Here is a 51,856-nt window from a genome sequence, read left to right on the forward strand (position 1 = left end):
AAACTCCGCCAGGGCGGAGTTTTACAAAAGCATGGATGTATTTAATAGTACAAGCGCAAGCAGCGAGCTTCCGTACAGCAGGGAACAAAGCTGCCTGTTTTCTTTTGCATCTGCACTCGTAATCCACAGTCCGTAAAACAGATACGTAAGCACGGCAAACAACATCAGGGATAAAACAATAATAATCATTTTAGCTCCCTTCCCGCTTTTTGTCAGAATCTTTAATTTAATTTTAATGTATGCGTTCGGTCATTTCAAACCTTTTTCGCTTATAGACACATATTTTCTCTAAGGCAACTTTTAGACCGGACCGTTGAACAACAAATCCCCGGGCCCTGGGCCCGGGGGTAACTTATATATTATGGCGCCCTAGGCAGGATTCGAACCTGCGACCTACAGCTTAGGAGGCGTTATATTCCTACGTTTATGGCGGGTGTCATAGGTTTATTTTCTGGTGATTTGCGCGCAACTACCGCATATGTTCGCTCTTACTACCGACTTTCCTTGCGAGGTAGTCAGATAATGTGGCCTGTCACTATTACAAGCAAATATTGAACTATGCGCAAATTATATTCTGAGTGAGCATATAAAGAACGTACATATTGCGTAAAGTTGCCGGACTTATTCGCCGGCAGTATCAACGTTTTGCGGGATTTGTTCCATATCTACACTTATGTCAATTTCTGCATATATAGATGATAAATCTTGAAAAATAAATTGATAAGCTTCTGGTGTGACTGTCATCAAAGCAGCTATTGCAACATTTCTTGTTGCTGGATATTTATTGATAAAAGCAGCAATCCGTTTGAAAGAATCTGGAATATATTGATCAATAGTCATTATTTCTTTATTATTCTTTTGTTCATTAAGAAACTTTTCTAGTTCTTGAATTCTTTTTTCTTTCATTTCATTTTCTACATATAATTGGCTGATTGCACTTTCTGTATTACGCATGAATTCAATAATTTCAGAATCAATTTTGTCTTTCTCGTCGTTATTTAAATATCTGTCTTCAAGATCATAATCCTGCATTTTTTCTTCTATTTTTGAGAAAAAAGTTTTTTGTTCATAAATTTTTCATTATCAACTCTAGCTTTTTCTTCATCCTTAATGTCTTCTACCCACCCTAATATACTCTCTCCTAGACTATCTTCTTCTAAAGTTAAATTTTCTTCAGAATCGGTTTTTACTAATGAATTTGGACCAGGAGTAATATTTGCATCCAACATTACATCACCATTATAAATTTCATAATTGAAAATTGTATAAGAATATTCTGAGTATCTTTTATACATTATTTTAAATTCTTCATCACGATTAAGGAAAGAAAAATCAAACACCTCAAGACCTGCTTCATACATAACGTTATAAATTCTATTTATGATTCTCTGTGTAAACATGCCATAACCCCTTAGCAATTTACTACTAATTTAGCATGACTTACCACTTATTTTAAGGTACAAAAAACGCAGCTAGCTGTACGAGGGTCTAGACGTTTTACGGGGGTTGCTGCTCCTAAAGGCACCTCTTTCGGTGTTTCTGTTATGCTCGCATATAGGGCATCACGCTTTTCTCGCAATTCTGCCAGAGTTATTCCCGCATCCGGACTGAGTTCTCGCTCCTTCGCGCCCTGCTTTGGGTTTTCGATCTCCGTATAAATAGCAGCTAATTCCACTTATAAGCTGCCGTGGTCGCTACTTTTTGATTCATGCGTGCTCGGCTGCATCAATTCCGCTTTTAGTAGTGATAGACGCTTTTCGAGTTGCTATGTGGTTTGTTCAAACATATTTTCCATTTATTTTGTTTTATTTCTAATTAATTGAATATAATTTCAAGTAATGTTAATCTAAAACTAATTTTTGAAGGAGGTTTTATTAATGAGCGAGCCAAGTTTCGAGTCTTTTTTAAACAAAATTTCTAAAGAAGGAAGAGGAGTATTTAAACGTACCGATCATGTAGAAGGAACAAAAATAGTAAGTGGATTTTATACTAAATTTGAATCTGTAGAAGAAGCAGAATCGTACGTGGATTTTCTTGAGAATCATTACATTGACTTTCGTCGCAGCGAAGATAATAAGATTGATGAACGCCTTAAAAACGCACTAAAAGCGAACGGACAAGATGTGAAAGATGGAAAATCGTACAAGATCGAGGGAACAACAGTTGTCGACTTTGCGGATTCTGATCTTGCTGCCATTGTTATTACTCTTTCCGAGTTCTAATCAACCACGCTCCCGTACGTTAATTGAATCACCGCAAGCCTGCTCTTCGAGTTTTGTTGGTTCACCGCCAAGCTCCGGTGGGCTTTCGTTATGTCAGGGAACGGCTCTCTATTCTTATAGCGGATATAAACAGAGTCGCGAGCTGCCAAAATATTTGGTTGGCTCAGCTTAAGTAAGTCCGCCAGGAATCGCATCTATGCAGGGATAAAGAAGGTGGTGGAGCGTGCGTGTGTCATCGAGGAACCTCCTCGTTTTGTAAATAGGGTCCCTTCATGACACTGCATAATCCACCTTTGAAGCACGGATCTACTCGAAATGCCGTAGATAAGAAGAATATTCTGACTGGATAACCTGCCCGTCAAGGACGTTTCCACGACTTCCCGTTTGCGTCCCCGGGGAATACCTCTTCCACTGCCTGGACTCCGTTAATGCTTCAACTCCGTGGTGGTGATACCGATCCATCCATTAGATTAACGTTGTTTCGTTGATCTTCCAGTAGCGACAAAAACTGGCCCTGCTTTCCGTCCATTCATGGAATGCATGGAGGACCTCTAATTTTTTCTTCGTCGAATAAGATCGATGAAACATAAAAATGCTCCCCTTTAAGTAGACAGATGATTTATTTCATCTGTCTACTTAAAGGGGAGCATATCAAAGATTCCCACCAATGCCTTTTACGATTTACTGCGTCCACTTGCGTAAGTCTGCCGTTAGGAGTTTCGATTTGCGTTTTCTGATCTTTCGTATACATTCGAGAAACACCACCATTTTGCGCAGGTATTTCCATCTAGTGTATCATACTTAGGAAATATTTTGCATTTAGCGGTGACTTGTGCAGGGATGCCTCTATGAGCGTGTAATAAGCGCTATGTGGGCTTTTAGACTCCGAAATACCTAACCCGGTCGCTTACTGGTCATAAACGCCTATGATACGGTGATTTTGCAGGGAAGTTGTACATTAGCAGCTACATAATCCATTCGAGAAGCTTATCGATCCATTTTTTAAGAAACTCGAACGAAGTAACCGCGCTCTTTAGACTAACAAGCAACTCGAGTGTCGGTTTCGTGGAGTAAAGTGTATAAGTATAATTGCAAACATCGAAAAACCATTCGTTAATGCTCGCCCAGGCATCCCTAATCCGTCTGCTTTCAGCTTCTTCTTGCGGAAAATCTAGCGATATGTCTGTTGTGGTAAAATAGTTCGCAATTTCGGCCATTTTCATATTCAATAGCGACGACAAACTTTCGCGCAATTCCTTTTGCCGCTGTTCTTGCTCCGCAATTGCTTGACGCAATGTTTCGATCGGGGAACGGCTCATTTCCTGCATCGTCTGCGCTAAGTTTTCAGTCATTTTTTGTGCAAACCTTTTTGTGCCCATCGCTTCAGTCATATGTTTATTAACGTTTATTGTTTTCGCCCACTCTTCGGCCATATTCATCTTAGGCGAGGTAAATTCGAACACCTTACGCTTTCGCTCCGTAAAATCTTCAAGGAATTTATTCGTATTAATTGGCGGCCAATTATTCATACACCAACGCACTTCCTTTTTTTCCTATATTATACAGCAAGAACCCTTCTTCCTCAACAAAATCATCACTTTACGCCCACTTTACACGACAGCCGTTAAAATCCCGGATGTTTGCAACTATTTCGAGCACATGGTGCACTAAACCCGCTGCTAAGGCTGTCCAACTTCCCTCCGGAGTTTTTTGCGCGGCATGACCGGCCCACCTTCGATATTTCTTCATATATATTATATTAACCGTTATACAAATTGCCTGTCGATGATGTTTAATTATGTAAACAACCGAAAATTTGTGACGCTGATACAATAAGGGTTATGGAGGACGATCGTATTTCCCATAACTTCCTCCGTTTATGCATACCAAATCCCCGGTTATGTTAACGTTCCTACTTCGCATCACTTGCATAAAATCTTCCATAAACATTTGCGTTCGTTCATCGTTTCCTTTCGTTGTTTTCCGTTGAATCAGCGCTCAATCAAAATGTTTCGGAGATCACGCACGAGAAGCATTTAGCAGTCAAATCGTCAATCAACATCAAGCCTCGTAAACTTCCGCATCTTCCTCGAACCAATGCGTTTGCGTCCTTTTTGCGTACACTTATCGGCGTTTCTCCTCAATCAATCGGCGAAAGAAGTAGCGAACGTATAACCGTTCAGCGTCGCTTTAATAAGCTTGTGACGCCACATAAACGCCACGCCTTTTACTGCCCGCCCCACAACTTCCAATGCCGCAGACGAGTTGGCAAGGCCTTTCCCTTCTGAGTCCAGGCATGCCATGCGAGACGCTACCTCGGTCCTGCGCCATAGACCTACCGTTTAACCTGGCGTCACCCCAGCCGGCACAAAATACCTGCGGTCATAAATCGGTTTTTTGGGCATAACAAAAAAACCCCTATCTATCAAAATATCGACAGAAAGAGGAGTTGAGTATCATAAATATCACTCGAAGAATAACATTCAATTAATTTAATAAGTTTTTTGCTTTTAACGAGGGCGCAAATAAAATCCTGCCCCAATCGTTGCTTTGCACATCGTGAAAGTGGCGCCCTAGGCAGGATTCGAACCTGCGACCTACAGCTTAGGAGGCTGTTGCTCTTCCCCTGAGCTACTAGGGCTTATGTGTATAACTATGACCTTTGCTCCGGTGAACAAAGACAAATGTAAGAATACGTGGAAATGCGCTTATTGTCAAGATTTCCTTTCACAAGCACCTGATGAAAGAAAGCACCCAACCGTCAAGTTGGATGCTTTCTTCTGTTTTGTTATTTCGTTACTCTATACTCACGGAGCATGTGAGCGAATATCTGCTCGATATGCTTTTTCTCAAGCTTTGTGCAGTCTTTTGGTTTTTTGCCGGCTTCGGCAATTACCCATTGGTTGCTGCGCGTGTCGATCAGATACAGTTTATCGTTTGGAAGGAAGACCTGGCTGAGCGATTTCTTTTTCGGTTCATCCAGTGTCAAATCAACCATGACATCGATGTTACGATCAAAATGACCGCTGACAGAGCCTTTTAACTCGGACTCCAGAAGTTCAATCGTAAATGTTTCATCCCTGAACCGTTTTCTGTAATCTTCTTTTTCCAGCCCGCCCTGCTCCACAATTTCCGTTAAGACTTCGTCGAAATCTCCCCAGAGCTTATCAATACATTTGCTGATTCGTTTCATTTTTTCTGCTGTACTGTCTTCCGTATCGTTTTTATGAAAATCAAATTCTTTTGACCAATCCATCTAATCCCTCCTAGAACTCTTAGCAGTTTTTCTTCCCGTTTCCGGAAAAGCTCACACTAGCATTTTATCTTGTTGACTCCCCTGTGACTATAGATTCATGCAGAATTTGTTAATTTTTTAGATCCAGCCACGGTACTCCATTGCTTCCTGCAGCCGGTCCATCGCGAAAATCATTGCACCGTTTCTGTTGGTGGTCTTGTGTTCGTAGGCTGATTTTTCCGTTTGTTCGTATGCTTCGAGTATAAATTCCTTCATCCATTCATTAATTACATCTTCAGACCAATAGTAGTTCATATGGTTCTGAACGGATTCCAGATACGACACGATAACACCACCGGCATTCACTAAAATATCCGGATATACTGCCTGGCCCTGGTCCTTTAAAATATGATCTGCTTCCGGTGTTGTCGGTCCGTTTGCAAGCTCCATAATCTTCGGGGCTTTTATCCGGTTTGCATTATCTTTTGTAATAACGCCTTCCATGGCAGCAGGTATCAAAATATCAGCGTCAGTATAAAGAATGTCCATGTTATTTTCGAGCAGATAGTTTTCTCCGTATTCCTGCAGGCCGCTGTTTCCTGCTTTTGCCTGCTGGGCTCTCGGAATATCAAGCCCCTCCTCATCATACAGGGCGGCTTTGGAGTCGCTGACGCTCACAATTTTACATCCTAAATCGTACAGCAGTCTCGCGGCGATCTGTCCGGCGTTGCCAAAACCCTGTACGGCCACGCGTATGTCTTCGGGACGTTTGTTCTCCTGCTCAAGCATTTTTTCGATAATATATACAGCGCCGCGGGCCGTGGCTGATTCTCTTGCTTTTGAACCGCCGACAAGAGGTGGCTTGCCGGTGATAACGCCGGGCTCGTGACCGCCTGCCATCCGGGAGTAGGTATCCATCATGACGCTCATGACCTTTGGATCCGTATACACATCCGGGGCGGGCACATCTTTATTGGGACCCAGAAGGTCAAACAGGGCCTCTGTGTATCCTCTGCTGACCTGGCGAAGCTCACGGTCACTCAGCATGGAAGGATCACAGACGACACCTCCCTTTGCTCCGCCATGCGGAATCTGAACAAGCGCGCACTTAAACGTCATCCATGCGGCCAGCGCCTCCGTTTCCTCTTCATCCGTTTGTGGGTGAAAGCGGAGCCCGCCTTTCACCGGACCAAGCACATCATTATGCTGCGTCCGGTAGCCGGTAAACATCTGGGTGTGGCCGTCGTCCATTTCCACCGGGAACTGGACCTCCACTTTTCTTTTCGGGTATTTCAGTATTGTTTCTACAGTATTTGGCAATTGAATAAGCTGGGAGGCTTCAGCGATCTGTTGATGCACAACACCGAGCGGCCCCTGGTTATTTTGTCCGGTCATGCTGTTCTTCCTTTCTATTGGACTGACGCCCCTAAAATATTTTGTGCGTGTTTTAGCGCAAACTCATGTCCTTCCTCGTCAAAGCTTGCTACAGCATCCTGATGGATGACGATATCGAAGCCTTTATTATAGGCATCTACTGCTGTATGAAGAATACAGATATCGGTACAGACGCCGGCAAGGTGAAGCTCGGTAATGCCGCGTTCTCTCAATTTCAGTTCCAGGCTTGTTCCTGCAAATGCACTATACCTTGTTTTGTCCACCTGCCAAACATTCGGCTGATGTCGTATAGATTCATACAGACTCTGAATGCTTCGATACAGATCCCTTCCCTTCGTTCCAGCTATATTATGGGGAGGAAACAGCTTCGTTTCCGGATGATACTCCTCCCCTTCTTCGTGACGGTCGAGGGCAAATACGACAAAATCATCCGCGGCCTGATAGGTTTCAATTAATTGATAAATAGCGTTTTCGATTTTCTGACCCGGCTCCCCGCAGGTAAGTGCACCTTCTTCCGCTACAAAATCCATCGTGTAGTCAATCACAATAAGGGCACGCGAATAGCTCATCAGCCTTCCCCTTCCTTTTTATAAATGCCGCACCAGCGGATTAAAAAGTCTGCGTACACTTTCGTTACGTTTTTTACACTTTCCAGGTCCACCCATTCATCCGGTTCGTGCATTTTTGCGCCTGATGGGCCGTAGCATGTAACAGCCGTATCATAATAAAGGCCGTAATACCGGGCATCTGTCGTTACCGGAATCGCCTGTCTGCCGCATTGTTTTCCGGTCACCAGTTCATGGGCTTCATCGAGTTTGGCAAACAGAGGGTCATCCTCAGGCATCACCATACCCTCCGCATGAAAACCAAAGGATTCAAAAGACGGAGGATTCTCGCGAAGCCACTCATCATCTTTTGTTTTATCAAGAATCCAATCGATTAGATCCTGTTTGCCTTCGGCCGGGTCCTTCCCCGGGTAAACCGCAGAACGAACCTCAAGTGTCGCTTCTACAGGAATATTGGAGGCAAAGTCCCCGCTGTGCATCGTTCCTACCTCCACGTCGATCGGCTCTTTCATATGGGCAAATTCCGGCGGCTTTTGTTCATCCCGGTTGACGTATTCCCGGTAGCTCTGCAGAGCCTCAATCACGCTTTGTGCTTTTTCGATGGCATTCGCTCCGACGCCGCTTTTATCCGACTGCAGATTGCTGCTCGTATCGATATGAATACGGAGCCAGAGGCTTCCAAGCTGGGCGGTGGATGGGCACTGCCCGAACGGTTCCGGAATGAGAACGGCATCTGCCAGATGTCCGGCGTTCGCTGCAGCGAGCGTCCCATTGCCTGTTGCTTCTTCCTCGATAACCGTTTTGATGGAAAAATCAGCTGCTGGTTCGTAGCCTGCATCCCGTATGGCTTTATAGGCATAAATCATTGCCGCCACACCGCTTTTCATGTCGAGCACCCCGCGTCCGTAAAGGCGGTCTCCAATACGCTGCGCTCCCCATGGATCCACGCTCCATTTGTGCTTTGGCTCCGGACTTACAACGTCCACATGGCCCTGGAAAAGCAAACTGCTGCCTTCGGACTTACGGGAACTGCGCGGTGCTTTCGCCACTACTACCGGCCGGCCTGCGTAGGACCACTCGCTTGGGGAGTACCCCGGAAGAGAGCTGATTTCTTTTTCATCGACATCCACTGTTTCTACGTCCATCTGCAGCTCGTTCTGAAAAAAATTCTTTAAGTATAATTGAAGGGATCCTTCATATTCGATCGTACTCGGAAATCGTGCGATCGTCTGTAAAAACTCTATTTCCTCTTCCCACAGATTATCAACTGAAGCTAATACTTTTTGACTGGGATTGATAGTCTCTGTCACTCGCTTTCCCTCATTTCTAAAAAGACTCTTTTACTCTCTTCGACTTTTCCCATTTTGACTTCAAAGTATGCTTCCGGTTTGAAAGTATTAGTTATTATAAAAACAGCTTCGGGCTGTAGACGCCACCCGTTTTTGCATATAAAAAAAGGGAAACGACTAAGCGCCTTCCCCCTGAATCAATACGGAACTGTCCCACTGCAGCCAAAAACCTGCCGAAAACCAGGCAGCTGCAAGCGCCAGTGTAAAAAAGAGTACGCCCCATACCTGCGCAGGGACGCGGCTCACCCGGTGCATCCCCGTAGCATCTCCGGCGTCCCCCGGCATCTGCAGACTCCGCTGCAGAATGATCCAGGCCGACCGGACTGACTGGATGACCAGAAGTACGCCGAGCATGAACATAATCCACATCATAAGCATTACCATATTTTCAATGAGCAGGTACAGACCCCCACCCGAAGCTGCCAGTCCCCAGACGATCCCGGCAGGATTACGCACCCAAAGAAGCGTATTCCAGATGAGCAGTCCTACAAGGGCTATCATGAGTCCGCTGTACCAGCCGGAGGTGAATACCCAGCTGTAAAGAAGAGCCATCCCGCTTGCAAACGGATAGCCGGCGAACGTTGTAAGCGCCTGGCCAAGCCTCCCTTTATGACCGGTTTCAGCAAGTCCCTCTCTCGTATAAAATAAAGAGATCGAGCGCACTTTCCCACCGGTGGCAAGCGCCATGAAGGCATGTCCGTTTTCGTGCACCATTGTCTGAAACAGCGATAAATAGGTGCCAAGCACTGGTGTGTACGTAAGAGCCGTTAACACGACAGCTGCTGTCAGAAAAAACAGGATCGTTTCCATCATGACTTTTTTTCCCGGGCGTGAAGGGGAAGCGGACGATGACTTGCTACCGCCTGCTTTAACGCCTGCTGCATGTATCCCATCCCGCGGTATTCCCGAAGCGGAAAAACGGTTCTCTCCATGGGCAGTATCCTCGTGATGACCGGATCGTATTTTTTGCCGAGCAGCACTACATACCGGTCGTATTCATTCATCTGCTTTTCCTGCCACTGCTGTATGCAGAAAGCCCGGGAGATTTCCTCCTGCTGTCTTTTTCCAAATGTAACATCGTAATTTGTGTTAATAAGCTCCTGCGGGTACATAAAACCGTGCTTGCCTGAGAGCACGGCCCACTGATCAGCGAATGCCTCTGCGTAAGCCCGGCACAGCTGATGGAACGTACTCTGGTATACGTGCTTTACAGGCAGAGGCCCAAGATCCGGCTCCGTGTCCCAGGCTTTTTTCGCCCCGCAGGGAATTATCGCGAGCTGTTTCAATGCCATTCACCTTATTTCCTTGATTTTCGCTCACGTCGTTTGTGGTCGCTTTCCGTTTTCCAGGTATAGAGGGCCGGCACCAATAAAAGCGTCAGCACTGTCGAAAAGACAAGACCCGTCACAATTGCTGTTCCGAGTGGCTGAAACAATGGATTATCCCCCAGAGCGATCGGCAGAAGACCGGCGATAGACGTGAGGCTCGTCAACAGAATCGGCCGGAAACGCTCTTCTCCGGCTGCCACAACGGCTGTCCGCACGGACTCACCGCTTCGTATGCGCTGTTCCATAAATTCTATCATAACGACCGCATTCCGTACGACGATACCGGCAAGACTGACTGCCCCCATCATCGACATGAATCCGAGTCCTGTCTGTGTCAGGAACAAACCGAGAATGACCCCCGCAATTGCTACATACACTGCACTCAAAACGATAAACGGAATACGCGGCGAGTAGAACTGCAGTGCAAACAATATGAGCAGCAGGAACACCACGACAATGAATATCTGTCCAATATCAATAAATACATCGTTTCGTTCGGACGTTTCTCCACCTACCTGGACACTGACACCTCCGTATTCATTTTCAAGTGAGTCAAGAGAATCCCCGGCTGCCGCTAAAATCTCGTCCTCGGAAGCATCTCCCGGATAAGCACGGACCGTAATGGTCCGTTCCGTATTTTCGTGCGGGATAGCGGAAGTCGTCGTTTCCTCTACACCACGTCCCAGGTCATTTAAAGTAACTGCTTCTCCGCCCTCGTCTCTGGCCACAACGATTTGATCCAGGTCACTGTTTGTTACCTGCTCCCCATTATCGTACATTACTTGAACTGGTATGACTTCATTATCTGCATTCCACTGGCCAAACGGCACTCCTTCCCCGAGCAGGCGGAGCTCTGTGCTTATGGTTTCGTTGGTTACACCTGTACCTTCCAGGGCTTCCCTGTCCTGCTCAAATCGCCACTGGTTTACATTCTGATTGGCGTTCGAAACCGCTAAGTCAACACCTTCTGTTTCTGCAAACAGCGCTTCCACCTCCGCCGCTGCAGAAAACAGTTCATCCGTTTCTTCACCAGAGAGCTCAACGGCAATTGGGGCTCCCACCGGAGGACCCGATTCAACAATCGACCCCTGGGCTTCAACGTTTTCAAAGGTGTTCCGAATCTCTCCCGGCCATATTTCGCTTCCTTCCCTTGCCGGAATTTCTTCAGGGTTTACGTATACGAGAAAGTTCATATCATTTGGTCCGGCGGCACCGCTTCCCGATCCCCCTGAAAATACGGTAGGGATTTCCGTTCCTGCATATGAAGATACCGACGTTACTCCTTCCTGTTCCTGCAGCCAGCTGCTCACTTCCTCCGCCTCGGCCTCCGTTTCTTCAAGCGGGGTGTTTTCTGGTACAGAGGCTTCGATAAATACTTCCTCCCGCTCCGTATCCGGGAAAAACTCGAGCGGCGTGTAAGGAACAAGCGCAAATGCCGAGGTCCCCAGTATCAGTCCGGCAAGCGAAACAATAACCGGCCGCTTCACGACACGTGTCAGCACACGTTTGCTGTACCATCTCGCTGAGCGGTCAAGAAATGCACCCAGAAATCCCGGCGACGTCCGCTTGTCCTTCTTTTTTCTTCTCTTCTCTACAATACCCCGGTAAATAGGGATAAAAAAGATCGCAAGAAGCGTGGACGAAAGCAATACCGTAATCAGCACCACAGGGAGCGGACGGATAAATGAACCCGCCGCGCCTGGAAGGAATAAAAGCGGAAAAAAGGTGAAGACAACAGCGAGCGTCGACACGATAACCGAGACAAGTACTTCCCGCACCCCGTTACTGGCTGCGTCAATCGGACTGTCTCCCATCCGGAGTCGGCGGTCAATATTATCATTCACGACAATCGCATCATCCACAAGAATCCCGAGTGAAATAATAAAAGCAATTAAAGAAATTTGATTCAGGCCGACATCGGTAAATGGAAGAGGGATCATTCCGATCGCAAGTGCCGCCGGGATCGATATGGCTACCGACAGCGCGGTACGGATTCGCAGACCGATAGAGCAGACAATCAATACCGACACAAATGCCACCACAAATGAGATGGCAAGGCTTGAAAACAAATCCTCCACGACGTCGCCCTGCGTATAGAGCTGGGTGAGCTCCATTCCTTCAGGCAGCCGCTGTTCAAAATCCGCTATTACGTCATCTAAACTGCTTTGGGCCTGCGGCACGCTCGCGTTTTCCGCGAGAAAGAATGTTACCGACAGGGCCGACTGCTGATTATACTCCACCTGCTCCTCGGTCGGAGCGTATGTGTTTTCCACTGCTGCAACATCGCCAAGCAAGGCATTTTCCCCATCACTCTGCTGGCCCGGACTTATTTCAATGTTTTCCCAGTCCTCTACGTTTTCAAGTGCTTCAAGCTCTACCTGATACAATTCCCCGTCCTGCTGCCACTCCCCGGGTGGAATGACTTCCGAGGCAGAAGAGAGCGCCCCGATCACCTGGCCGGACTGCAATCCTTCCTCCTCCAGCGCTTCACTGTCGAGACGGATCTGCAGTTCACGTTCCACATCTCCAGTGATTTCCAGGCTGTCGATATCAGGTATTCCGGTGAACCGCTGCTCCCAGTTCTCAATCAGCTGTACCGCCTCCGGAACTGCCTCCTCATCTACTGTCAGCTGGTAAATAGCGAGCCCCTGCTGACTCAGCTCACTGTTGATGGACGGCTCTTCTGCGTCATCCGGAAACGAGGTGCTCACCTGCGACAGCTTCTGCTCGAGACTGTTCCACACCTGCTCCGGATTTTCCGTGCTCTCATCAAGCTCTACAGTAATTGACGACAGCCCGGGTGAAGATACTGAAGAAATCGACGCTGTGGACGATTCATTATCAAGCTCTTCTTCAAGCTGGTTCGTAACCGTCGTTTCCACTTCTTCTGCCGAGGCTCCGGGGTAAACCGTTGTTACCTGGCCCACCGGTGGATTTGTTGATGGAATTTCCTTTTGCGGCAGCTGAAAAAAAGACAGGGTGCCGACAATGATGAGCATCACAATAAATAATAAAATCAGTTTTGGTTTTGCAATTATTTTTTTCACATTTCTCCCCCCAGTATCATTACCCCCAGTATACTTTGTTTTGAACGAAAATGACACTAGTGTCATTTAAATTTAAAAATTATTTACGGCCGCTTAATGCCGTTTAAGAAAATATTATATATCGTCTCCACCCATTCCTCCTCACTGAGGGACGGATCCGGGGCCTGCACTGCCACCATCAGCATCCGTGTGATGCCATGCGTCGGAAGGTCCCCGCGGATGGCTCCCTCCCTTTTCCCGGCTTCGATCAGTGTATAAGCCCGGCTCCCAAGTTGACCCAGGTACTGCTGGAGCTGCTCTACGTTTATTTCCACCTGGGCCGAAGCATGATGGTCCATCACCGGAAAAATGTCAAATGCCTGATGAACTGATGCCTGCTGCACCCACACCCGGATATAGGCCTTCATCCGCATTGAAAAGTCCGTCTGCCGGTCGGCTTCATCGAGCTGGGAAAATACCTGCTCCAGCTTGTCGAGCATATAGGCCGTCACCAATTCTTCTTTTTTAGCATAATAGTTGTAAATGGTGCTTCTTGCCACCCCAAGACGCTCCGACAGGGCTTTGAAATGAAACGAGTGGTAGCCTTCATCCATGATTAGCCTTTCCGTTTCCTGAAAAAGCGTTCTGCGGTCAATGGTTCGCTGCCTCGGCATCAGGGAGTCCTCCTTTCCATTTTAGTTTTAAGCAAAAAACAGCATATTGAGGCCTGCTATTCCAATAATGACGGCCGTGAGCGTACGAATGTGCTTTTGCGGAAGCTTTTCGAAATATCGGATGCCAATTCTTGTGCCAAGCAGCACGCATACGATTCCTATAGGAATATAAAGCAGCAGCTCCCTCGAAAAGTCGCCGGCACCCGCGTGAGCAAAGACCGTTAAAAGACTTCCGATTAGAAATGTAATCTGCAGGTTCGCTGTGTAATGATATTTGTTAGCTGTTGTTAATAAAAAATAAACGACGAAAAAAGGACCGCCAACGCCAAAAACGCCTCCTACCAGCCCACCGCAAAAACCAAGTGCCAGTGGAACCATTTTCGGCACCGGCCGCAGCTTTTTCTCCGGCTTTTGGGCAAAGGTATACACAACCATGCCGAGAAGCACAAGGCCGAGTACTTTTTTCAAAGTGTCCATTTCCCCAAAGTTATGTAGAATAAAAAAAGCTGCAAACCTTCCTGCTGCAGTAGCTGCCAGCAAATATCCGAGCTGCGCCCACTGAATGTGCTTATACACCTTGCCTATAATGCTCAGTGCAGTGATAACCGACAGAGAAATAACGAGGAGTGAGCTGAACTGCAGCGTAAAGAAAAACGGCACAAAGCTCATCACGAACAGTCCGAAGCCAAAGCCGCTGACGCCCTGAATAAAGCTTCCGGTAAAAATAATTACTGCGATTAAAACAAATTCCCCAATGGCACTCATGTTGTCAGAACCCTTCATTGCATACTTACGCTATTGTATCACGCTTTAAACAAAGATAGAAAAAACGGGAGCGACTTTTGTCACGCCCGCTGATTCGCTGCAAAATAAATCATAAACTCATACAGATGCATCAGCCACTCCCGTTTGGGATGTTCTGCCGGCCAGTGCTGTTCAAGGTATTCAGGATACGTTCCGAGCCAGTCATATGCCACCAGATCGATCAGCTCCGGTGTATGCGACTTCATTCCGTTGTAGTAACGGTATTTGGCTTCCTTCTCTTCTTCGAGCGGAGACTTCCGCTTCGGCCAGCGCCACTTTTTCTTTTCCTCCTGCTGGATAAAAACATACCGCTGCGACAGATGAAGCCGAAAGTCCTGCAGACGCTTGCGGTAATAATCATCGAGCTCATAAAGCTCAGGCCAGGGCTTGCGGAAATAGTGCATCCAGGCTTTCATAAACGGCGCCAGCACGTCTCCTTCCACGATGACCGGTACGCCTTCTTCTTCCCACTGCTTTGCCTCCCGGTTCCGCTGTCGTTCGGCCTCGATCCACTCCCACGGCTCCTCAGGAATTTCTGCAAGACGCCCGATCAGCTTTGCCTCGGGGAAATAACGCTTAAGCCGTTCGGACAGATCCGGAATCCACACATTGTTTTCTGCTTCCACCGTAATAATGGTCATTGTTCGTCCTGCCTGACACCGAATAAATATTTCATGCTTTCTGTACTGTGTACAGGCGCATGGCAGGAAAAGTCCCTGCAGACATAAATAGTTGTCTTTCCTTCCTGCACGGGGTAATTCTCTGCAAACGGAGCCGCCCGGCTGAGATCAGTATTTTCTTCGGCGACCACGCTTGTCACTTCCGGATGAAACGCGCGCTGGATATATGTTTTCACCCGAAACGCCTCGTCATCCTGCGCAGGTCGTATAACTACTTCTTTTCTGTCTCCGTGAAAAAGCACCAGCCCCTGCATGAGATGTCCAAAGGCAGTTGGCGCCTGTTCGATCGAAGCCGAAAAAGCTTCCCATGTTTTTTCGGCTGTTCGTTCAAATTCCATATTGCCGGCAAGACGGGCCAGTCTCATCAGCTGTACTGCAGCTACACTGTTTCCGGAAGGCGCGGCTCCGTCAAAAGCTTCCTTCGGCCGGAAAAGAAGTGATTCCCCGTCGGATGCGGTCAGAAAGAACCCACCGTTTTCCTGATCGTAGTAGTAATCAATCATCGTTTCTGCCCAGGCGGACGCTTTCTCAATATATTCCGGCTTCCACGTCGAAGCGTAAAGCTCTGTACTCGCCCATATCATATTGGCATAATCATCCACGTATGCATCGTACTGCACGTCGCCATCCTTCCAGCGGGCTTTGAACCGTCCGTTTTGATCCTGAAGCCGGGTTTCAATAAAACGGTACGCCTGTTCAGCGAACCTTGTCCATGTTTCCTCCTGGAAAACCCGTCCAGCTTTAGCCATAGAGGCTATCATCCAGCCATTCCAGGACGTAAGTATTTTTTCATCCCGGAACGGACGCACACGCTTTTCCCGGTGTTCGTATAAGGCCTGCAGCGCCTCCTGACGTTCGGCGTCACTCCAGCCGGCAGTCGGACGGCTGATCCGGTTGGGGATGCTTTTCCCTTCAAAGTTTCCGGCCGGGTCGATACCGTACTCAATCGCAAACTGTTCGCCCCGCTCTTTTCCAAGCACGTTTTCAATCTCCTCCGGGGTCCAGACGTAAAATTTGCCCTCTTCCCCTTCGCTGTCAGCATCTTCTCCGCAGAAAAACGCTCCTTCTTCATGGGTGAGATCCCGATGGACATATTTGATGATTTCCTCCACCACTTCCTTATACCTCGTCTGACCTGTCAGCTGGTAGGCCTCCGTATAAGCCATCAGAAGCAGCGCGTTGTCGTACAGCATTTTTTCAAAATGGGGCACAAGCCACGCTTCATCTGTCGCGTAACGGGAAAACCCGCCGCCAATATGGTCTCTGATGCCTCCCGACGCCATCGCATCAAGTGTGGAGATGGCCATGTACAGCGCCCCCTCGCTTTCAAACTGATGATAATAATGCAGCAGATACATAACGATATGCGGGCTTGGAAATTTCGGGGCGGACCCAAATCCGCCGTTCGAGGAATCAAACTGCTGCGTAAAGGCGCGAAACGCTGTATGCACATTGTTAATGTTCAGCTGCCTCGTTTCCACAGCCCGCGGCTTTAGCGCTTTGGAAATATCATTCCCCACCTGTGCCACACGCTCAGGGTCGTCCCGGTAAATATCTGAAAGCTGGCTCAGGACGTCCATAATTCCGGGCATGCTGCCCATTTGATTTCTTGGTATATAGGTGGCTGCATAAAAAGGCTTCTGATCCGGTGTAATGAAAACATTCAGCGGCCAGCCTCCGTGCCCGTTCATGGCCTGGCATGCTGACATGTAGATGGCATCCACATCCGGGCGCTCCTCCCGGTCTACCTTTACCGGTACAAACTTTTCATTTAAGACCGCTGCCACTTCCGCGTTTTCGAAGCTCTCCTGTTCCATTACATGGCACCAGTGACAGGTCGAGTAGCCAATGGATACCATTAACGGTTTATTTTCTTCCTCTGCTTTCTCAAAAGCCTCCGTGCCCCATGGATACCAGTCCACCGGGTTGTTTTTATGCTGCTGGAGATAGGGCGATTTTTCGTATTGTAGACGATTCAACCAATCACGTCCTTTCTTACTAGTATTTATTCACGAAAAAGAAGCCGCCCAAACAATGACCACATGGTTATCTGATATGGTCCCCACTGTAATAGCGAAGTAATCAATATACGGCGTATCTTCCGAATCGAGAAGGAAGGACATAACAGGCTATTCGTTTATTGCTTTTTCCATTTCGTCGATATTATCGACACCTTTTTTGTAATACTTATACGCTTCTTTCCATTCGTCTTCGTCATACGATCTCGCTTCTTCAAAGTAATAGATCGTTTCCGTCATCCAATCGTGTACGGCGTCGAATTGTTCAACGTAAGGTTCAAGCTGATAAAGTCCACTTAAAGAATTACGTGAACCTTCTTCAATAGCCTCGTAGCCCGTCAGGTTATCTCCTTCTTCTGCTTTTTCTTCAAGTGCTCCTGATTCGATAAGGGATTTTTTCTCTCCTTCATATTCATCTAAACCTTTCAACGGTCTTCCTGCGTTTTCTTCAAATATTGAAGGATAAAACGCCATTTCATGATTCACTCTATATTTTAATGCCCCTAATGCTTGCGTACCATACGGCTCAGGCTTGTCTTCCTGCGATAATGTATCGTAATTAATCCAGGAATAAGTATATGTTTCTTTTGTATCTTTATAAAAAATCATCGAATTATCATAAACAATTACATCTTCATAATCGTCTTCAGGCCGCAGAATTTCCCCAAACCTTAATTCTGCTTCCTCATTACTTATGCGGCCCTTTTCGGGAAGACTAAACATTGTCATCGTTTCGTGTAGCTGTTCATAACGTTCAGACGTTTCTTGAGAACTTGATGCCAGTGTCTCCTCTTCGTTATTGCTGGAAGAATCATCTGAAGATCCCTGAGCTTCCCTTGCGGATTCTTCACTTGAACCGCTGCCGGTTTCATCCGGTGCACCGCAGGCGGATAATGCTAATAACGATGAAAGGCCAACCATAATTAATTGCTTATTCATATAATGAAACTCCTTTGTACTATCCTTCAAATACTTGCATGAACATTTTCATCACTCTAATGTCTGGTAATTGTGTTCAACATTACCATAATGGTTCGTCATTTTTAAATGAGCAACAGCCTGGCTGCTATTCAAATTTTGGTACCACTATCATAATGAAGATTTTTTCATCGTTCAGGCTGCTTCCCCTTAAATTTTTTTATGATAGAATCTATATGAAATGTTCATCATAAAATGCTTAAAAAGTGAGGATACACAATGATTGCAAAAACGGAAGAAGATTTTCAGGGATTACAGGAAATTGGTGAAATATGTGGAGCGATTCGCGATAAATTAGTTCAGGCAGCTGAACCGGGTATTACCACAAAGGAACTCGACGATATTGCAGAAGAGCTTTTTGAACAATCAGGAGCTCAATCTGCTCCAAAGGGAGTGTACGATTTCCCTGGTCAGACGTGCATCAGCATCAATGAAGAAGTGGCGCACGGAATTCCGGGCGAGCGGGTCATTCAGGAAGGAGATCTCGTCAATATCGACGTTTCAGGCTCGAAGAATGGTTATTTCGCCGATACCGGGGTTTCCTTTGTGGTCGGTAATGCTGAACCAGCTTTACAAAAAATTTGCGACGCTGCGAAAGAAGCTTTTGATGCCGGCCTGGAGAAGGCAAAGCCAGGATCGAAAAAAAGTACTCTCGGAAAGGCAGTACACAATGTAGCTAAAAAGCACGGATTGACTGTCATCAAAAATCTTACCGGCCACGGTATTGGACGCTCAATTCATGAGCCGCCGGAGCATATTTTCAGCTACTTTTCCCGCTGGGACGATGAAATTTTTAAGGACGGTACCGTCATTGCCCTTGAGCCCTTTATCTCTACATCTGAAGAGGAGGTTTTCCAGTCTGACGATGGATGGACCCTTTTGACTGATGACAGCTATGTGGCTCAATACGAGCATACAATTATTCTTACTAAGGACGGACCGGTTATTACTACATTGTAAAAGCGCAGTTCTTCTTTATTAACTGCTGCGGGCAATTCCCCTCCTGGTTTATGTCTAAATTCCCGCTGATACGGGAACAGGCTACTATTATCCAGTTCAGGAGGTACATTATGGCAGCAAAACAAACAGTCAGTTCCTTTTTATACGACTGCCTTGAAAAAGAAGGCATTACAGAAATATTCGGCGTACCGGGCGACTATAATTTCGCTCTGCTGGATGAACTCGAAACTTACAGCGGCATACGTTTTGTCGATAACCGGAATGAGTTGAATGCCGGCTACGCCGCTGATGGATATGCGCACGTAAAAGGGCTCAGTGCCCTGATCACCACGTTTGGTGTTGGGGAATTGAGCGCTTCCAACGCTGTCGCCGGCGCCTACAGTGAACATATCCCTTTAATTCAAATTGTCGGATCCCCTGCCTCTTCCATGCAGGAAAATGGTGTTAAAGCCCATCATACCCTGATGGACGGCGACTACTCGGTATTTCTGCGTATGCAACAGGAAATCACGTGCTACGCAGTGAAAATCACTGCTGAAAACGCCACCGCAGAAATCCCGAAAGCTATCGCTTCCGCTGTCCGTGAACGAAAGCCAGTCTATATTGACGTCCCTCAGGACGTAGCAGCCACTTCCATTGAAATGCCGGGAGTGCAGCAGGAGCTCTCTTATACAAGCGATGAGCTGGTCGTGCAGGAGACCGCCCAGCTGATGAAGGAGACGATCGATCACGCAGAGAACGCAGTGCTGCTTGTGGATATTTTTACATCCCGCTACCATATGGAGAACATGATTTTACAGCTGGCGGAGCACTTAAATATTCCAACAGCCCAAATGATGCAGGGAAAAAGCGGATTTAATGAGCAGCACCCGCTGTACATCGGCATATACGGCGGTGCCTTTGGCAGCCAGCAGGTGCGTGATTACGTAGAAAGCGCCGATCTAATTATTACTGCCGGCCTGCTTGAATCCGACTTTAACATGGCGAAATTCACCGCCGATCTCCCAGTGGAGAAGCGGATTGACATTCAGCCGCAACACATTTCCGTTCAGAACAAAGCCCGTTACAATACCGCTGTCGAAGAAGTGATTGATGCCCTCACATTCATGGAGTGCCGTACATTTGAAAAACCAGGGTATTTTCCGTCCTTCTACGATTTTCCTTCCGAACATTATTCTGAACGACTGCTGGCGGAAACGTACTATCCAGTTATTCAAAAAATGCTGCGGCCCGAGGATATTGTTGTCGTTGAAACCGGCACCTTTTCCTACGGTCTGCCGCATGTACGTCTGCCTGAGAATACGCTGTTTATTTCCCAGGGATCGTGGCAGAGCATCGGGTACGCCCTGCCGGCAGCTTTCGGTGCCCAGCTTGCCGCTCCGGAGCGGCGCGTGCTTTTATTTATCGGGGACGGCTCGTTCCAGCTGACCGCCCAGGAGCTGAGCGCGATGGCCGAGCAGAATCTTAAGCCGGTGATTTTCTTTTTAAACAATGACGGCTACACTGTAGAACGTTATTTGAATACAGAAAATACACACGCCCGCTACAATGACATTCCGCGCTGGGACTACGTGCAGCTTGTGAAAAGCTTTTACCCCGATGCTGAAACGATAAGCGTCTCCACCTCTGCTGACTTCGAGGAGGCTGTCACACGGACCGATCAGAAGGATACACTTCATTTTATTGAAATGAACGTTGATGACCAGATGGACGCCCCGATCCACTTGAAGCGGCTTCGTGAATTTGCCGAAGGCGGCGGTTCATAGCAAATACGTAAAAGCCAGCCCATTATGATGACGGGCTGGCTTTTCTATACGAAATTAACGTTTGATCAGGGCCGACAATTCGCTTTCAAATACCTTTATATTCTTTTGATTGTATGTTCTGAGCATCACTGTAAGTATACCTTCCGTTTCTCTTTTTGCTTCTATCTTCGTCACTTCAGCATAAGCCCGCAGTTCGTCGCCCGGGTACACCGGCTTCATAAATTTAATATGATTCATCTCCGTACCTGCAACGACCTCTTCTCCGTACATCCCTGTTTCCACCCAGAGCTTGAACGTGATGCTGATCGTATGAATGCCCGAAGCAATAATACCGTTGAATCTTCCTGCTGCAGCTTTCTCTTCATCTATATGCATATATTGTGGGTCAAATTCGCGCGCGAACCGAAGGATATCCTCCTTCGTTACCCTGTACGCATCCGTTTCAAATATCTGCCCCAGGGTAAATGTATCAAGCTTCATTTTTCCCCTCCTTTCTCCGACTTCTTTAATTGGAGCACTTACATTAACAGCAGGTCTATATTAGCATACTTCCCCCTGGCTTATTAAAACCTTCGCCATTCTAAAAATTCTGCAGGCTTTTTAAAATAAATAGAGCATCTACGTTTAAACCTTTTAATTATTGGCTATAACATAAGCAGTACAACATATTGCATGGCGGGAATAACCAGATAAAAAGCTGAGTTATGAGCCAGAGAAGGGAGAGACCTCCTTTTTCTGGCTCTTTTTTTATGATTTTGGAAAGGAGGGCCAACCACCAGGCGCCAAGGCGGTATGTTGTTTTATTCATAGATCGGACGATACACATTTAATTAGACCAACTAACTATTTACTACAAAAAGGGGTTATTCATTTATGTTTTTTCACCGTAAAGAACTGCAATTTCACGCGAAACCAGATCGTCCGGATCCCGTCTTTGCCAAAAAGCTGCAGGAGATTCTCGGCGGCCAGTTCGGAGAAATCTCGGTAGCGATGCAGTACATGTTCCAGGGCTGGAACACCCGCGGCAACGAGCAGTATAAGGATTTGTTGATGGATACCGGCACGGAAGAATTCGGCCATATCGAAATGATCGCGACCATGATTGCCCAGCTGCTTGATGACGCGCCTGTGGAAGAACAGGAAGAAGCAGCGAAAAATCCCATTGTCGAATCCATTATGGGCGACATGAACCCGCAGCATGCGATCGTTTCCGGACTTGGCGCTGTGCCTAAAGACAGCAACGGTGTCCCTTGGAACGCCGGCTATATTATTGCGAGCGGCAATGTGCTTAGTGATTTCCGCGCTAACCTTAACGCGGAATCGCAGGGACGCCTCCAGGTGGCCCGCCTGTATGAAATGACCGAAGACAAAGGTGTCCGCCAGATGCTTTCCTTCTTACTCGCCCGGGACACGATGCACCAGAACCAGTGGGCGGCAGCTATTAAAGAGCTCGAGCAGAAAGAAGGCTTTACGGCACCATCCACCGTACCGGCCCAATGGGAAGCAACCGAGTTTTCCCATCAGCTGATGAATTTCTCGGAAGGGGAGCAAAGCGCGAACCTCAACTGGCTGAAAGATAAAGCACCGGACGGCCAGTCCTTTGAGTATATATCCGAGCCAAAGGCCCATGGTGGCAAGCCGGAGCTGAAACCAGCCCCTGACTATATGCACAACACCCTTCCGGACATGGACAAAAAGTAAGCAGCACAGTTTATTTTATAAATTTCACCGATAAGGAAGAGATCTTTTTCTCTTCCTTATTTATTTATCACCAGATTAGTTATCCAAATCACCTACAGTTAAAAGGAGGTACCAATGACGAATACGTCTAAACAGAACGTTATTCCGCTTGCGATTTTGTCTACAGTCGTTGTTGGAAGCGGCATTGCCTGGCTTACAGTGAGGTCATCCAGCCAAGAAAAAGAAGCCGGTGAAAGCATTGATACGGAAGAAGTAAAAAACAGATTCCAGCGTTCCCTCGAGCTCTTTAAAACGACAGGTGTTCAGCTGCATACGATTTATGAAAAATACGGCAGAGATCTCATTTGGCAGCTTCAACAGATTCAGCAGGAATCGAAGACAATCGCCGACACCGCTAAAGAAGCCAGTGAAGAGATTGAGGATACTGTGCAAAAGGAAGGTAAGGAAGCTGTACAGGAAGTGCAGAAAACGAAAGACGAAGCCAAACAAAGTCTCTCCCGGGAGGACAAGAATCAGAACAGCTCCTACTCCCATAATCCCCACGGGCCGTTTGGATCTAATTAAAATATCCGGCTGCACAAATTACCAGTTTGAGAAGCCGCCGCCCATGTGTCCCGCTGGCGCTCAGGGTCGTATTCAACCATATACACAGCAGATACCTTTTTCTTCTTTTTATTTTACCGGCAGATAGTTATAAATCAGTGCCAGTGTTTACACATATTCCTGTACAAAAGCCATGGCTGCGGAAGCCATGGCTTTTTCTATTTCTTCGTTTCGGCTTCCACCTTCAATGCTTCAAGAATAAGGCTCTGCTTTCCACCATGTGCATACGCTTTTTTCCAGCAGTTACAGCATCCCCCGTATTGCTGCAACCGTTATTTCGAAGCTGCATTTATTTTCATTTCTGTTCTGTGAGTCGCTTTATTTTTATATGGCGTGTAAGCTTCCTTACATCGCGGTACGTATGCTTTGAATAATTACTTTCCACCGTGATACATTGTTCCGACAATAGTGTTTCCCGCTTACTAACGATATAAATGCATTAATAACGAATAACACTCAGTACGTCTATGTTTCGAAAGGGATGAAGAATTGTGCTCCCGCTTCCGCGCTGGCTGAAAATTGCTTTGATTTTATTAGCATTCGGCACTGTTTCTTACTTCACCCATTTTCATCTGGAGATCCGTCCGCCCGATATCCGTGACTTCGTATTGTCGTTTGGGTGGTGGGGACCGGTGATTTTCTTCATTATTTACACTATCGGCCCGTTTGTCTTCTTTCCCACCTCTGTACTGTCGCTTGGAGCAGGTCTTGCCTTTGGTGTCTGGCCCGGTGTTCTTTATATCATTATCGGGGCTACAGGGGCCGCCTCCACAGGGTATATTATGGCCCGGCTGTTTGGCCGCTCAGTATTAAAAATGGACAGCTTCTCCTGGTCGGAAAAGCTGTTCAATCAAATGGAAAAGCGCGGATTTTTATACATTTTTGTCCTGCGCCTCATTCCTATTGTGAGCTTTGACTTACTCAGCTACGCAGGTGGAATCGCCAGGGTCCGTTTCTCTTCATTTATTCTTGCCACCGTTCTGGGGATGATTCCTGGAACATTTGCCTACAGCTTTCTAGGTGCCAGTATTGCTTCAGGCAATATTTTAATATTCATCATTGCTGCGGCTTTATTTTTATTATTAATCGGCATCACGTATTATTTCCGGGAGCCAGTAAAACGGTGGCTCGGACTTTCTACTGACAAGCCTTAAAGTTATAAGGCTGAAATCGTTGACATGCCGGTGGTCTGGTCCGAAGCGTAAAAACCCATAGATTGAATGAATAGAAACAGGGGTATCCGGAGAGGGTATTCCTGTTTTCTCTTTCTGTATTTTCTTTAGAACAAAAAATGAAAGGATCGATAGTATGTCTATGAACTTATTTTCTCTGGCCCAACAAGTTGCCGTAGTTACCGGCGGCGGCAGCGGCATTGGAAAAACTATGGCCGAAACACTCGCCGGAGCAGAAGCCCACGTGGTTATTCTCGGCCGCACTCAAAGTAAAATTGAAGAAGCAGCTGACGAAATCAGGAGCGAAACGAATGCAGAAGTAACTCCTCTCACCTGTGACGTGACGGACAAAGAGCAGGTTTCGCAGACTGTATCGCGTATCATGGAGGACTTCGGCCGGATCGACGTGCTTGTTAATAATGCCGGCACCGCCGCTTATGGCAAGGTAGAGGATATAAGTGAAGAGGACTGGGAGCATGTGTTCAATACGAACATGAAGTCTGCGTTTCTCATGACCCAGGCCGTTGTTCCCCACATGAAAAAAGCCAATTACGGCCGCATTGTGAATACGGCTTCGGTGGCCGGCGGCGTAAGCTTGTTCTTCAGTTCTGTCTATGGCCCGAGTAAGGCAGGCCTTGTCCAATTTACCAAACAATTGTCGGGTGAGCTTGCCCCGTACGGCATTACGGTTAACGCGATCAGCCCATGGTTCTTTAAAACAGATTTTAATGCCAAATCCCTTGAAGACGAGGATTTTCGTCACTCCGTGGAACAGCGCACCCCCATCCAACGTACTGGTCGTCTTGACGAGCTCAAAACCTCTGTCCTGTATCTGGCTGCTCCCGGGTCGAGCTATGTCAACGGTCAGAACATTTACATTGACGGCGGCATGACTTCATTTGGGCTGTAACATGGCCACCCGCCTTTTAACTATGTGTACTCCGAAAATATAAATTTAAAAAGGAGCTTTTCGATGTCTGCAAACTCCATTTTTGCCTTTGATGTTTATGGAACTCTGTTTAATATTCAATCGATCGATGCCACGTGCGAGGAGCATTTCCCCGGTAAGGGGGAAAGCATCGGCCAGCTTTGGAGACAAAAGCAGATCCAGTATTCCTTTCTCCGTCAGGCAATGGAAAAATACGTCCCCTTCTCTTCTGTTACCAAAGATGCGCTGCGGTTTTCTTTAGCTGCCCATCACGCCGAATGGGCCCAGGAAACTGAGCAAAAGCTGATGAAGGCCTACAATCATTTATCGCTCTTTGAAGAAAGCATGCATGTTCTGCAGAAGCTTAAAGAGCAGTCTGCCACCCTGATCGTGTTCAGTAACGGGTCAAGAGACATGCTCGAGCCGTTGCTTGAACAGGCCGGGTTAAACGACTACCTCGATTACGTCCTCAGTGTAGACGATATCAAACAATTTAAGCCTTCCCCGGCATCGTATCAGCTCATTTTAGATACCACCGGAGCGCCTCGTCATGAAATTACCTTTCTATCGAGTAATGGCTGGGACATAAGCGGCGCTAAAGCATTTGGCTTCACCACAGCCTGGATCAATCGAAATGAGCAGCCAACCGAAGAGCTGCAGCTGCCTCCGGATTATCACTACACCACGCTCCTGCCTTTAATCGAAAACTGATTTTTTTAAAACAAATCCACAAATATAAAATCCGCCCGGCCATGGCAATAACACGGCCCGGACGGATTTTTTCTTATGTAACGGGTATAAGATATATAACTTTCTCCCAGGCAGTATTCATTTGCCGCTTCATATGCATACAATATTATGTACGCCAGGGCTGCATTAATGGATCAAAGGCCTTTTGGTTAATCACTCTGTGCTTTTGAAATTTTCGGAAGTGAAAACCCTGGTTTTTCCCTATCGCCAGAAACTCTCCTCCCTTCATTTCTTTCCTCTCAAAGCTGAGCGCTCGTTTCATTATCACCCCGACCGAGTCGTGCGTTACATTATATTTTCATCCACGCGATGAATAATAAGGAGAGATGTTTCATGAGCCATCTATACGCACTGGTGCTCAACGCTTCTCTGAAAGCCTCCCCGGAGCCGTCTCATACAGAAGCTCTTTCGAATGAAGTGCTCGATATTTTAAAAAGTAAAGGTGTGGAAACAAAAACCATTCGTCTTGCTGATTATTATATTCCCTTTGGTATCAGCGGCGATATGGGGAACGGCGACGAATGGCCGCTGATCTTTGAACAAGTGCGACAAGCGAATATCCTAATAATCGGAACACCACTCTGGCTCGGAGAAAAAAGCAGCCTGGCCACACTGGCCATTGAGCGGCTCTACGGCAGCAGCGGTGATACCAACGCTGTCGGCCAGTCCATCTACTACAACAAAGTGGGCGGTGTTGTCGTTACGGGAAACGAAGACGGAGCAAAGCACGCGTCAGCCGCTGTATTGTACGCCCTCTCCCATATTGGTTTTGTTATTCCGCCACATGTGGATGCTTACTGGGTCGGAGAAGCCGGCCCTGGCCCTTCCTATATGGACGGCGACGGACGAAAGAATGTATTCACAAAAAAACACGTAGAGATGCTTGCCTACAACACATGGCACCTGGCTTCGTTTTTTCAGGAACACCCTATCCCGCCGGAAGGCAATACGATGAATAAGTAATTATTAATTTCCAGCAGAAAAAACCCCTCTGTTCAGAATACAGAGGGGTTCTATGCTTATTTAACCGTTTATGCATCAGCGGCAAGCAGGCTTGTCACACGTTATTTACCTGTACAGCTGATAAGACCCGGCAAAAATTTTTCTTTAATTCCACACGGTGCATGAGTCTCGTTTAACGAGGTGATGAGGCACAATGGTATGCTGAATATCTTTGTTGCTTGAATGCATTAAATTCACTAAGTTCTCTGCTGCCCGCGCCCCTAAATCGAATATGTGAATATCCACCGTAGTAAGGGGCGGAGTGGATAGCTCGGAAAGCATAAAATTATTAAAGCTGACAATGGAAACGTCGTCCGGCACCTTTTTGTTCATGTCCTGAATCATTCGCAGTACCCCAAAAGCCATCATATCGTCTGCAGCAATTATTGCAGTCGGCGGATTCGCAAGTGACATTAATTCGATAGCCGCTTCCTGTCCGCCCTCTTTGATTTCTTCCCGGTATACAACATATTCTTCCCGAAACGGAATCGCCCGCTTTTCCAGGGCATTTGCATATCCTTCTAAGTGATCTTTCGTTACCATCGAATTTTCATTTCCGCCGATAAAGCCAATTTTTGTGTGATTAAGGAGCAGCAGGTATTCTGTAAGCATTGCGCCTGCTTTCACATTATCATTATTAACGTAGGATATTTGATTTAACTGTTCAGAAGGACGTCCAATTAATACAAAGGGAAAATCTTTTTCTAATAGAAAAGGCATGATGCGGTCGTTCTCTTGAGAATACAAAAGAATTATACCGTCTACCCGGCTTTCCACCACCATTTTCACCACTTCATTGTAAATTTCATCCTCCGTCTGCCCAGTAGATAAATATAACCCTATATCCTTGTCATGTATTTCAGACGTAATCCCTCTGATCACTTCTGGAAAGAAGGGGTTTTGAAATGTCGACTGGGCCGACCTCGGCATAACAATACCTATAGTGTTCGTTGTATTTTTAACTAAGCTCCTGGCATGGTAATTCGGATTATAGTCAAGCTCTGTGATTGCTTCACGAACCCTGCGTGCTGTGCCGGGGCTAATTTTAGAGCTGTTAGCAATGACCCGCGATACCGTAGACGCCGCTACATTCGCACGTTTTGCCACATCTTTTATCGTTACAGCCACTAGGGGTCCCTCTTTCCTGCCAGCTCTCATGGTTTACCCTTTTGTCGCTCCAGAGGTGAGCCCTGAAATTAACCACCGCTGTAAAAGTAAATAAACCGTTGCAATTGGTACTGCAATTAAAACAGAACCAGCTGCAAAGCGAGTGAAATTATTTGAAAATTGGTCGTTAACAAAATTAAATAAACCAAGCGCCAGCGTAAAATTTTCTTCACTTCTTAGTATAATGCTTGGCAGCAGAAAATCCATAAATGGCGTCATGAAATTAAATAATGCCACTACAGCGAGTATAGGTTTTGCAAGTGGGAGCATAATTTTAAATAATACGGAAAAGTGTCCTGCTCCATCAATTCTTGCTGATTCATCCAATTCTTTAGGAATTGTATCAAAATATCCTTTTACAAGGAATGCATTCATCGGTATCGCTCCGCCTAAATATATCAAAATTAGTCCTAAAAGTGAATCCAGCAGCCCCACCGTATTCAATAAAATGTATAAAGCCACCATACCCATCAGAACAGGAAACATTTGCAGAATTAAAAATGTGTATATACCGTACTTTCTTCCCCGGAAACGATACCTTGAAAATGAATATGCAGTCAAAGCTACAAAAAATGTAGCTACAATAGAAACCGTAGCCGCAACGATAAGCGTGTTTTTATACCACGTCACATAATTACTTGCGGGATCCGTAAAAAGCCAAATGTAATGTTCGAACGAAAGGTTCTTTGGAATAATGCTCGAAGAATACAGGTTAGTGCCTTCGTTTAAAGACAATCCAAATGTCCAAAGCAGCGGATAAAAAATAATGATAAACATTACAGCTATCACTGCATAAATTCCAGTTACTTCTAAACGGGATTTCATACGTGCCGACATTACCTCTACCCCTCTTCTTGGAATGATTTTGTGCGCCTGAATTGAAGAATAGCAAATGCTGCAATCATCAGACCCATAATTAGTGATATGGCAGCCGCCATGTTAAACATATTATTCTGGAAAGTAAGTTCATAAACCCAGGAAATTAATATATCTGTTCCTCCGGCATTTTGTCCCCTCACTGCCGGGCCGCCTTCATTGAATAAGTAAATGATATTAAAATTATTAAAATTAAACGAATACTGCATGATCAGAAGAGGTGCCGTAGCAAATAATACGTGAGGCAGGGTGATAAATTGAAATTTTTGTAGCTTTGACCCGCCGTCGACATCTGCTGCTTCGTACCACTCTTTAGACACACTTTGCAGAACTCCGGTAAATAAAGCGAATACAAATGGAAAACCAAGCCATACCTGAATCATAATAAGAGCTGTACGCGACCATAGAGGATCTGTAAGCCATGGCACACTCTGCCCAAATAATGGTTCCATAATTCCCTGATTGATGGCGCCAAAATTATCATTAAACAGCGCTGCGAATATAAGGATTGTTACAAAAGCTGGTACTGCCCACGGAAGGATAAATACCGTTCGGATCAACTTTTTTCCTTTTATTCTTTCATCGTTTACGAAAACAGCGAGAACAAGGGCCAATATAATTTGAAGTGTAGTAGCAACAAATGTCCATACGAGTGTCCAGGAAAGTACAGATATAAAAGTTTCCCGCCAAATAGGTACATTGATAATGTTGAGAAAGTTTTCAAACCCTACCCATTCCAGCAGATTTCCGGGCGGTGCATTGTACCGGTCGTAATTAGTAAAAGCGAGTAATATCATAAAGAGCAGTGGAAAAACGACGACAAATATAAGCAGTAAAAAGCCAGGCGTTATAAGCGCATACGGAAAAATAGCGTCCCACCAGTTTTTAAATGCTTCCTTTACCGAGGGAAGGACCCAGCCTTCAGAAATCTTGACAGCGTCCTGACGGGCATCTACGAGGTTAAAAATGTAAAATCCTGCTCCAACCACTATTAGAAATAATGATAGTATTCCTTGAATAATTAATGCCCGGGAATCATCAAGCCCAGGAATAGTACCAAGTGTGCGCAAACCCCAAAGGCCTACACTAATGAACTGAAAAAAAGAGATAATGAATGCGGCCGCCATCAAAAAGAGAATTGTTCCTTTAATCCATCTCCTGTTATACCATTGCCCTGCCCCAGGGATGATACTTAAAAGTACAGCGAGACGTACACTGTGCCGGGACTGTTTATTATTATGTGAAAGTGCCCTTTCATTTTGCATAAGAACCCCCTGTGTAAATATTGAACGCGGGCTATCAGAAATGTTCAAAAGCCCGCGCCATCATTTGAAAGCCTATAGTTATTCCTGCAGTTCAATCTCCTGCTCTATTTCGCCTTCAGCTTCTTCAAGCACTTCTTTTGCGGCAGCTCCTTCTGCGATGTATTCATGCGCGTCTGCCATTGGGTCCCATACCTGCGTCATTTCCGGCACGTTTGGCATTGGCTCTGCATGTCTGGTCTGTTCAGCAAATCCTGCAAAATATTCGTCTTCCTGAATGAGATCTGACTCCACGACCGCTGTATTCGCCGGAACTTCTCCAGCGGTTTCAAAATATGTTTTTGAGCTTTCTTCATTGGTCATAAATAATGCCAGTTCTTCCGCCCAATACTTACGGTCATCTTCGACGAAATTAGAGACCATCCATCCCTTTACTCCCGAGAACGAAGTTAGTTCTTCGCCGTCTTCTGTCGTTGGCAGAGTTGCTACACCCAGGTTTTCCTCACCAATTGCTTCTTCATAACCCCGCAGCGCCCACGGTCCGCTGACTACTGCTCCAACATCCCCGCTTTCAAACAAACCATTCATAACATCTGCAGTTATTCCTTGAGGAATATAACCTTCTTCGTACCACGAACCAATCATTTCTCCGCCCTCTACAGCTCCATCAGTGGCAAGTCCAATATCTTCCGTATTATAGGTTCCGTCTTCATTTTGCTCAAAAACGTATCCACCATAAGCTGTTACAAACGGGTAGGTGAAATAAAAATTGGCTGCTTCCATAAGAAACCCGTACTCATCATTGCCTGCATCCGTATGTTCCTCGGCTGCCTCTTCAAGCTCATCCAGAGTCTCCGGAGGCTCCTCCAAAATTTCTTTATTGTACAGTAACGCATAAGTTTCTGTTACCGAAGGGATTCCATAAAGCTCTCCGTCATATGTCATGGCCTGGACAGCTTCTTCCTGGTATTCCCCCAGCCTTTCATCATCTGCATCTAGCGGAGAGGCAAGTCCCTGAAGCTGAATATCGCCAATCCGGTCATGTGGCTGGAAGAATAAATCAGGACCATTACCTGCCGGACCATCCAGAGAAATTTTTTCTGTTTGTCCATCAAAGTCCTGGCGCGCTATTTCAACTTCAATACCTGTTTCTTCAGTGAAGTTTTCTGTAATTTCTTTATATGCGTTTACCTGCCGGTCATCATCATTTGCCCAAATTTTTAAGCTTTCTGGTTTATCCGGCTCTTCATTTCCCGAACTGCCACCGCTTTCTTCAGCACCTCCATCTCTGTCGGGTGCACATCCTGTGAGTATAACTGCTCCGCTTAAGAAAGGAATCGCCAGCCATCTAAGTCTTTTCTTCATGTCATTTCCCCCTACTTTAGTTATGAAAGCAAACGTTTGCATAAACGTTTTTATGAAATCGCTTTCAAATTTAATCTTATTATATTTGTGTTAGATATAAAATGCAATAGCAAATAAAATAAAAAAGGGCAAACGTTTGCAAATTTATATACAATGCTTGGATTTTCATATTAAAGGGCGTCCCGTAATATTTACAGAACGCCCTTTTCTCTTTATTTATAAAATACCAAGCGTGTTCAGCAGAATAACGACAATCACGGAGATGATCGGAATCAACACAGCGACAACAAAAATGTCCTTATAGCTGTCTTTATGGCTCATGCCTGTAATTGTTAAAAGAGTCAGGACAGCCCCATTATGTGGAAGGGCGTCGAGTCCACCTGAAGAAAGTGAAGCGATACGGTGAAATGCTTCAGGGTCGATCCCTGTATTCATCGCTATCTGATAGTATTCTTCCCCCAGTGCTTCGAGTGCAATCCCCATTCCTCCCGACGCGGATCCTGTTGATCCGGCGAGAATGTTAACTGCTACAGCTTCGGAAATTAATGGATTTCCGCGCACCCCCATCAGTAATGAGGTTAACTGGTCAAACCCCGGCACTTCCCTTACTACACTGCCAAAACCAACAGCAGCACTCGTATTAATGATGGCAAGCACGGAGCCGCTCGCTCCGCCGTTAACAGCAGGCACAAACTTTTTAAATTTAGTCAGATTGAGAAGCATAATAAGTACTATACCTGTCAGAAGCGCCACCACAATGTCCCATCCGAGAAGATTCAGTGTTAAGAGCACTGTGATCAGCGGAAGTATCGACAGCATGAACGGTGGTGCCTTCTCTTCTTTTTCCATCATGCTTTTGTCCTTAGGTTCAGTGAAACGCTCTCCTTTAGCCGTCATCTGTTTTTCGCGCCACCGTAAATAGAGATAGCCTCCCACCGCCATCACCAGAGCTGCGATAATGCCCATTAACGGCGCGGCAGCAGCACTTGTACGAAAGTATTCGATCGGAATCAGATTTTGAATCTGCGGCGTGCCCGGGAGTGCTGTCATCGTAAATGTAAATGCCCCCAAAGCGACGGTCGGCGGCAGCAGCCGGCGGCTGATATCTGCTTCCCTGAATAAGGAAAGAGCGAGCGGATACACAGCGAAAATAACCACAAACAAGCTGACACCGCCGTAAGTAAGTACCGCAGAAGCAACCAGGACGCCTAAAATCGCCCTATTCCTCCCAATGAGCTTTGTCAGCGCTACAGCGACAGAGCGTGCCATCCCGGTGTCTTCCATTAGTTTCCCGAAGACGGCGCCAAGCATAAATACCGGAAACCAGCTTTGCGCGAAATCGACGAAGCCGCTCATGTATGTGCCCGTATAAGCATCAAGCAGATCGAGCCCTCCGGTAAGTGCTACTATACCTGCTGCCACCGGAGCTACCCAGATGATGGACCAGCCTAAGTAGGCGAGAACCATTAATGTAATTAAGCCTAACAATATTCCAAGCATTATTTTACCTCCTTTTCTATCTTAAACAAACGCAGACTACTGCGCCGTATAACCTCCATCAATTAACACGCTCTGTCCGGTTACGCTTTTCGCCTGGTCCCCGGCTAAAAATAAGGCATAGTCTGCTACTTCCTGTGGATCGAGCAGACGCTTCTGCGGTACGAGCGGATAGATAACCTCCTCCAGGGCTTTTTCCAGCGTAACGCCCCGGTCTGCCGCCAGATCCTCCAGTTGATTACGGACGAGCGGTGTGTCGACGTAGCCCGGACAGAGGGCATTTACCGTGATGCCATGCTCTGCTCCCTCTAAAGCTGCTACTTTTGTAAGCCCGATCAGCCCGTGCTTTGCGCTGTTGTATCCCGCTTTTCCGGCAAACCCGATTACGCCGTTGATCGACGACATATTAATAATTCGGCCGTGCTTTTGTTCTTTCATAATAGGAACCGCTTTTTTCATCATGGAAAAAGGCGCTGTCAGCATAATTTTGGTCATTTTTTCAAATGTTTCGGTTGGGAAATCCTCAAGCTTTGCTACGTACTGCATGCCGGCGTTGTTAATGAGAATATCCACCCGGCCGAACTCTCGCAGCGTTTCCGCAAAAGCCTTGTCCACCGCATCTTCATTGGTAACATCACAGACCAGTCCAATACAGGTGAAGCCTTCATCTTTGATCTCACTGGCAGCACTCTGTACTTTGTTTTTATCTATATCTGTCAGTACTACCTTCGCATGCTGCCGGGCAAATGCTTTTCCGATTGCAAGCCCTATGCCGCTTGCTGCACCTGTAATAAATACCACTCTACCTTGAACCATTTGTATCACTCCTGATTAAATTTTTAGTAACCGCTTACAAAAACGAATTCTGTTCCAAATCCGTTTACTGTCTATATATTTGCAAAAACCATGCCAACATTTATTTGAATGCTTTTTGCTTCGAATTCCCGCCGCTAATGTATTCTTTTACAAGAACAGACTTAAAAAATAAAAACCATTCCAAAACAATGGAATGGTTTCCGCAAACATGGAAAAACCCGCTGTTATTCCAGGCTGTATTTCATGATTTTATTGTAGAGATTGGACTTTCCTACTCCGAGCAGATCGCAGGCTATCCGCTTATCACCCTCCGCTTCCTTCAGCGCCTGCTTTACCGCTTCCTTTTCTGCTTCAGCAATTACTTGTTTCAACGGTTTTATTCCGCTTTTCCGGTTCGCCTGCCCCGCCTCCGTCATGCGTGCAGGAAGATCACTCAGATGAATTGTTTCTCCTTCTGCAAGATGCACGGCTGCCTCAACCGTATTTTCGAGTTCCCGTACATTCCCCGGCCAAGAGTAATCCAAAAAGCGGTCAAGCACCTGCTGATCGAACGCCGTAATTCGTTTGCCCAGTCTTTCCGTAACTTTTTGGAGCATAAATTTGCTGAGCAGAGGAATATCCTCCGAACGGTCACGCAGAGCAGGCACCGTAATTGAAATAACATTAATCCGGTAGTACAAATCCTCCCGGAACTGCTGCCTTTCTATCAGCTGTTCGAGCGGCTGATTGGTTGCAGCAACCACCCGCACGTCCACCTGCCGTGGCCCTTGTGCACCAAGCGGCTCAAGCTCTCCCTCCTGAAGCACACGAAGAATTTTCACCTGGGTATTCAACGGCATATCCCCTATCTCGTCCAGAAAAATTGTCCCCTGGTCAGCCAGCTGGAATTTTCCCGGCTTTCCTCCTTTTTTTGCCCCGGTAAAGGCTCCTTCCTCATAGCCAAACAGCTCAGACTCAAGCAGATCACCCGGTATGGCAGCACAATTCACTTTCACAAAAGGCTTCGTGCTTCTTTCGCTCAGCTTGTGCAGGCCCTGGGCAAATAATTCTTTACCGGTCCCCGTCTCCCCGCGCAAAAGTACGGAGACGTCGCTTGAAGCTACCTTACGCACGTTTCTTTTTACTTCCTCCATCTCCGGGGACACACTGATCGCATCGTGCAGGGAATAAGATGTGCCATTCAGCTGCTCCACCTGCTTTTGATACGACTCGAGTTCCAGCATTAATGTTTTAATATGCTGATTCATCTCCGCCCATTCTTTTCTGTCCCGGAACATGACCAGTCCCAGCGCTCCAATAATACGGCTATCATCATATAAAGGTACGCGGTCGGCAATCATATAATTACCTCTAATGTACTGCATGTTTGCTTTCTCTGCTTCTCCCGAAGCAGCTACGATATGCATGCGTGTATTTTCAATCACCTCAGTTACATGGCGTCCGATCGCTATTGCGCTACTTGTGCCGAGAAAATCATAGTAGCATTCATTCATATACGTGATGACTCCCTGCTCATCGACAATGACGACACAATGGTGCAGACTGCCAAATAATATGTCGTAAATATGCTCCAGCCCTTCTAAATGTTTCATCTTTTCCACCCCGTTATCGCGGTTGACGTTTCTGATTAAATGGTAACGGTCCTGCGAATTTTTTCAATAGTCGCGGGACTTTTATTGAAAAAACATCCCCTGCAGCCGATCAGTATGCGCCGGCCCGGAGATGTTTTATATTTGTTCATATTAACGTTTTTATTTAAACTCTTTTCACGACGGTGGCAACGCCCTGGCCGCCTCCGATACATAAAGCTGCCAACCCCGTATCCGCCTGCTGGCGCTTCATCTGATGGAGCAGGGTCACGAAAACCCTTGTGCCGCTTGCCCCAATCGGATGCCCTAACGCGATTGCTCCCCCGTTTACATTCAGCTTCTCCGAATCGATATTCAAGTCTCTTTGCACAGCTAGTGACTGGGCGGCAAACGCTTCGTTTGCTTCAATCAGATCGATATCTTCCATCGGAGTGGAAGCTTTATCTAAAGCTTTTCGGATGGCCGGGACCGGCCCCAGCCCCATCACGCTCGGATCCACGGCAGCACTAGCGTTGCCGGCAATACGAGCGATCCCTGTAATGTCCAGCTCCTTCGCTTTCTTCTCACTCATGACAATAACCGCTGCTGCCCCGTCATTAATCCCGGAGGCGTTGCCTGCGGTCACGCTTCCATCCTTTTGAAACGCCGGCTTTAATTTTTTCAGCTTTTCCACCGTTGTGTCACTTCGGATATGTTCATCATCCACTATCTCGATGGGATCTCCTTTTCGCTGAGGCACATGGACGGCCACGATTTCTTCTTTGAACAGCCCATTATCTCTCGCTGCTGCTGCCTTCTGCTGACTGGCTGCGGCGAACGAATCCTGTTCCTCGCGTGTAAAGCCGTATTCGTGATTGATGTTTTCGGCTGTCACACCCATATGATAGTTTTCCACTGCACACATCAGACCGTCGTGAAGCATGCTGTCCACCAGCTTCTGGTCTCCCATGCCAAAGCCGCTGCGCGCGTTCATCTGCAGGTACGGAGCCCGACTCATGTTTTCCATCCCGCCGGCAACGACGATTTCCGCATCGCCGGACAGCACGGCCTGAGCCGCCAGATGGACGGCCTTCAAGCCGGATCCGCACACTTTGTTAATGGTCATAGCAGGTACATTTTCAGAAAGACCGGCCTTTAAAGAAGCCAGCCTTGCCGGGTTCTGCCCAAGACCTGCCTGCAGCACGTTCCCCATAATGACTTCATCTACTTCTTCCTTCGGGACACCGGCACGCTCAAGTGCTTCTTCAATCACAAGTGCCCCCAGATCTACAGCCGGTACGTCCTTTAAGCTGCCCATAAAGCCGCCCACCGGAGTCCGTACCGCTCCTCCAAGCAGAACCTCTTCCATCTTCATTGTTTCCCCTCCCGGTCTATCAGAGCTTCATCAATTGTAAAAGAAGCTTCTGTATACTGCTCTACTGTTTTTACATCTGCTCCGTTCAATACTTCTCTCAGCACCATGCCCGATGGCGTAAAATCAAAAACCGCCATATCTGTAATCAACCGGTCCACTACTTTTTCGCCGGTCAGCGGGAGAGCACATTCTGATCGGATTTTTGATTCTCCTTCTTTGTTCGTATGAGTCATGATGATAACTACTTTTTGCGCTCCCTGCACGATATCCATGGCACCGCCCATGCCTTTAACCATTTTTCCCGGGATCATCCAGTTTGCAAGATCTCCCTGCGCGGAAACCTCCATGCCCCCAAGAATTGCGAGATCAATATGACCGCCGCGGATCATAGCAAAGGATTCCGCGTTATCAAAAAAAGACCCTCCCTGTTTGACTGTTACGGTTTCTTTCCCGGCATTAATCAGATCCGCATCCACGTCTTCCTCCTCCGGATACGGTCCGATGCCAAGCAGGCCATTTTCGGAGTGAAGAAATATATTTTTCTCTGCCGGAATGTAGTTGGCAATCATGGTCGGCATGCCGATGCCCAGATTTACGATCGTGCCGTCTTCGATTTCCTTTACTGCCCGTTGTATAATGTTTTCTCTTTGACTACTCATTCTTTTCATCCTCCTTTTATGCCTGCTGGACCGTTTTTCGTTCGATACGTTTTTCATACGATGCTCCGACAAGCAGATGCTGAACGTACAGGCTCGGCGTATGGATAAAGTCCGGATCTAGTTCACCGACGTCAACCAGCTCTTCCACCTCTGCGATAGTGAATTTCCCTGCCGCTGCCGCCAGCGGATTAAAATTACGGGCTGTTTTTCGGTAAATGAGGTTTCCATAGGCATCGCCCTTCCATGCTTTTACAAGAGCCGCATCCCCCTGAATAGCTTCTTCAAGAATGCACTGCCTGCCGCCGATAACCTTATGCTCTTTACCTTCAGCGATCGGAGTTCCTACCCCGGTCGGCGTGTAAAAGCCGGGAATACCAGCGCCGCCTGCCCGGATACGCTCTGCAAGCGTTCCCTGAGGCACAAGTTCCACCTCGAGTTCCCCGTTTAAGTACTGCTCTTCAAAAATTTTATTTTCTCCTACGTAGGAGGCCACCATTTTATTAATCTGTTTATTTTCCAGCAGCAGTCCAAGCCCCCAGTCGTTGACACCGCAGTTATTACTGACTACTGTTAAATTCTTCGTTCCCTTTTCAGCCAGCGCCTGAATGGCTTTTTCCGGAATACCGCAAAGGCCGAACCCTCCGACAATCAGCGTAGCACCGTCCTGAATGCGGGCAACGCTCTCTTCAAAAGATGTCTGTATCTTCGTCATTGTATAAACCCCTTTCAGTCCTTTAATTGGTAACTCCACTTTACTAATAGCGCTTTCATAAGTAAAATAGATAAATAATATAAATTTATTACTAAATGGAATAAGAGGTGACGCATGGATATCAAACAGCTTCGTTTTTTCCTCGAAGTCTGCAAGGAGCTAAGCTTCTCCCGGGCCAGCGAGAAGCTGCACATTTCACAGCCCGCTTTAAGCAAAACAATTCATCAGCTTGAAGAAGAAATCGGTCTCCGTCTGCTCGACCGCTCCACCCGTCACCTTTTCGTTACAAAAGAAGGCGAAATTATCCGCCAGCATGCCCGGAAGGTACTCCGCAGCGCAGAGGATTTGTGGCAGGAAGCAGAAGAAATTAAGCTGCATAAAAAAGGCAGCTTTACGTTCGGGCTCCCGCCCGTCATTGGCTCCAGCTTTTTCCCCGAAATTATTGCCGACTTCCGCAGAGCCTATCCGGAAGCCGGCATGCACATTGTCGAAGAAGGGGCGAAAATTATGGAGCAGTCTCTGCTCGAAGGAAATATCGATGTCGGTGTAGCCATTCTTCCAGTCGATGAAGAACAGTTTGAGGTCCGACAGATCATCGACCGGAAAATTCTTGCCGTCACTTCGGCGGATCATCCGCTTGCCGGCCGCGAAAGCATACAAATGAAGGATTTAAAGTATGAACCCTTTTTAATGTTTCAACAGGGATTTGCTCTGTACGACCGGGTCATGGAGTCATGCATCCAGGCCGGCTTTGAACCCGAAATTCTTTACGAAAGCTCCCAGTGGGACTTTTTATTTGAGAGTGCCATGGCGGGCCTCGGCGTCGCCCTCCTTCCCGAAACAGTTGTCCATAAAGCAAATACCAGTAATGTTTCCGTGCTGGCAGTAGACGATGAATTACTGCACTGGCGGCTGGCGCTCATCTGGCGGAAGCAAAGCTATCAGACGCAGGCCGCCCAGGCGTGGATCTCGTTTGTGGAAGAGGCTTTTAATTAATAATCCTTTTTTACTTTCATACACCTGTTCACGTGTCCCTAAAACACTAATCAGGTGTTCGGCTTTTCTTTTTGATATAATTCATAAGCAGTTTTATTTCATTTCTTTATGCTTATTTCATATGGAAAGGACGTTGCTTATGAAACAAACAATTTCTTTTTGGCTGGAGGCCGCTCGGGCAAGCTTTTTGTCCGTCATGCTAATGCCTGTCCTATTAGGGGCACTTGGTGCTTTCGCATGGAACGGGGTCTTTGAGCCGCTTTGGTTTATTATTACACTGATCGGGGCATTCAGCGCCCACTTGTTTTCCAACATGGTGAACGATTTGTGGGACTACCGTAACGGTGTTGATACAAAGGCACAGGATACGGCAAACGACGTTTCCACCAATTCCGGCATGCTGACAGGAGGCCGGGTCTCTGAAAAAACATTCGCGTCTGTTACATGGATGTTTTTCGCCCTCGCTCTTTTATGTGGTGTCATTTTAAGTATTGCCAAAGGGTGGCCGCTTTTGATACTGGCTGCCGCCGGCGGACTGCTTGCTTATTTTTATGTAGCCCCTCCCTTCAAATTCGGTTACCGGGGCAAGGGATACGGCGAAGTCGCCATCCTGCTTTCGTTCGGGGTGCTTCCCGTGATGGGAAGCTACTACGTGCAGACGGGATTTTTCGACGTTCGGGCCTTTTTTCTCTCTCTGCCGATCGGCATATTAACGACTATGGTGCTTTACAATCATCATTTTCTTCATTGGCGTGCTGACCGTGACTCCGGAAAAAATACGCTCGTCGTCGTACTCGGGGAAAAGAAAGGACTGCTTCTCTCGAAAGCCTTTACCCTGCTTGCGATGCTTACGATTCCCTTAGGTATTTTCGTCGGGGCGCTCCCCTGGTACGCTCTGATTGCCGTTATTTCTGCGTGGCCGCTCGCAAAGGCGTATGCCGCCCTTGAAGATACCAACCCTTCTGAATCTTATGGTCCGCTCATGGGGGCATCGATTAAAAGTACCGTTCTGTGCGGCTTTTTCCTGGCAGTGGCTCTTCTATTGCAGGGAATTTTTTAATCGCTCGGACACCCGCTTGTTCTGAATGACAGGCAGCTTCTATCATAATAGTGTACAATGTGGGAACGAGACTGCATTTTGTAATTAATTAGGAGGCTTTTTGATGAAAACTATTCGATGGGGAATTTTAGGTACAGCCGATATCGCCAGAAGAAAGGTGCTGCCTGCACTGCAGCATACAGAAAATGCCGAAGCATATGCGATCGCAAGCAGCAGCGACAAAGCCGGGGAACTCGCCGAAGCTTTTGATATTCCTAAGGTGTATCAAAGCTACGATGATCTGCTTGAAGACCCGGACATCGATGCGGTCTACATTCCTCTCCCCAATCACCTCCACAAGGAATGGAGCATCAAAGCTGCTAGAAAGCAGAAGCATGTATTATGCGAAAAGCCGGCAGCACTGACTCAGGCAGAGGCCGGAAAAATAAAAAAAGCCTGCGAAGAAAACGGCGTTCAGTTTATGGAAGCATTTATGTACCGGTTCCACCCTCAGCACCAGCTTGTACAAAAAATGCTTGCAGGTAATGCGATCGGAGACGTAGTGACGATGCGCTCATCGTTTACCTTCCCGCTGCAGCATACCGAGGGCAACATTCGGCTTCACTCGCAGGCTGAAGGGGGTGGAAGTCTGTATGATGTCGGCTGCTACTGCATTCATGCCATTCGTCAGGTTATGGGGGAACCGGAGCACGCGAAAGCTTTTTATTCATTTCATGAAAACGAACGCAGTGACTGGGCAGCTGCAGGAATTCTTACATTTCCGGACGGCAGGCTGGCCCATTTCGACTCCGGTATGAATGCGGCCCTCCGAAACGAATACGAGGTGGTTGGAACGAAAGGTGTGCTTCGGGCCCACCAGGCGTTTGTGCCGACAGAACAACCGTGCAAAGTCTCTATTGAACTGGCAAACGGAGAATCCTACAGTGAAACGATCTCCGATAACTACTACATTACCGGTATGCAATCGCTCTCCCTTGGCCTCCTCGAGGGAAGAAGCTGGCCTTCCGATGGACTAGCGGAAAATGCTTCTGTGCTTGAGCAGCTTATTAATTCATAAAAAAACGGCCCGCGGTCTCCAATCAAAGGAGGCTGCGGGTCGTTTTTTGCTGTTATTCTATATACTTCCGTTCAATGGATTCCTGCACATTCATGATCGAAACTCTTGCCGTTAAAGCATCTCCTTCGCTGACTGATTTCCCTGTCACATCCACCAGTGAAAACTGCGAACTCGGTTTCCCTACTATCGAAACCGGTTCTTCTCCACAGAATATTTTCGCCGGGGGACGGACATAGGAACGCACATCCCGCAGAATATTAAAGGCGAGCTTTTTTAACGTATCGGACTGTTTCTCACGGGCAAAGTTAAAGCCGTGGGCTTCTCCGAGCGGAATAAGACCAACAGTCATTGGTTCATCCAACGGCTTTGTGTCTCCGTAGCCCGCTGTGCTCCCTGCTTCAATTTCCCTCGTTTCAAGAAGAGGTGTTTTCAGCTCAAACGTTTCTTCAAAACGCAGACCATTTCTGCTCGCCGCCTGCCCGAACATGGCATTGCCAATACGTATCATATTAAAGCCAAGGTTCGGATGTTTAACAGCTATCGCGCTGTTAGCCATGTGCACATACTCCGGATGGATTTGATAAATTTTTGTTATGATTTCTATACACTGCTTTAAGCGGTCACTCTGGGAAATAATCTTTTCTGCATGCCTGTTTGCGGCAAAATGAGAGTAAACGCCTTCCATTTTTACTGACTTTAATGCCTGGTAAACCTCCAGAAATGAGTTTAAATCCTTTTCATCCAGACCGAAACGGTTTAAAGAAATATTGATTTTTAAGTGGAAGGGATATGCCCCCACGTTTTTCTTCTCTGCCGCTTCATCTAATTTTTTCATTTTTTCAATCGTATCAACGGTTGGCGTCAGATTGTAATCGATTACACTTTCTGCACTGAAATAAGGGCCTAAAATTAATATGGGAGCCTTCACGCCGTTGTTTCGCAGTTCAACGCCTTCTTCCTCCACCCCTACCGCTAAATAATCAACTTCGTTTTCAATGTACTTGGCCATAGGCACCAGTCCATGGCCGTAGGCATTGCTTTTAACGATGCCTGCAAAAAATTTATCCGGCATCCGGTTTTTAATTTGATGAATATTGTTTCGTACAGCCTTTACGTTAATTTCAATCCATGAAGAATTCATCCATTACACGCCCTTCTATGTTGAATATTACTCTTTAAATCTGAGAATAATTTCATGCGTCTTCTGTTCTATACCTTTACGAGCCCGCTCGAAAACTACCTTTCTCTCATCTTTTTTAATATAAATGCATCTCCCTTCAGCTGTTATTCTTCTGAGGAAAAGCATTTGATTAAAAAGACCCCGGCGCGGGTATGATGATTAAGGTGTACAAACTTTTGTTTTCATCGAAGGAGGATCATATATGAGTAATTCAGACATTACCGCAGATCAGGCCGGCACATTCCGGATCGGCGGCGATATAGAAGTAAACCGTCTAGGATACGGCGCCATGCAGCTGACAGGTGAAGGAGTATGGAAGGAACCATCCAATCCTGATGAAGCCGTCCGGGTGCTCCGCCGGGCATCAGAGCTCGGAGTGAACTTTATTGATACGGCAGATGCCTATGGCCCGTTCACGGCGAACCGCCTCATTAAAGAATCTCTTCATCCGTATAATGATGACATGACGATCGCGACAAAGGTCGGCCTCACCCGTGCAGGCCCAAATGACTGGCGCCCTGTGGGACGTCCGGAATACCTGCGCCAGCAGGTGGAGCTGAACCTGATGGATCTTGGTCTTGAACGCATCGACCTTATGCAGCTGCACCGGGTAGACCCTGAAGTGCCGATTGCAGATCAGGTAGGCGAGCTGAAAAAAATGCAGGAGGAAGGAAAAATCCGTCACATTGGACTCAGTGAAGTGAATACAGAGCAATTTAAAGAAGCGCAAAAGGTAACTTTTATTGCTTCTGTGCAAAACCGCTATAACCTGGCCAATCGTGAATCCGAAGAAATGCTCGACTATTGTACTGATAATAATATTGCCTTTATCCCATGGTTCCCTCTTGCTACTGGGGAACTGGCCCAGGAAGGCGGACCGTTGGCTCAGCTGGCAGAGGAACACAATGCGAAACCAGCTCAGCTTGCGCTTGCGTGGCTGTTGAAGCGCTCTGACGTTATCCTGCCAATTCCCGGAACGTCCACAGTAAGCCACCTTGAAGATAATATCGCTGCAGCCGGCATCAAACTGAGCGACGAGGAATTCAATACGCTTACCAATGCCGTAGAGAACAGCAGCAGCTAAACCTTTTTATATAAGCTTTCAGCCGGCAATGATGCTGCATTGGCTGAAAGCTTTTTTAAACCAGGCAGGCGCCCTTGATTTTTGAATGAAAGGAGCAGCAGTATGTTAAAAACGAACAGCCCTTACCTGCTGACGAAAGAAGACATGGAAACGTCCCACGAGCTTCCCTCCTGGCTGCAGGAGGAGTACCAGACCTTTAAGCGTGTTGTAACCAACCCGGAGTTCCCCTGCTTTTTCGGTATGAAAGCCCAGCGAAAAGGAGAGCTCCGCTACTCTTATATTACTCATGATCAGTGGGATCACCTTGGCGGCGTGCTTGAAAGCTTTCTGCATTTAATGAATGAACCGCCCTTTACCCGGCACGGTCTTTTCCTTTTCGTCGAGCCGGAAATACGCGAGCAGTCCGTCGATTATTATCGTTCTTATTTCTGGGACGTTCTGCAGCATCTGCATGAACAGGACCGGTACAGCTGGCCGGGAGACAAGCCAAAGGATCCTGATCATTTTCTGTGGGATTACCATTTTGCCGGCGAGCCTGTTTTTGTTTTCGGTAACGCCCCGGCCTATAAACAGCGGAAAACGAGAGATCTGGGAAACAGTTTGATTCTCGGCTTTCAGCCCCGGGCTATTTTTGAAGGTCTCGAAGGCACAGAAAAAGGCGGCATCATGTCGAGAGAGAAGGTGCGGTCGCGCGTGGAAAAGTGGGATAACCTTCCCACCCACCCGGATATCAGCCATTTCGGCGATCCGACGCACAACGAGTGGAAGCAGTTTTTCATTGGAGACGACATTAAGCCAATAGAAGGCAAATGTCCGTTCCATCATAAAGACGTATAATCATTTCTGATTAAGATAGTCAAATATTCGCGCTTTCTGCTGAACGCAGGAAGCGTTTTTTACATGTATATAATTCGCATCTTTAAATTTGAAGAACCCCGACGCAGGCCTGTATAATGAAAATGTACATTTTATAAATAATGATTTGTCCGATATAGCTTGCTGCGTTTTAAAAATATATTTTAAAGGAGTCTTTATGGCTGACAAAAATACTCTAAAACAAGCGGGCTGGCAGCTTGAACACAGCTATGCCTCCCTTCCGCACACCTTTTTCTCCAAAATCATCCCTGCTCCGGCTCAGAACCCGGAGCTGATTGTACTGAACGAACAGCTTGCTGACTCTCTCGGTCTCGACAGTGAGGCATTAAAAGAGGAGAAAGGCGTACAGGTACTTGCAGGCAGCGAAACGCCGGAAAACGGATTCCCCCTTGCCCAGGCTTACGCCGGTCATCAGTTTGGCCATTTTACGATGCTTGGGGACGGGCGTGCCCTGCTTCACGGAGAACAAATAACGCCGGATGGACGCAGAGTCGACATTCAGCTGAAAGGATCCGGCCGCACACCTTATTCACGCGGCGGTGATGGACGAGCCGCTCTCGGTCCAATGCTTCGCGAATATATTATCAGTGAAGCCATGCATGCTCTTGGCATACCGACCACCCGGAGCCTCGCCGTTGTTAAAACTGGTGAGCCTGTCTTTCGCGAAAGTGTACTGACCGGAGCGGTATTAACACGCACGGCCTCCAGTCATCTGCGCGTTGGCACGTTTGAATATGCTTTAAACCGCGGATCGATGAATGATCTAAAAGCCCTTGCCGACTATACGATCAGCCGGCACTATCCAGAAGTCAGGGAAACGGAACATCCGTACCTGATGCTGCTCCGGGAAGTTGTTACACGCCAGGCTTCCTTGATTGCCAAATGGCAGCTTGCCGGTTTCATTCACGGCGTAATGAACAGCGATAATATGGCACTCAGCGGCGAAACCATCGATTATGGTCCATGCGCGTTTATGAACAGCTATGACCCGAAGACCGTATTCAGTTCCATCGATGCGCGTGGCCGCTACGCTTACGGACGACAGCCGATTATGGCAGAGTGGAACCTTTCCCGTTTTGCCGAAGCCCTCGTGCCGCTAATTGACGAAAACCAGGAAAAAGCCGTCGAGCTCGCGCAGGCAGAAATTTCCCGTTTCCCTCAACAGTTTAATGAGTACTGGCTTCAGGGTATGCGTGCAAAACTCGGGCTTTTCACAGAAGAAACGGAAGACGAAGCACTTATTACAGACCTGCTCAACCTTATGCAGGAATACGAAGCAGATTACACGAATACCTTCCGGGCCCTCACCTTTAACAAGCTGGACGACTCCGGGCTGTTTACAGATAGCAGATTTACTTCCTGGCAGGAACAATGGCTGGAGCGTCTCGGTAGACAAAACGAATCTAAAGATGCTGTCCGCCAGCTGATGCGTGACCACAACCCGGCGGTAATTCCGCGGAATCATCATGTGGAAGAAGCACTTGAAGCTGCCGAAAAAAATGGAGATTACACTCTCATGAATCAGCTTATGGATGTACTTTCAGAGCCTTATGCCCACACCAGGGAGCAGGAAAAATATACGGCACCTCCGGCTCCCACGCTTGTACCGTACCGAACGTACTGCGGTACGTAGAGAGACGATGTGCAGTTAAAGGAATCCCCCGCTCACTGCTGAGCGGGGGATTCCTATTTTTAGTGTTCATGACCGTTTTACCATTTTACCCAAACCATACCTGCGATAAAAAGATGACAATGGAAACCGTCATTCCTCCAAGGATTGTAGAAATAAGCACGCTTTGGGCGGCATATTCCGGATAATTATCGTATTCGAGCGCAAACAGTGCGCTGTTTCTGGACATGGGAAACGAGCTTGCAATAAATAACGCCTGGGCAAGCGTTCCTTCAAGCTGCAGCAGCCAAATAATTCCTAAAGCGATAAGCGGGGCCCCCACTAATCGAAGGCCGATAGTAAAAAAGAAAACCGGGGATAAATGCTTCAGCTTCGGATATGCAATCTGTGCTCCCAGGACAAGAAGCGCGAGGGCCGTGAATCCGGCAGCAATCTGATTTAACACCTGCTCTGCTGCTTTTGGCAGTGAAAGATTAAATATGTAAAACACAAGACCAAGCGCTAAGGCATAAATCGTGGGCGTTTTAAATAACGGGGCCAGATTTTCCTTTATTCCTGTTTTCTGTGTGGTTGCAGAAGTAAAAACTCCATATGTAAACGTTAAAAAGTTTTGAAACATCAGTACAATAATCTGGATCGATACCCCAAGCGGGTTAGAAGCAAATACCAACTGGCTGACCGGCAGCCCGAAGTTTCCTGAATTCATAAGTACTACACTGTTTTTAAATGTTGCGGTAAGCTTCGCATCCATACCAAACAACCTTGCACACACGCCGGCAAGCAGAGCCAGCAGGCAAAACTGGATCAGCAGAAAGGCACCAACTTCAAGCAATACAGACGAATCCACCTCCATCGCTGAAATATTTGTAAAAATAACGACCGGGAGAAACAGTCCCGTTAACAGCCTCGACAACGTATTGAGATGAAAATCGTATATTCGATGAAGTACTGCTCCGAGCAGCAGCAAAATAAAGATTGGAAGCATTATTTCGAGCATAATTAATGGCAAAAAAGACAAGAAAGCATCTCTCCCAGGCAACCGTTGGTATGAATAATTTTTTCATCTTATATCAATGTACTAATAATTCTATCCCTCAGCAATAAAAATGTTAAATTTATCCTCAAGTAAAATGAATATCATTCATCATATGAAACGGTCAAGCTTCATCCCTTTTTTATCAATTTTTAATCGCGACTATGACAGTATATTGTCTGATTTATGTCTGAAAAGCGACAAAAAATTTTCCACCTCTCCTAAGTCAGGATCTCCTATTGCATCCATTGATGAAAGCGTTTAATATAAAATTAAGACATCTGATGACCATATCTCCAAAACAAAGAATTCAATTTTTATTTTAACTTTCCCCACCTAAAGGAGACAAGTTTATGCTGATGCTCGTTGCCCTAAGCGCTGTCATTTTTCCATTTATTTTTCTCGTTTTGCTTCGCATGCCTGCCATTAAAGGAATGACTCTCAGTTCTGTTATTGTGCTCCTGCTTGCCGTTACCGTCTGGGGGATGGGGGGCCAGGTTATTCTTTCTTCTATTCTGCAGGGTGCCCATAAAACATTAACCATTCTGCTTATTTTATTTGGAGCGCTCGTACTGCTGAATACACTTCGGAAAAACGGAGCTGTAGACCGTATTAACCAGGGGTTTCAAAGTATTTCAAAGGATATGCGGGTGCAGCTGATCATTGTAGCTTTTCTGTTTGGCTCCCTGCTTGAAGGGGCTGCCGGCTTCGGCACTCCGGCAATGATTACCGCTCCGTTGATGCTTGCCCTGGGCTTTAAGCCGCTTGCTGCCGTATCTACAGCGCTTATAGCGGACAGTTCAGCTGTTGCTTTTGGAGCCGTCGGCACGCCCGTCATTGTAGGTCTCAGCACGCTTGATGCAGCGGGCCCTGCCTTTTTCCAGGAAGTTGGTATTACAGTTACATTAATTGATTTGTTCGGCGGCACCTTTATACCGTTTATTCTAATCGTGGTACTAACCCTGTTTTTTGGGAAAGGCAGAGGATTGAAGGATGCTTGGCCGATGCTTCCATGGACCTTGATGGTCGGAGCTGTATACACGTCGTCAGCATTATTATATGCGTTCCTGTTTGGCCCGGAGTTTGTTGCTATTTTGGGAGCGCTCACAGGACTCGCTGCTGCAGCATTCACCGCAAAAAAAGGAATTCTGCTTCCAAAAGATATCTGGACGGATGCCCTGCAGGACGACTTCGAGATCGATACTAAACAATCCGACATGAGTCTTCTTACCGCCTGGTCGCCGTACCTGATCGTGGTGGCCCTCCTGCTTTTAACAAGAATTGTCCCCTGGCTGCGGGAGTTTACGACTACCGTTCTTGACCTTTCCTGGACTAACATTTTAGGGGTTGAAGGGGTAACTTCCAATTGGGAGCTGCTGTATTCTCCCGGAACCATTCTTACTATTACGGCACTGCTTGCAGTACTGATTCAAAGGCGTTCATTCAAAAATTTCACCGCTTCTTCAAAAGAAGCTCTTTCCACTATCAAAATTACCGGAATTACTTTATTTGCTACGCTTGTAATGGTGCATGTGTTCAGTAATTCCGGAATCAACACCAGCGATATTACCAGTATGCCGGAATATATCGCAGCCGGGATGGCAGCCGCTTTCGGTCCGATGTGGATTCTTGTCGCACCATTTCTCGGGGAACTTGGATCATTTATTACTGGAAGTGCCACCGTTTCCACTCTCACGTTCTCTCCTGTACAATACAGTATCGCCAATGCTACTGGAGTAGATGCCAGTGTCGTACTGGGGGCACAGCTTGTAGGCTCCGGCGCCGGAAACATGATTTGTATTCACAACGTGGTCGCTGCATGTGCAGTGGTTGGCATGGAGGGAAAAGAAGGCAGCGTTATCCGTAAAACGCTTGGTCCAGCTATTCTTTACGGGGTACTCGCTGGAGTTGGAGGATTTATTATAATGAATGTATTCTAATACAAAAAACAGGCATGACCCTTTAATAAGCGTCATGCCTGTTTTTATTCTTACTTTAAAGCTGGCCGGCTCCCATGTAACGTGGGCCCCAGTAAGAGCTGTCGAGACTCGAAGTAGTTACGCCTGTAGAAGAACCGGAATGAACAAATTCATTGTTACCTACGTAAATACCCGCGTGAGAAGCTCCGCCTCTCGTGTTAAAGAACACAACATCTCCTGGAGAAGGGCTGGAAACTTTCGAGCTTGCACTATACATACCTGAAACGGTCCTTGGAATACTTTCACCGTGCTTCTCGTAAACATAATTGATAAAACCGCTGCAGTCAAAACCGCTTGGGGATGTGCCACCCCATACATAAGGTGACCCGATGTATTGCTTAGCCGTACTCGTAATACCGGAGCTGCTGCTTGTAGATACTCCCGCTACCTGTTCCGAAGAGCCTGATCCCATTAAAGAATCCTGCGTCGATGGACCGGCTACACCGTAATAATTGCCAGCCGGAGAAGAAATGCCGTGATCGGATTGATATTCTTTTACTGCGCTCAATGTTCTTGGACCAAATCGCGAGCCGGTATAGCCGTGGAAATACCCTTCATCCTTTAAGGTTTCCTGTAAATCGTTTACCGATGAATTAGTGTCACCGTAAGATAAGGATCCGTGATCATCGATTGATGCATCTGCTGCCTGCGGGGCACCAAATAGAACTCCTGCTGTAATTGCTGTTCCAAAAAGATATTTTTTCATTATAACGTTCACTCGTCGAAGTACCCATCACCGAAACTTGATTAAGTAGGTATTGTTTATTTTTCTTATATATTTACTTGCCTTTTTGCCACACGACTGGAGCAACAACGGCTGGTCACGACGGAGTGAAACTGCACCTCCATTAAGTAGTTTAAAGATTTTTTATGTGCGTTGAATCAGCGACTCAACATGACCGAGTATATCTGACCCAGCGTCGTTAAACAACGACATTAGGACATTTGTAATCTCATTTTAATAAAAGTAATATTTTATACATTAATTAGGTAAATAAAATTTAATATCTTTTTAAATACATAATAAATAATATCACTTTGGGAAAAAAGATTGATATGACACTTCATTAAAAGGTTCTACTCTGAAAAAGTCGGATATAAGTCGGCATATTCTTCATTTTTAACCTTTATTTTTTAACAAATGGACTGGCCTGAATCAATAAAAAAGAGCTGTCCCGGATTTCCCCGTAGACAGCCCTATCACTTTAATTCAAATGTTCACGCTGCATTAGAAGATTCAGCTGCCTTCCTGCTTTCCATCCGGTGAAGCAGTACTGTAAGCAGAATACCGATAACAGAGAGCGCTGCCCCGCAGAGTGTCAGCACAAAAAACGTTGCTCCCGCGTTCAGTACGATTGTTCCCAGAGTAGCTCCTAGCGCATTCGCCAGGTTAAAGGCGGCTGCAGCTATTGTTCCGGCTAGAGAAGGGGCATGCTGACCGGTAATCAGCAGCTTGGCATTTAACAGCGGCACCGTGCCAAAAGCAAACATTCCAAGTAAAAAGCTTGCGATAAACAACGTGCCGATGACGCTGATCATTGGTATAAAGAAAACCAAAATGAGTGTCAAAAGCAGAAACGCAATACGCAGCCTGCTCGTTAAATGATTAAGCGGGATACGGCTCGAAAGAAAATTCCCGGCGACAGCCCCAGTACCAAACGCAAACAGCGCGAATGTCACCCCTATGACATCCACACCACCGATCTCACGCAGAATCGGTTCTTTGAACACATAGGTGGTAAAAACACCGGAGTAGCCGAGAATAACGATGGCAAGCGTCATAAGAAATGTCTTTTCTTTAAAGACGCCCAGTTCATATTTCACTTTTGGTATTTCGGTGGGCTTTTCATTTGGCAGGGTCAGCACAAGCCCAATTAGCGTAATTAATCCAAGAACAGCAATCATCCAAAATACAATTCTCCATTCCAGCACGCCGCCAAGATAAGATCCGAACGGCACCCCAAGCATAATCGATATAGTTAAGCCGCCCTGCACAGCAGCAATAGCCTGCCCTCTTTTCGACGGGGCCACAATATGGTGGGCCATCGCAAGACTGAGACCGAAAAACGGAGCGTGAATCGCCGCTGAAATCAGGCGCGCTACCACAAGCACAGTAAAAGAAGTGGCCACTGCTGCCAGTACATTACTTAGCACAAAGACTGCCATACAGGAAATCAAAACCGGCTTGACCGGAAACTTCATCGTCGTAATACGAAAGATCGGTCCAAAGACTGCCACACTGATAGCGTACACACTGAGCAGAAGACCAGTAAGAGAAACAGGTACGTTTAAATCGTTCGATAATTGAGTGACAAGACCAGTAATCACGTATTCAGTCATGCCAATAGAAAAAGTTCCTATCATAAAAGCGATAATAATGGCCCGGTTCGTACGAAGAATACCCATCTTTGCCACCTCTCTTTTTTTTAACTATGAGAGACTATGGTAAAGCGTTTAACCTCAATTGTCCACCCCTATAAAAAATGCTGCCGTCGAAACGGCAGCAC

48 protein-coding genes and 1 tRNA gene are annotated in these 51,856 nt (G+C 46.7%); 16 read left to right on the top strand and 33 right to left on the bottom strand.

Features of this window, described 5'->3' with window-relative positions:
* Positions 1–21: 21 nt before the first annotated feature.
* From ACTRXF_RS13710 to ACTRXF_RS13720, 3 genes are all read right to left on the bottom strand, one after another.
* On the bottom strand, positions 22–189 hold the full coding sequence (locus tag ACTRXF_RS13710) for a hypothetical protein (RefSeq protein WP_474279502.1): 168 nt from the start codon (positions 187–189) through the stop codon (positions 22–24).
* Positions 190–621: 432 nt separating this feature from the next.
* Positions 622–1,032, bottom strand: a complete 411-nt coding sequence (locus ACTRXF_RS13715; protein ID WP_474279504.1) for a hypothetical protein — start codon at positions 1,030–1,032, stop codon at positions 622–624.
* 8 nt (positions 1,033–1,040) lie between these two features.
* Complete coding sequence (locus tag ACTRXF_RS13720; RefSeq protein WP_474279506.1) at positions 1,041–1,400, bottom strand: hypothetical protein; 360 nt, start codon at positions 1,398–1,400, stop codon at positions 1,041–1,043.
* Between the two features lie 477 nt (positions 1,401–1,877).
* Here ACTRXF_RS13720 and ACTRXF_RS13725 point away from each other — a divergent pair, with 477 nt between their 5' ends.
* Positions 1,878–2,222 (top strand): hypothetical protein, encoded by a 345-nt coding sequence (locus ACTRXF_RS13725; protein ID WP_474279508.1) that lies wholly within the window; start codon positions 1,878–1,880, stop codon positions 2,220–2,222.
* Between the two features lie 965 nt (positions 2,223–3,187).
* Here ACTRXF_RS13725 and ACTRXF_RS13730 read toward each other — a convergent pair.
* From ACTRXF_RS13730 to ACTRXF_RS13800, 15 genes are all read right to left on the bottom strand, one after another.
* Positions 3,188–3,751: a hypothetical protein gene (locus ACTRXF_RS13730; RefSeq protein ID WP_474279510.1), complete on the bottom strand. Its 564-nt coding sequence runs from the start codon at positions 3,749–3,751 to the stop codon at positions 3,188–3,190.
* Between the two features lie 615 nt (positions 3,752–4,366).
* Positions 4,367–4,525, bottom strand: coding sequence for a hypothetical protein (locus ACTRXF_RS13735; RefSeq protein ID WP_474279513.1), 159 nt, complete (start codon positions 4,523–4,525; stop codon positions 4,367–4,369).
* A gap of 263 nt (positions 4,526–4,788) precedes the next feature.
* Positions 4,789–4,863, bottom strand: a tRNA-Arg gene (locus ACTRXF_RS13740).
* A 147-nt stretch (positions 4,864–5,010) separates the two neighbouring features.
* Positions 5,011–5,478 (bottom strand): hypothetical protein, encoded by a 468-nt coding sequence (locus ACTRXF_RS13745; RefSeq protein ID WP_462866859.1) that lies wholly within the window; start codon positions 5,476–5,478, stop codon positions 5,011–5,013.
* A gap of 117 nt (positions 5,479–5,595) precedes the next feature.
* Positions 5,596–6,852, bottom strand: a complete 1,257-nt coding sequence (locus ACTRXF_RS13750) for a Glu/Leu/Phe/Val family dehydrogenase (protein WP_474279515.1) — start codon at positions 6,850–6,852, stop codon at positions 5,596–5,598.
* 14 nt (positions 6,853–6,866) lie between these two features.
* Complete coding sequence (locus ACTRXF_RS13755) at positions 6,867–7,421, bottom strand: cysteine hydrolase family protein (RefSeq protein WP_474279517.1); 555 nt, start codon at positions 7,419–7,421, stop codon at positions 6,867–6,869.
* On the bottom strand, positions 7,421–8,728 hold the full coding sequence (locus ACTRXF_RS13760) for an ArgE/DapE family deacylase (protein ID WP_474279519.1): 1,308 nt from the start codon (positions 8,726–8,728) through the stop codon (positions 7,421–7,423). Before ACTRXF_RS13760 ends, ACTRXF_RS13755 begins: the two co-directional genes overlap by 1 nt.
* A 156-nt stretch (positions 8,729–8,884) precedes the next feature.
* Positions 8,885–9,580, bottom strand: coding sequence for a M50 family metallopeptidase (locus ACTRXF_RS13765; RefSeq protein ID WP_474262693.1), 696 nt, complete (start codon positions 9,578–9,580; stop codon positions 8,885–8,887).
* Positions 9,577–10,059, bottom strand: a complete 483-nt coding sequence (locus tag ACTRXF_RS13770; RefSeq protein WP_474279521.1) for a DUF6884 domain-containing protein — start codon at positions 10,057–10,059, stop codon at positions 9,577–9,579. The genes ACTRXF_RS13765 and ACTRXF_RS13770 overlap by 4 nt, the downstream gene beginning before the upstream one ends.
* Positions 10,060–10,064: 5 nt before the next feature.
* A complete protein-coding gene (locus ACTRXF_RS13775) occupies positions 10,065–13,142 on the bottom strand; it encodes an efflux RND transporter permease subunit (protein WP_474279523.1) in 3,078 nt (1,025 codons plus the stop codon).
* Positions 13,143–13,225: 83 nt separating this feature from the next.
* Positions 13,226–13,795 (bottom strand): TetR/AcrR family transcriptional regulator, encoded by a 570-nt coding sequence (locus ACTRXF_RS13780; protein ID WP_474279525.1) that lies wholly within the window; start codon positions 13,793–13,795, stop codon positions 13,226–13,228.
* A 27-nt stretch (positions 13,796–13,822) separates the two neighbouring features.
* Positions 13,823–14,560: a TSUP family transporter gene (locus ACTRXF_RS13785; RefSeq protein ID WP_474279527.1), complete on the bottom strand. Its 738-nt coding sequence runs from the start codon at positions 14,558–14,560 to the stop codon at positions 13,823–13,825.
* Positions 14,561–14,640: 80 nt separating this feature from the next.
* On the bottom strand, positions 14,641–15,240 hold the full coding sequence (locus ACTRXF_RS13790; protein ID WP_474279529.1) for a hypothetical protein: 600 nt from the start codon (positions 15,238–15,240) through the stop codon (positions 14,641–14,643).
* Positions 15,237–17,258, bottom strand: coding sequence for a thioredoxin domain-containing protein (locus ACTRXF_RS13795; RefSeq protein WP_474279531.1), 2,022 nt, complete (start codon positions 17,256–17,258; stop codon positions 15,237–15,239). The genes ACTRXF_RS13790 and ACTRXF_RS13795 overlap by 4 nt, the downstream gene beginning before the upstream one ends.
* A gap of 150 nt (positions 17,259–17,408) precedes the next feature.
* Positions 17,409–18,236 (bottom strand): hypothetical protein, encoded by an 828-nt coding sequence (locus ACTRXF_RS13800; protein WP_474279532.1) that lies wholly within the window; start codon positions 18,234–18,236, stop codon positions 17,409–17,411.
* Positions 18,237–18,494: 258 nt separating this feature from the next.
* On the opposite strand from ACTRXF_RS13800, the gene map reads away from it, so the two are divergent.
* Together map and ACTRXF_RS13810 are read left to right on the top strand one after the other, a co-directional pair.
* On the top strand, positions 18,495–19,235 hold the full coding sequence (map, locus tag ACTRXF_RS13805; protein WP_474279534.1) for a type I methionyl aminopeptidase: 741 nt from the start codon (positions 18,495–18,497) through the stop codon (positions 19,233–19,235).
* Positions 19,236–19,345: 110 nt separating this feature from the next.
* Positions 19,346–21,001 (top strand): alpha-keto acid decarboxylase family protein, encoded by a 1,656-nt coding sequence (locus ACTRXF_RS13810; RefSeq protein WP_474279536.1) that lies wholly within the window; start codon positions 19,346–19,348, stop codon positions 20,999–21,001.
* Between the two features lie 54 nt (positions 21,002–21,055).
* Here ACTRXF_RS13810 and ACTRXF_RS13815 read toward each other — a convergent pair whose 3' ends face one another.
* Complete coding sequence (locus tag ACTRXF_RS13815; protein ID WP_474262714.1) at positions 21,056–21,481, bottom strand: MaoC family dehydratase; 426 nt, start codon at positions 21,479–21,481, stop codon at positions 21,056–21,058.
* Positions 21,482–21,874: 393 nt separating this feature from the next.
* On the opposite strand from ACTRXF_RS13815, the gene ACTRXF_RS13820 reads away from it, so the two are divergent.
* The 6 genes from ACTRXF_RS13820 to ACTRXF_RS13845 all read left to right on the top strand — a co-directional run bounded on the left by ACTRXF_RS13820 (position 21,875) and on the right by ACTRXF_RS13845 (position 27,118).
* On the top strand, positions 21,875–22,702 hold the full coding sequence (locus tag ACTRXF_RS13820; RefSeq protein ID WP_322527202.1) for a manganese catalase: 828 nt from the start codon (positions 21,875–21,877) through the stop codon (positions 22,700–22,702).
* Between the two features lie 114 nt (positions 22,703–22,816).
* Positions 22,817–23,266, top strand: a complete 450-nt coding sequence (locus tag ACTRXF_RS13825) for a hypothetical protein (RefSeq protein ID WP_474279538.1) — start codon at positions 22,817–22,819, stop codon at positions 23,264–23,266.
* Between the two features lie 530 nt (positions 23,267–23,796).
* Positions 23,797–24,459, top strand: a complete 663-nt coding sequence (locus ACTRXF_RS13830; protein ID WP_474262719.1) for a TVP38/TMEM64 family protein — start codon at positions 23,797–23,799, stop codon at positions 24,457–24,459.
* Positions 24,460–24,613: 154 nt separating this feature from the next.
* Entirely contained in the window at positions 24,614–25,387 is a 774-nt protein-coding gene (locus ACTRXF_RS13835) for an SDR family NAD(P)-dependent oxidoreductase (protein WP_474279540.1), read from the top strand.
* 63 nt (positions 25,388–25,450) lie between these two features.
* Positions 25,451–26,116, top strand: a complete 666-nt coding sequence (locus tag ACTRXF_RS13840) for a haloacid dehalogenase type II (RefSeq protein WP_474279543.1) — start codon at positions 25,451–25,453, stop codon at positions 26,114–26,116.
* Between the two features lie 372 nt (positions 26,117–26,488).
* Positions 26,489–27,118, top strand: coding sequence for a flavodoxin family protein (locus ACTRXF_RS13845; protein WP_474279545.1), 630 nt, complete (start codon positions 26,489–26,491; stop codon positions 27,116–27,118).
* Between the two features lie 144 nt (positions 27,119–27,262).
* Here ACTRXF_RS13845 and ACTRXF_RS13850 read toward each other — a convergent pair whose 3' ends face one another.
* From ACTRXF_RS13850 to ACTRXF_RS13895, 10 genes are all read right to left on the bottom strand, one after another.
* Positions 27,263–28,285, bottom strand: coding sequence for a LacI family DNA-binding transcriptional regulator (locus ACTRXF_RS13850; RefSeq protein ID WP_474279547.1), 1,023 nt, complete (start codon positions 28,283–28,285; stop codon positions 27,263–27,265).
* A 33-nt stretch (positions 28,286–28,318) separates the two neighbouring features.
* Positions 28,319–29,161 carry a sugar ABC transporter permease gene (locus tag ACTRXF_RS13855; protein ID WP_091614322.1) on the bottom strand — a complete coding sequence of 281 codons (843 nt, stop codon included), beginning with the start codon at positions 29,159–29,161 and terminating at the stop codon, positions 28,319–28,321.
* A 5-nt stretch (positions 29,162–29,166) separates the two neighbouring features.
* Entirely contained in the window at positions 29,167–30,465 is a 1,299-nt protein-coding gene (locus ACTRXF_RS13860; protein WP_474279549.1) for a sugar ABC transporter permease, read from the bottom strand.
* A 78-nt stretch (positions 30,466–30,543) separates the two neighbouring features.
* Positions 30,544–31,827 (bottom strand): extracellular solute-binding protein, encoded by a 1,284-nt coding sequence (locus ACTRXF_RS13865; protein ID WP_474279551.1) that lies wholly within the window; start codon positions 31,825–31,827, stop codon positions 30,544–30,546.
* A 216-nt stretch (positions 31,828–32,043) separates the two neighbouring features.
* On the bottom strand, positions 32,044–33,327 hold the full coding sequence (locus ACTRXF_RS13870; RefSeq protein ID WP_474262734.1) for a GntP family permease: 1,284 nt from the start codon (positions 33,325–33,327) through the stop codon (positions 32,044–32,046).
* 36 nt (positions 33,328–33,363) lie between these two features.
* Entirely contained in the window at positions 33,364–34,140 is a 777-nt protein-coding gene (locus tag ACTRXF_RS13875) for a 3-hydroxybutyrate dehydrogenase (RefSeq protein ID WP_474262736.1), read from the bottom strand.
* Between the two features lie 224 nt (positions 34,141–34,364).
* Positions 34,365–35,732, bottom strand: a complete 1,368-nt coding sequence (locus tag ACTRXF_RS13880; protein ID WP_474262739.1) for a sigma-54 interaction domain-containing protein — start codon at positions 35,730–35,732, stop codon at positions 34,365–34,367.
* A gap of 163 nt (positions 35,733–35,895) precedes the next feature.
* Positions 35,896–37,083 carry an acetyl-CoA C-acetyltransferase gene (locus ACTRXF_RS13885; RefSeq protein WP_474262741.1) on the bottom strand — a complete coding sequence of 396 codons (1,188 nt, stop codon included), beginning with the start codon at positions 37,081–37,083 and terminating at the stop codon, positions 35,896–35,898.
* Positions 37,080–37,742, bottom strand: coding sequence for a 3-oxoacid CoA-transferase subunit B (locus tag ACTRXF_RS13890; RefSeq protein WP_474262743.1), 663 nt, complete (start codon positions 37,740–37,742; stop codon positions 37,080–37,082). Before ACTRXF_RS13890 ends, ACTRXF_RS13885 begins: the two co-directional genes overlap by 4 nt.
* Positions 37,743–37,758: 16 nt before the next feature.
* Positions 37,759–38,454 (bottom strand): CoA transferase subunit A, encoded by a 696-nt coding sequence (locus ACTRXF_RS13895; protein ID WP_474262745.1) that lies wholly within the window; start codon positions 38,452–38,454, stop codon positions 37,759–37,761.
* Between the two features lie 114 nt (positions 38,455–38,568).
* Here ACTRXF_RS13895 and ACTRXF_RS13900 point away from each other — a divergent pair, with 114 nt between their 5' ends.
* From ACTRXF_RS13900 to ACTRXF_RS13910, 3 genes are all read left to right on the top strand, one after another.
* The gene (locus tag ACTRXF_RS13900; RefSeq protein WP_474279553.1) at positions 38,569–39,450 is read left to right on the top strand and encodes a LysR family transcriptional regulator; all 882 of its coding nucleotides are present in this window, start codon (positions 38,569–38,571) and stop codon (positions 39,448–39,450) included.
* Between the two features lie 139 nt (positions 39,451–39,589).
* Positions 39,590–40,510, top strand: a complete 921-nt coding sequence (locus ACTRXF_RS13905; protein WP_474279555.1) for a UbiA family prenyltransferase — start codon at positions 39,590–39,592, stop codon at positions 40,508–40,510.
* A 103-nt stretch (positions 40,511–40,613) separates the two neighbouring features.
* Positions 40,614–41,567, top strand: a complete 954-nt coding sequence (locus ACTRXF_RS13910; protein ID WP_474279557.1) for a Gfo/Idh/MocA family protein — start codon at positions 40,614–40,616, stop codon at positions 41,565–41,567.
* A gap of 52 nt (positions 41,568–41,619) precedes the next feature.
* Here ACTRXF_RS13910 and alr read toward each other — a convergent pair whose 3' ends face one another.
* The gene (gene alr, locus ACTRXF_RS13915) at positions 41,620–42,708 is read right to left on the bottom strand and encodes an alanine racemase (RefSeq protein ID WP_474279559.1); all 1,089 of its coding nucleotides are present in this window, start codon (positions 42,706–42,708) and stop codon (positions 41,620–41,622) included.
* A gap of 241 nt (positions 42,709–42,949) precedes the next feature.
* On the opposite strand from alr, the gene ACTRXF_RS13920 reads away from it, so the two are divergent.
* The 3 genes from ACTRXF_RS13920 to ACTRXF_RS13930 all read left to right on the top strand — a co-directional run bounded on the left by ACTRXF_RS13920 (position 42,950) and on the right by ACTRXF_RS13930 (position 46,340).
* Positions 42,950–43,831 (top strand): aldo/keto reductase, encoded by an 882-nt coding sequence (locus tag ACTRXF_RS13920; RefSeq protein WP_474279561.1) that lies wholly within the window; start codon positions 42,950–42,952, stop codon positions 43,829–43,831.
* 102 nt (positions 43,832–43,933) lie between these two features.
* The gene (locus tag ACTRXF_RS13925; RefSeq protein ID WP_474262758.1) at positions 43,934–44,668 is read left to right on the top strand and encodes a YqcI/YcgG family protein; all 735 of its coding nucleotides are present in this window, start codon (positions 43,934–43,936) and stop codon (positions 44,666–44,668) included.
* Between the two features lie 196 nt (positions 44,669–44,864).
* Positions 44,865–46,340, top strand: a complete 1,476-nt coding sequence (locus tag ACTRXF_RS13930; protein WP_474262760.1) for a protein adenylyltransferase SelO — start codon at positions 44,865–44,867, stop codon at positions 46,338–46,340.
* A gap of 85 nt (positions 46,341–46,425) precedes the next feature.
* Here ACTRXF_RS13930 and ACTRXF_RS13935 read toward each other — a convergent pair whose 3' ends face one another.
* Positions 46,426–47,355 (bottom strand): AEC family transporter, encoded by a 930-nt coding sequence (locus tag ACTRXF_RS13935; protein ID WP_474262762.1) that lies wholly within the window; start codon positions 47,353–47,355, stop codon positions 46,426–46,428.
* 368 nt (positions 47,356–47,723) lie between these two features.
* Here ACTRXF_RS13935 and ACTRXF_RS13940 point away from each other — a divergent pair, with 368 nt between their 5' ends.
* The gene (locus tag ACTRXF_RS13940; protein ID WP_474279563.1) at positions 47,724–49,310 is read left to right on the top strand and encodes an L-lactate permease; all 1,587 of its coding nucleotides are present in this window, start codon (positions 47,724–47,726) and stop codon (positions 49,308–49,310) included.
* Between the two features lie 55 nt (positions 49,311–49,365).
* Here ACTRXF_RS13940 and ACTRXF_RS13945 read toward each other — a convergent pair whose 3' ends face one another.
* Entirely contained in the window at positions 49,366–50,055 is a 690-nt protein-coding gene (locus ACTRXF_RS13945) for a C40 family peptidase (RefSeq protein ID WP_474279565.1), read from the bottom strand.
* A 512-nt stretch (positions 50,056–50,567) separates the two neighbouring features.
* Positions 50,568–51,755, bottom strand: coding sequence for an MFS transporter (locus tag ACTRXF_RS13950; RefSeq protein WP_474262768.1), 1,188 nt, complete (start codon positions 51,753–51,755; stop codon positions 50,568–50,570).
* Positions 51,756–51,856: the final 101 nt, after the last annotated feature.

It is taken from the genome of Marinococcus sp. LNHM3E3-2.2 (assembly GCF_056034385.1).

Excerpts from the sequence above, each read along its gene's own strand:
- ACTRXF_RS13710 (WP_474279502.1), bottom strand. The coding sequence starts at position 189 with ATGATTATTATTGTTTTATCCCTGATGTTGTTTGCCGTGCTTACGTAT.
- ACTRXF_RS13715 (WP_474279504.1), bottom strand. The coding sequence starts at position 1,032 with ATGCAGGATTATGATCTTGAAGACAGATATTTAAATAACGACGAGAAA.
- ACTRXF_RS13720 (WP_474279506.1), bottom strand. The coding sequence starts at position 1,400 with ATGTTTACACAGAGAATCATAAATAGAATTTATAACGTTATGTATGAA.
- ACTRXF_RS13725 (WP_474279508.1), top strand. The coding sequence starts at position 1,878 with ATGAGCGAGCCAAGTTTCGAGTCTTTTTTAAACAAAATTTCTAAAGAA.
- ACTRXF_RS13730 (WP_474279510.1), bottom strand. The coding sequence starts at position 3,751 with ATGAATAATTGGCCGCCAATTAATACGAATAAATTCCTTGAAGATTTT.
- ACTRXF_RS13735 (WP_474279513.1), bottom strand. The coding sequence starts at position 4,525 with ATGGCATGCCTGGACTCAGAAGGGAAAGGCCTTGCCAACTCGTCTGCG.
- ACTRXF_RS13745 (WP_462866859.1), bottom strand. The coding sequence starts at position 5,478 with ATGGATTGGTCAAAAGAATTTGATTTTCATAAAAACGATACGGAAGAC.
- ACTRXF_RS13750 (WP_474279515.1), bottom strand. The coding sequence starts at position 6,852 with ATGACCGGACAAAATAACCAGGGGCCGCTCGGTGTTGTGCATCAACAG.
- ACTRXF_RS13755 (WP_474279517.1), bottom strand. The coding sequence starts at position 7,421 with ATGAGCTATTCGCGTGCCCTTATTGTGATTGACTACACGATGGATTTT.
- ACTRXF_RS13765 (WP_474262693.1), bottom strand. The coding sequence starts at position 9,580 with ATGATGGAAACGATCCTGTTTTTTCTGACAGCAGCTGTCGTGTTAACG.
- ACTRXF_RS13770 (WP_474279521.1), bottom strand. The coding sequence starts at position 10,059 with ATGGCATTGAAACAGCTCGCGATAATTCCCTGCGGGGCGAAAAAAGCC.
- ACTRXF_RS13780 (WP_474279525.1), bottom strand. The coding sequence starts at position 13,795 with ATGCCGAGGCAGCGAACCATTGACCGCAGAACGCTTTTTCAGGAAACG.
- ACTRXF_RS13785 (WP_474279527.1), bottom strand. The coding sequence starts at position 14,560 with ATGAGTGCCATTGGGGAATTTGTTTTAATCGCAGTAATTATTTTTACC.
- ACTRXF_RS13790 (WP_474279529.1), bottom strand. The coding sequence starts at position 15,240 with ATGACCATTATTACGGTGGAAGCAGAAAACAATGTGTGGATTCCGGAT.
- ACTRXF_RS13800 (WP_474279532.1), bottom strand. The coding sequence starts at position 18,236 with ATGAATAAGCAATTAATTATGGTTGGCCTTTCATCGTTATTAGCATTA.
- map (WP_474279534.1), top strand. The coding sequence starts at position 18,495 with ATGATTGCAAAAACGGAAGAAGATTTTCAGGGATTACAGGAAATTGGT.
- ACTRXF_RS13810 (WP_474279536.1), top strand. The coding sequence starts at position 19,346 with ATGGCAGCAAAACAAACAGTCAGTTCCTTTTTATACGACTGCCTTGAA.
- ACTRXF_RS13815 (WP_474262714.1), bottom strand. The coding sequence starts at position 21,481 with ATGAAGCTTGATACATTTACCCTGGGGCAGATATTTGAAACGGATGCG.
- ACTRXF_RS13820 (WP_322527202.1), top strand. The coding sequence starts at position 21,875 with ATGTTTTTTCACCGTAAAGAACTGCAATTTCACGCGAAACCAGATCGT.
- ACTRXF_RS13825 (WP_474279538.1), top strand. The coding sequence starts at position 22,817 with ATGACGAATACGTCTAAACAGAACGTTATTCCGCTTGCGATTTTGTCT.
- ACTRXF_RS13835 (WP_474279540.1), top strand. The coding sequence starts at position 24,614 with ATGTCTATGAACTTATTTTCTCTGGCCCAACAAGTTGCCGTAGTTACC.
- ACTRXF_RS13840 (WP_474279543.1), top strand. The coding sequence starts at position 25,451 with ATGTCTGCAAACTCCATTTTTGCCTTTGATGTTTATGGAACTCTGTTT.
- ACTRXF_RS13845 (WP_474279545.1), top strand. The coding sequence starts at position 26,489 with ATGAGCCATCTATACGCACTGGTGCTCAACGCTTCTCTGAAAGCCTCC.
- ACTRXF_RS13855 (WP_091614322.1), bottom strand. The coding sequence starts at position 29,161 with ATGTCGGCACGTATGAAATCCCGTTTAGAAGTAACTGGAATTTATGCA.
- ACTRXF_RS13860 (WP_474279549.1), bottom strand. The coding sequence starts at position 30,465 with ATGCAAAATGAAAGGGCACTTTCACATAATAATAAACAGTCCCGGCAC.
- ACTRXF_RS13865 (WP_474279551.1), bottom strand. The coding sequence starts at position 31,827 with ATGAAGAAAAGACTTAGATGGCTGGCGATTCCTTTCTTAAGCGGAGCA.
- ACTRXF_RS13870 (WP_474262734.1), bottom strand. The coding sequence starts at position 33,327 with ATGCTTGGAATATTGTTAGGCTTAATTACATTAATGGTTCTCGCCTAC.
- ACTRXF_RS13875 (WP_474262736.1), bottom strand. The coding sequence starts at position 34,140 with ATGGTTCAAGGTAGAGTGGTATTTATTACAGGTGCAGCAAGCGGCATA.
- ACTRXF_RS13880 (WP_474262739.1), bottom strand. The coding sequence starts at position 35,732 with ATGAAACATTTAGAAGGGCTGGAGCATATTTACGACATATTATTTGGC.
- ACTRXF_RS13885 (WP_474262741.1), bottom strand. The coding sequence starts at position 37,083 with ATGAAGATGGAAGAGGTTCTGCTTGGAGGAGCGGTACGGACTCCGGTG.
- ACTRXF_RS13890 (WP_474262743.1), bottom strand. The coding sequence starts at position 37,742 with ATGAGTAGTCAAAGAGAAAACATTATACAACGGGCAGTAAAGGAAATC.
- ACTRXF_RS13895 (WP_474262745.1), bottom strand. The coding sequence starts at position 38,454 with ATGACGAAGATACAGACATCTTTTGAAGAGAGCGTTGCCCGCATTCAG.
- ACTRXF_RS13900 (WP_474279553.1), top strand. The coding sequence starts at position 38,569 with ATGGATATCAAACAGCTTCGTTTTTTCCTCGAAGTCTGCAAGGAGCTA.
- ACTRXF_RS13905 (WP_474279555.1), top strand. The coding sequence starts at position 39,590 with ATGAAACAAACAATTTCTTTTTGGCTGGAGGCCGCTCGGGCAAGCTTT.
- ACTRXF_RS13910 (WP_474279557.1), top strand. The coding sequence starts at position 40,614 with ATGAAAACTATTCGATGGGGAATTTTAGGTACAGCCGATATCGCCAGA.
- alr (WP_474279559.1), bottom strand. The coding sequence starts at position 42,708 with ATGAATTCTTCATGGATTGAAATTAACGTAAAGGCTGTACGAAACAAT.
- ACTRXF_RS13920 (WP_474279561.1), top strand. The coding sequence starts at position 42,950 with ATGAGTAATTCAGACATTACCGCAGATCAGGCCGGCACATTCCGGATC.
- ACTRXF_RS13925 (WP_474262758.1), top strand. The coding sequence starts at position 43,934 with ATGTTAAAAACGAACAGCCCTTACCTGCTGACGAAAGAAGACATGGAA.
- ACTRXF_RS13930 (WP_474262760.1), top strand. The coding sequence starts at position 44,865 with ATGGCTGACAAAAATACTCTAAAACAAGCGGGCTGGCAGCTTGAACAC.
- ACTRXF_RS13940 (WP_474279563.1), top strand. The coding sequence starts at position 47,724 with ATGCTGATGCTCGTTGCCCTAAGCGCTGTCATTTTTCCATTTATTTTT.
- ACTRXF_RS13945 (WP_474279565.1), bottom strand. The coding sequence starts at position 50,055 with ATGAAAAAATATCTTTTTGGAACAGCAATTACAGCAGGAGTTCTATTT.
- ACTRXF_RS13950 (WP_474262768.1), bottom strand. The coding sequence starts at position 51,755 with ATGGGTATTCTTCGTACGAACCGGGCCATTATTATCGCTTTTATGATA.